The 57,671-nt window shown below is 50.7% G+C and carries 56 protein-coding genes and 1 pseudogene (1 of these 57 running past the window's edge); 23 read left to right on the top strand and 34 right to left on the bottom strand.

The genetic code is table 11. From position 1 onward, the window contains the following. The 5 genes from BEB42_RS21160 to nemR form a co-directional block, all read right to left on the bottom strand. Positions 1-1,952, bottom strand: partial view of an ATP-dependent helicase gene (locus tag BEB42_RS21160; protein ID WP_105267543.1) — the 5' end (the start) only. Its footprint begins 2,665 nt before the window's first position; only the first 1,952 of its 4,617 coding nucleotides appear in the window; its start codon is at positions 1,950-1,952; the stop codon falls past the left edge of the window. 92 nt (positions 1,953-2,044) lie between these two features. Beyond that, positions 2,045-2,692 (bottom strand): ribonuclease T, encoded by a 648-nt coding sequence (gene rnt / locus BEB42_RS21155; protein WP_001282281.1) that lies wholly within the window; start codon positions 2,690-2,692, stop codon positions 2,045-2,047. Between the two features lie 102 nt (positions 2,693-2,794). Then, positions 2,795-3,202, bottom strand: coding sequence for a lactoylglutathione lyase (gene gloA, locus BEB42_RS21150; RefSeq protein WP_001237796.1), 408 nt, complete (start codon positions 3,200-3,202; stop codon positions 2,795-2,797). Between the two features lie 80 nt (positions 3,203-3,282). Continuing rightward, on the bottom strand, positions 3,283-4,380 hold the full coding sequence (gene nemA / locus BEB42_RS21145) for an N-ethylmaleimide reductase (RefSeq protein ID WP_105267542.1): 1,098 nt from the start codon (positions 4,378-4,380) through the stop codon (positions 3,283-3,285). A gap of 36 nt (positions 4,381-4,416) precedes the next feature. Then, the gene (nemR, locus tag BEB42_RS21140; protein WP_001032937.1) at positions 4,417-5,016 is read right to left on the bottom strand and encodes a DNA-binding transcriptional regulator NemR; all 600 of its coding nucleotides are present in this window, start codon (positions 5,014-5,016) and stop codon (positions 4,417-4,419) included. A 102-nt stretch (positions 5,017-5,118) separates the two neighbouring features. On the opposite strand from nemR, the gene BEB42_RS21135 reads away from it, so the two are divergent. The 3 genes from BEB42_RS21135 to sodC all read left to right on the top strand — a co-directional run bounded on the left by BEB42_RS21135 (position 5,119) and on the right by sodC (position 6,905). Continuing rightward, complete coding sequence (locus BEB42_RS21135; RefSeq protein ID WP_000840481.1) at positions 5,119-5,358, top strand: DUF1289 domain-containing protein; 240 nt, start codon at positions 5,119-5,121, stop codon at positions 5,356-5,358. A gap of 48 nt (positions 5,359-5,406) precedes the next feature. Then, positions 5,407-6,303 carry an aldo/keto reductase gene (locus tag BEB42_RS21130; protein ID WP_000250656.1) on the top strand — a complete coding sequence of 299 codons (897 nt, stop codon included), beginning with the start codon at positions 5,407-5,409 and terminating at the stop codon, positions 6,301-6,303. Between the two features lie 80 nt (positions 6,304-6,383). Then, positions 6,384-6,905: a superoxide dismutase [Cu-Zn] SodC gene (gene sodC / locus BEB42_RS21125; protein ID WP_001353183.1), complete on the top strand. Its 522-nt coding sequence runs from the start codon at positions 6,384-6,386 to the stop codon at positions 6,903-6,905. Here sodC and BEB42_RS21120 read toward each other — a convergent pair whose 3' ends face one another. Genes BEB42_RS21120 through BEB42_RS21110 form a run of 3 tightly spaced genes read right to left on the bottom strand, consistent with a single transcriptional unit; the run spans position 6,906 to position 10,014 of the window. Further along, positions 6,906-8,918 carry an FUSC family protein gene (locus tag BEB42_RS21120; protein ID WP_105267541.1) on the bottom strand — a complete coding sequence of 671 codons (2,013 nt, stop codon included), beginning with the start codon at positions 8,916-8,918 and terminating at the stop codon, positions 6,906-6,908. Continuing rightward, positions 8,918-9,775 carry an efflux RND transporter periplasmic adaptor subunit gene (locus BEB42_RS21115; RefSeq protein WP_105267540.1) on the bottom strand — a complete coding sequence of 286 codons (858 nt, stop codon included), beginning with the start codon at positions 9,773-9,775 and terminating at the stop codon, positions 8,918-8,920. Before BEB42_RS21115 ends, BEB42_RS21120 begins: the two co-directional genes overlap by 1 nt. Positions 9,776-9,777: 2 nt before the next feature. Further along, positions 9,778-10,014 carry a DUF1656 domain-containing protein gene (locus BEB42_RS21110; RefSeq protein WP_000670999.1) on the bottom strand — a complete coding sequence of 79 codons (237 nt, stop codon included), beginning with the start codon at positions 10,012-10,014 and terminating at the stop codon, positions 9,778-9,780. Between the two features lie 200 nt (positions 10,015-10,214). Here BEB42_RS21110 and slyA point away from each other — a divergent pair, with 200 nt between their 5' ends. Further along, complete coding sequence (slyA, locus tag BEB42_RS21105; protein ID WP_000445640.1) at positions 10,215-10,649, top strand: transcriptional regulator SlyA; 435 nt, start codon at positions 10,215-10,217, stop codon at positions 10,647-10,649. A 47-nt stretch (positions 10,650-10,696) separates the two neighbouring features. Here slyA and slyB read toward each other — a convergent pair whose 3' ends face one another. Beyond that, positions 10,697-11,164: an outer membrane lipoprotein SlyB gene (gene slyB, locus BEB42_RS21100; RefSeq protein ID WP_000597196.1), complete on the bottom strand. Its 468-nt coding sequence runs from the start codon at positions 11,162-11,164 to the stop codon at positions 10,697-10,699. A gap of 273 nt (positions 11,165-11,437) precedes the next feature. Here slyB and anmK point away from each other — a divergent pair, with 273 nt between their 5' ends. The 5 genes from anmK to pdxY all read left to right on the top strand — a co-directional run bounded on the left by anmK (position 11,438) and on the right by pdxY (position 16,014). Continuing rightward, positions 11,438-12,547: an anhydro-N-acetylmuramic acid kinase gene (anmK, locus tag BEB42_RS21095; RefSeq protein WP_105267539.1), complete on the top strand. Its 1,110-nt coding sequence runs from the start codon at positions 11,438-11,440 to the stop codon at positions 12,545-12,547. A gap of 97 nt (positions 12,548-12,644) precedes the next feature. Further along, entirely contained in the window at positions 12,645-12,974 is a 330-nt protein-coding gene (mliC, locus tag BEB42_RS21090) for a C-type lysozyme inhibitor (RefSeq protein ID WP_000061974.1), read from the top strand. A 58-nt stretch (positions 12,975-13,032) separates the two neighbouring features. Next, positions 13,033-13,689 (top strand): pyridoxamine 5'-phosphate oxidase, encoded by a 657-nt coding sequence (pdxH, locus tag BEB42_RS21085; RefSeq protein ID WP_001282302.1) that lies wholly within the window; start codon positions 13,033-13,035, stop codon positions 13,687-13,689. A gap of 128 nt (positions 13,690-13,817) precedes the next feature. After that, positions 13,818-15,092, top strand: coding sequence for a tyrosine--tRNA ligase (gene tyrS, locus BEB42_RS21080; RefSeq protein ID WP_105267538.1), 1,275 nt, complete (start codon positions 13,818-13,820; stop codon positions 15,090-15,092). Positions 15,093-15,153: 61 nt separating this feature from the next. Beyond that, positions 15,154-16,014: a pyridoxal kinase PdxY gene (gene pdxY / locus BEB42_RS21075; protein ID WP_001302086.1), complete on the top strand. Its 861-nt coding sequence runs from the start codon at positions 15,154-15,156 to the stop codon at positions 16,012-16,014. A 43-nt stretch (positions 16,015-16,057) separates the two neighbouring features. Here pdxY and gstA read toward each other — a convergent pair whose 3' ends face one another. The 12 genes from gstA to blr all read right to left on the bottom strand — a co-directional run bounded on the left by gstA (position 16,058) and on the right by blr (position 26,489). Further along, on the bottom strand, positions 16,058-16,663 hold the full coding sequence (gstA, locus tag BEB42_RS21070) for a glutathione transferase GstA (RefSeq protein WP_000765742.1): 606 nt from the start codon (positions 16,661-16,663) through the stop codon (positions 16,058-16,060). 105 nt (positions 16,664-16,768) lie between these two features. Next, positions 16,769-18,271 carry a dipeptide/tripeptide permease DtpA gene (dtpA, locus tag BEB42_RS21065; RefSeq protein ID WP_000100942.1) on the bottom strand — a complete coding sequence of 501 codons (1,503 nt, stop codon included), beginning with the start codon at positions 18,269-18,271 and terminating at the stop codon, positions 16,769-16,771. Positions 18,272-18,881: 610 nt separating this feature from the next. Next, complete coding sequence (gene nth, locus BEB42_RS21055) at positions 18,882-19,517, bottom strand: endonuclease III (protein ID WP_001030334.1); 636 nt, start codon at positions 19,515-19,517, stop codon at positions 18,882-18,884. Beyond that, complete coding sequence (rsxE, locus tag BEB42_RS21050; protein ID WP_001289657.1) at positions 19,517-20,212, bottom strand: electron transport complex subunit RsxE; 696 nt, start codon at positions 20,210-20,212, stop codon at positions 19,517-19,519. The genes nth and rsxE overlap by 1 nt, the downstream gene beginning before the upstream one ends. 3 nt (positions 20,213-20,215) lie before the next feature. Then, entirely contained in the window at positions 20,216-20,836 is a 621-nt protein-coding gene (gene rsxG, locus BEB42_RS21045) for an electron transport complex subunit RsxG (RefSeq protein ID WP_105267537.1), read from the bottom strand. A gap of 3 nt (positions 20,837-20,839) precedes the next feature. Further along, positions 20,840-21,898: an electron transport complex subunit RsxD gene (gene rsxD, locus BEB42_RS21040; RefSeq protein WP_105267536.1), complete on the bottom strand. Its 1,059-nt coding sequence runs from the start codon at positions 21,896-21,898 to the stop codon at positions 20,840-20,842. Continuing rightward, the gene (gene rsxC, locus BEB42_RS21035) at positions 21,899-24,121 is read right to left on the bottom strand and encodes an electron transport complex subunit RsxC (RefSeq protein WP_000915806.1); all 2,223 of its coding nucleotides are present in this window, start codon (positions 24,119-24,121) and stop codon (positions 21,899-21,901) included. It abuts the gene before it with no gap. After that, positions 24,114-24,692, bottom strand: coding sequence for an electron transport complex subunit RsxB (gene rsxB, locus BEB42_RS21030; protein ID WP_105267535.1), 579 nt, complete (start codon positions 24,690-24,692; stop codon positions 24,114-24,116). The genes rsxC and rsxB overlap by 8 nt, the downstream gene beginning before the upstream one ends. Further along, on the bottom strand, positions 24,692-25,273 hold the full coding sequence (gene rsxA, locus BEB42_RS21025) for an electron transport complex subunit RsxA (protein ID WP_000133193.1): 582 nt from the start codon (positions 25,271-25,273) through the stop codon (positions 24,692-24,694). The genes rsxB and rsxA overlap by 1 nt, the downstream gene beginning before the upstream one ends. 76 nt (positions 25,274-25,349) lie before the next feature. Next, positions 25,350-25,790 carry a DUF2569 domain-containing protein gene (locus tag BEB42_RS21020; RefSeq protein WP_001306099.1) on the bottom strand — a complete coding sequence of 147 codons (441 nt, stop codon included), beginning with the start codon at positions 25,788-25,790 and terminating at the stop codon, positions 25,350-25,352. A gap of 85 nt (positions 25,791-25,875) precedes the next feature. After that, positions 25,876-26,091: a transcription modulator YdgT gene (gene ydgT, locus BEB42_RS21015; protein WP_000217950.1), complete on the bottom strand. Its 216-nt coding sequence runs from the start codon at positions 26,089-26,091 to the stop codon at positions 25,876-25,878. A gap of 272 nt (positions 26,092-26,363) precedes the next feature. After that, the gene (gene blr, locus BEB42_RS21005; RefSeq protein WP_024166213.1) at positions 26,364-26,489 is read right to left on the bottom strand and encodes a division septum protein Blr; all 126 of its coding nucleotides are present in this window, start codon (positions 26,487-26,489) and stop codon (positions 26,364-26,366) included. Between the two features lie 242 nt (positions 26,490-26,731). Here blr and BEB42_RS21000 point away from each other — a divergent pair, with 242 nt between their 5' ends. Beyond that, complete coding sequence (locus tag BEB42_RS21000) at positions 26,732-27,772, top strand: oxidoreductase (protein WP_001282537.1); 1,041 nt, start codon at positions 26,732-26,734, stop codon at positions 27,770-27,772. Between the two features lie 35 nt (positions 27,773-27,807). On the opposite strand, the gene add is transcribed toward BEB42_RS21000, so the two are convergent. The 3 genes from add to malX all read right to left on the bottom strand — a co-directional run bounded on the left by add (position 27,808) and on the right by malX (position 31,687). Continuing rightward, a complete protein-coding gene (add, locus tag BEB42_RS20995) occupies positions 27,808-28,809 on the bottom strand; it encodes an adenosine deaminase (protein WP_088541862.1) in 1,002 nt (333 codons plus the stop codon). 103 nt (positions 28,810-28,912) lie between these two features. Beyond that, positions 28,913-30,085 (bottom strand): bifunctional maltose regulon transcriptional repressor/cystathionine beta-lyase MalY, encoded by a 1,173-nt coding sequence (gene malY, locus BEB42_RS20990; protein ID WP_105267534.1) that lies wholly within the window; start codon positions 30,083-30,085, stop codon positions 28,913-28,915. 9 nt (positions 30,086-30,094) lie between these two features. Beyond that, positions 30,095-31,687, bottom strand: a complete 1,593-nt coding sequence (malX, locus tag BEB42_RS20985) for a PTS maltose transporter subunit IICB (RefSeq protein WP_000125609.1) — start codon at positions 31,685-31,687, stop codon at positions 30,095-30,097. 174 nt (positions 31,688-31,861) lie between these two features. Between malX and malI the strand changes: the two genes are divergently transcribed. The 6 genes from malI (at position 31,862) to uidC (ending at position 39,463) form a co-directional block, all read left to right on the top strand. Beyond that, a complete protein-coding gene (gene malI / locus BEB42_RS20980; protein ID WP_105267533.1) occupies positions 31,862-32,890 on the top strand; it encodes a mal regulon transcriptional regulator MalI in 1,029 nt (342 codons plus the stop codon). A 111-nt stretch (positions 32,891-33,001) separates the two neighbouring features. Continuing rightward, a complete protein-coding gene (gene hdhA / locus BEB42_RS20975; RefSeq protein WP_000483371.1) occupies positions 33,002-33,769 on the top strand; it encodes a 7-alpha-hydroxysteroid dehydrogenase in 768 nt (255 codons plus the stop codon). Positions 33,770-33,997: 228 nt separating this feature from the next. Next, complete coding sequence (uidR, locus tag BEB42_RS20970) at positions 33,998-34,588, top strand: DNA-binding transcriptional regulator UidR (protein WP_000969092.1); 591 nt, start codon at positions 33,998-34,000, stop codon at positions 34,586-34,588. A gap of 389 nt (positions 34,589-34,977) precedes the next feature. Next, the gene (gene uidA, locus BEB42_RS20965) at positions 34,978-36,789 is read left to right on the top strand and encodes a beta-glucuronidase (RefSeq protein WP_000945913.1); all 1,812 of its coding nucleotides are present in this window, start codon (positions 34,978-34,980) and stop codon (positions 36,787-36,789) included. After that, on the top strand, positions 36,786-38,159 hold the full coding sequence (uidB, locus tag BEB42_RS20960) for a glucuronide transporter (RefSeq protein ID WP_001075890.1): 1,374 nt from the start codon (positions 36,786-36,788) through the stop codon (positions 38,157-38,159). Before uidA ends, uidB begins: the two co-directional genes overlap by 4 nt. A gap of 38 nt (positions 38,160-38,197) precedes the next feature. Further along, positions 38,198-39,463, top strand: a complete 1,266-nt coding sequence (gene uidC / locus BEB42_RS20955) for a glucuronide uptake porin UidC (RefSeq protein WP_001227017.1) — start codon at positions 38,198-38,200, stop codon at positions 39,461-39,463. 44 nt (positions 39,464-39,507) lie between these two features. Here the strand turns inward: uidC and BEB42_RS20950 are convergent, their stop codons facing one another. Together BEB42_RS20950 and manA are read right to left on the bottom strand one after the other, a co-directional pair. Then, positions 39,508-41,016, bottom strand: a complete 1,509-nt coding sequence (locus BEB42_RS20950) for a YdgA family protein (protein WP_105267532.1) — start codon at positions 41,014-41,016, stop codon at positions 39,508-39,510. Between the two features lie 100 nt (positions 41,017-41,116). After that, positions 41,117-42,292: a mannose-6-phosphate isomerase gene (gene manA, locus BEB42_RS20945; RefSeq protein WP_105267531.1), complete on the bottom strand. Its 1,176-nt coding sequence runs from the start codon at positions 42,290-42,292 to the stop codon at positions 41,117-41,119. A 198-nt stretch (positions 42,293-42,490) separates the two neighbouring features. Between manA and fumB the strand changes: the two genes are divergently transcribed. Continuing rightward, positions 42,491-44,137, top strand: a complete 1,647-nt coding sequence (gene fumB, locus BEB42_RS20940; protein WP_000066639.1) for a class I fumarate hydratase — start codon at positions 42,491-42,493, stop codon at positions 44,135-44,137. Positions 44,138-44,279: 142 nt separating this feature from the next. Beyond that, positions 44,280-45,683: a class II fumarate hydratase gene (fumC, locus tag BEB42_RS20935; protein WP_105267530.1), complete on the top strand. Its 1,404-nt coding sequence runs from the start codon at positions 44,280-44,282 to the stop codon at positions 45,681-45,683. On the opposite strand, the gene tus is transcribed toward fumC, so the two are convergent. From tus to rstA, 3 genes are all read right to left on the bottom strand, one after another. Next, positions 45,680-46,609, bottom strand: a complete 930-nt coding sequence (gene tus, locus BEB42_RS20930) for a DNA replication terminus site-binding protein (RefSeq protein ID WP_105267529.1) — start codon at positions 46,607-46,609, stop codon at positions 45,680-45,682. The genes fumC and tus overlap by 4 nt on opposite strands. 76 nt (positions 46,610-46,685) lie before the next feature. Further along, positions 46,686-47,987, bottom strand: coding sequence for a two-component system sensor histidine kinase RstB (rstB, locus tag BEB42_RS20925; RefSeq protein WP_000732505.1), 1,302 nt, complete (start codon positions 47,985-47,987; stop codon positions 46,686-46,688). A gap of 3 nt (positions 47,988-47,990) precedes the next feature. Further along, positions 47,991-48,710, bottom strand: a complete 720-nt coding sequence (gene rstA, locus BEB42_RS20920) for a two-component system response regulator RstA (RefSeq protein WP_001092512.1) — start codon at positions 48,708-48,710, stop codon at positions 47,991-47,993. Between the two features lie 128 nt (positions 48,711-48,838). Between rstA and BEB42_RS20915 the strand changes: the two genes are divergently transcribed. Next, positions 48,839-49,174: a GlpM family protein gene (locus BEB42_RS20915; RefSeq protein WP_000524861.1), complete on the top strand. Its 336-nt coding sequence runs from the start codon at positions 48,839-48,841 to the stop codon at positions 49,172-49,174. On the opposite strand, the gene folM is transcribed toward BEB42_RS20915, so the two are convergent. From folM to ydgH, 3 genes are all read right to left on the bottom strand, one after another. Next, entirely contained in the window at positions 49,171-49,893 is a 723-nt protein-coding gene (gene folM / locus BEB42_RS20910; RefSeq protein WP_105267528.1) for a dihydromonapterin reductase, read from the bottom strand. The genes BEB42_RS20915 and folM overlap by 4 nt on opposite strands. Before the next feature lie 36 nt (positions 49,894-49,929). Continuing rightward, positions 49,930-51,312: an amino acid permease gene (locus tag BEB42_RS20905; RefSeq protein ID WP_000412394.1), complete on the bottom strand. Its 1,383-nt coding sequence runs from the start codon at positions 51,310-51,312 to the stop codon at positions 49,930-49,932. A 185-nt stretch (positions 51,313-51,497) separates the two neighbouring features. Continuing rightward, a complete protein-coding gene (gene ydgH / locus BEB42_RS20895; protein WP_000769317.1) occupies positions 51,498-52,442 on the bottom strand; it encodes a DUF1471 family protein YdgH in 945 nt (314 codons plus the stop codon). Between the two features lie 523 nt (positions 52,443-52,965). On the opposite strand from ydgH, the gene pntA reads away from it, so the two are divergent. Continuing rightward, a complete protein-coding gene (pntA, locus tag BEB42_RS20890; protein WP_105267527.1) occupies positions 52,966-54,498 on the top strand; it encodes a Re/Si-specific NAD(P)(+) transhydrogenase subunit alpha in 1,533 nt (510 codons plus the stop codon). Positions 54,499-54,508: 10 nt separating this feature from the next. Then, complete coding sequence (gene pntB, locus BEB42_RS20885; protein WP_000014044.1) at positions 54,509-55,897, top strand: Re/Si-specific NAD(P)(+) transhydrogenase subunit beta; 1,389 nt, start codon at positions 54,509-54,511, stop codon at positions 55,895-55,897. Between the two features lie 24 nt (positions 55,898-55,921). Here the strand turns inward: pntB and tqsA are convergent, their stop codons facing one another. Continuing rightward, positions 55,922-56,956 (bottom strand): AI-2 transporter TqsA, encoded by a 1,035-nt coding sequence (tqsA, locus tag BEB42_RS20880; protein WP_001118215.1) that lies wholly within the window; start codon positions 56,954-56,956, stop codon positions 55,922-55,924. A gap of 134 nt (positions 56,957-57,090) precedes the next feature. On the opposite strand from tqsA, the gene BEB42_RS27230 reads away from it, so the two are divergent. Beyond that, complete coding sequence (locus tag BEB42_RS27230; protein WP_085948401.1) at positions 57,091-57,261, top strand: protein YdgV; 171 nt, start codon at positions 57,091-57,093, stop codon at positions 57,259-57,261. Between the two features lie 106 nt (positions 57,262-57,367). Beyond that, positions 57,368-57,589: pseudogene (gene mdtJ, locus BEB42_RS20870) on the top strand (multidrug/spermidine efflux SMR transporter subunit MdtJ); the annotation flags it as partial. An 8-nt stretch (positions 57,590-57,597) separates the two neighbouring features. On the opposite strand, the gene BEB42_RS20865 reads toward mdtJ, so the two are convergent. Continuing rightward, on the bottom strand, positions 57,598-57,671 hold a 74-nt coding region (locus tag BEB42_RS20865; RefSeq protein WP_004200914.1), incomplete at its 5' end, for an IS1 family transposase.

Below are 57,671 nucleotides of genomic sequence, written 5' to 3'. Positions count from 1 at the left end.
TTCCCGGAAAAGAAAGCGCCATCTGCCAGTAAATGGAGAAAATCGCCGATCATCTCACCTAATTCAGCCGGACGGCCGTTACCTTCACCACGCCAGAAGGGAAGGCGGGCAGAACGACCAGGTGCAGGAGCCACAATTACCTGATCGCGGGTGATTTGCTGGATCCGCCATGAGGTAGCGCCAAGGGTGATAATATCGTTCACCCGCGACTCATACACCATCTCCTCATCCAGTTCACCCACCCGCCGCGATCCGGCTTGTTCTTCACCCTCGGGTAATAACACGCTATACATGCCACGATCCGGAATGGTGCCACCGCTGGTAACCGCCAACAGCTGAGCGCCAGGTCGGGCGGTCAAAATCCCGGTCTCCCTGTTCCAGACCAGTTTTGGTCGAAAAGCAGAAAAATCGCCAGAGGGATAGCGCCCGGAAAGCATATCCAGAGTGGCGTCAAAAACACGTCTTGGCAGATCTTTCCACGGTGCGGCACGGCGTACCTGGGCGTACCATTCGTCTACCTGTAATGCGTCCATCGCCGCGGCGGCAACGGTCTGCTGCGCAAGGACGTCGAGTGGATTATGCGGTGGTGTCAGGTTTTCCAGCCTGCCTGCGAACATACACTCAACAATGACTGCGGAATCGACTAAGTCACGTCGGGTTCGGGGGAAAAAAAGCCCTTTGGAGATACCACCTACCTGGTGTCCGGCACGTCCAATGCGTTGTAACCCACTGGCAACAGAAAGCGGCGTTGCCACCTGAATTACCAGATCCACCGCGCCCATATCAATCCCCAGTTCGAGACTGGAGGTTGCGACCACGCAGCGTAATTCACCCGATTTCAGCGCCTGTTCGGTGATTGCTCGTTGTTCTTTAGACACGGAGCCGTGGTGTGAGCGGGCAATAAAAATGTCGCTACTTTGTACACGGTTAGAGGTTGCGCCGGAGGTCGACTCGAAATGGGCCGCATCAACGGCGATAGACGGGGAACGCTGTAAGCGTGCGGCGTAAAGCTCATTCAATCGTGCCGTCAGTTTTTCCGCCAGCCCGCGTGAATTAGTAAAGACAATGGTCGAGCGATGGCGCAAAACTTCATCAAGGATACCCGTTTCAATATATGGCCAGATGGAGCCTTCTCGGCCGGCATGGCTGTCTTCGCCGGTGCCGATGGCGACCGATGAGACATCATCCATATTGGCGACCGGTACGACAATCCGTATCTGCGGATGGCGCATTGCGGGCGGGTTGACTACCGTAACCGGGCGATCGCCACCAAGAAATGCTGCCACATCGCTGGCTGAGCGTACAGTGGCAGAAAGGCCAATTCGCTGTGCTGAGGTGTGGAGCAGCGCATCGAGCCGCTCCAGACTTAACGCCAGATGCGCACCACGTTTACTGCCCGCTACCGCGTGGACTTCATCAATAATTACCGTTTCGACGCCGCGTAGCGTTTCGCGCGCGCGGGAGGTCAGCATCAGATAGAGTGATTCGGGTGTGGTGATCAGAATATCCGGCGGATTACGGGTGAGTTTGCTGCGTTCCTGTGCAGGCGTATCGCCAGTACGGATCCCCACGCGAAGATTGACTTCCGTTTCGCCGCGCCGCCGCCGTTCATCGGCAATACCCTGTAACGGGATCTGCAAGTTGCGCTGAACGTCGGTGCCCAGAGCTTTGATCGGTGAAATATAGAGAATGCGTGAGGTTTTACGCTTATGCGCCTCGCGGGTATCTTCGCCGCCTTCGCGGAAGAGCTGATCGAGGGCGTAGAGAAATGCTGCCAGCGTTTTCCCGGAGCCAGTCGGAGCAATCACCAGCGCATGTTCGCCTCGCGCCGCCACATGCCAGGTTTGCGACTGGACAGCGGTCGGCTGTTTAAAGGCGCGAAGAAACCAGTCGCGGGTCGCCGGTGAAAACACGTCCGGCAGGGGCGATGAAGGGTTTAGATTATCTGCCATTAACGCTATTCCCCGTGAATATAATGCATGATGCGTGGAATAGCCTCACTATAGATGCCTGAATCATTGCATGTCATCAGGCATCGACTCGATTACACCTCTTCGGCGGCAGGCAGCGGCCAGCCTCCCAGACGTTTCCAGCGGTTGACGATTTCACAAAACAGCACAGCAGTGCGTTCGGTGTCATACAGCGCGGAGTGCGCCTGGGTGCTGTCGAAGTCCATGCCAGCGGTCTGGCAAGCCTTTGACAATACGGTTTGTCCGAGTGCCAGCCCGGCCAGTGCAGCAGTGTCAAAAGTGGCGAAAGGGTGGAACGGGTTACGTTTCAGTGAGGCGCGTTCTGCGGCGGCCATCATAAAGCTGTGATCGAAATTGGCGTTGTGCGCCACCATAATGGCGCGGTTACAGCCGCTCGCTTTAATGCCTTTACGTACAACTTTAAAAATTTCGTGCAGCGCCTCGTATTCGCTGACCGCGCCGCGATCGGGATCGTTCGGGTCAATGCCGTTGAAGGCGAGGGCCTCTGGCTGCAAATTTGCGCCGACAAATGGTTCGACGTGGAAATGTAATGTGGTGTCCGGCATCAGCCAGCCTTGTTCATCCATTTTCAGGGTGATGGCGGCAATCTCAAGCAGCGCATCGGTTTTGGCGTTAAATCCAGCTGTTTCAACATCGATCACAACAGGATAAAAACCACGAAAACGGTCGCACAGACCGGTAAGTTGAGCGTTATCGGACATCTGATTCTCTTAATACGGATAAATTGCAGCGCGCATTATGACAAATATTACTTGTCGATGCAGTAAAGATGCGGGCGCGATGAGTTCACGCCCGGCAGGAGATTAGTTGCCCAGACCGCGACCGGCGTCTTTCTCTTCGATTAATTCAATTTTGTAACCGTCCGGATCTTCCACAAACGCGATAACCGTAGTGCCGCCTTTTACCGGACCCGCTTCACGGGTGACGTTACCGCCGTTCTGACGGATTTTTTCGCACGCTTCAGCGGCGTTATCTACGCTAAGCGCGATGTGACCATAAGCAGTGCCGAGTTCGTATTTATCCACGCCCCAGTTGTAGGTCAGTTCAATCACCGCTTCTTCGGTTTCCGGGCCATAGCCAACAAACGCCAGTGAGTATTTGTATTCCGGGTTTTCGCTGGTACGCAGCAGTTTCATGCCCAGTACTTTGGTATAAAAATCGATGGAGCGTTGCAGATCGCCAACGCGCAGCATGGTATGAAGAAGACGCATCTTTATATCCTCAAAATGACTAACAGATTCAAAATGTTGTTTTAGTATAGCGGCGGCTTTGCGCCGCTCGCAATGCTGGATTACAACGTCGGGTAATCGATATAGCCTTCCGCGCCGCCACCGTAGAAACTTTCGGCACGCTGTGGGTTAAGCTCAGCTTTGCGCTGCAATCGGGCAACCAGATCCGGGTTCGCAATCCAGTCACGACCAAATGCCACCGCATCAATTAACCCTTTGCCGATCAGCGTTTCAGCTTTTTCTACCGTGTATGCCCCTGCGCCGATAATCGGACCGTGGAAACGGGCACGTACTTTTTCGCGGAACGCATCAGTATACGGTTCACCTCCCGCCCAATCTGGTTCTGACATATGCAGATAAGCAATGCCGCGTTTGCCCAGTTGTTCAATCAGATACAGTGCATCGGCTTCTTCATTTGGGCCATTATCTGTGTTCTGGAAAGTACCGATTGGCGAAACACGAATGCCAATGCGATCGGCACCCCATTCTTCAATCCCGGCATCGACCACTTCCAGCACCAGACGTGCGCGATTTTCCACGCTGCCGCCGTACTGATCGGTACGATGGTTTGAAGAAGGAGAAAGGAACTGATGCAGTAAATAACCGTGAGCAGAGTGTAGCTCCACCAGATCAAACCCAGCTTCACGGGCGTTAGCGATGGCCTGGCGGAAATCATTGACGATGCCCGGAATCTCTTCCCGTTCAAGTGCACGTGGCATGGATGTTTCAACGCGGATCGCCTGACCTTTTTCATCGCGCAGAGAAGTACGCGTTCCCGCGCTAAGTGCAGAAGGCGCTACCGGTGCCTGACCGCCAGGCTGCAGGCTGGCGTGAGAAATTCGCCCCGTGTGCCAAAGCTGCACGGCCATGTGACCATTTTCAGCATGGACTCCCGCGGTGATTTTTTTCCATGCGGCAATTTGCTCTGGGCTATGGATGCCAGGCGCACCGGCATATCCTTTTGCCTGGGCAGAAATTTGCGTGGCTTCGCTAATAATCAAACCGGCACTGGCTCGTTGGCGATAGTATTCCGCCATCAACGGGGTAGGGATGTCACCCGGTTCAATACTGCGCAGACGCGTCAGCGGTGCCATAAAAATACGGTTTGCCGCCGTGATCGCGCCCACTTTCAGTGGGGAATACAGTTTTTCAGATGACATAAAGGCTCCCGGTGGTCTGGTGATAAAAAATGCCTGCTAAACGGCAGGCGTCGCAATAATGGTTTTTACATGGGCCAGCGCGTTTTCCAGTGGTTCGAAACTGCGCGAAATTTTGGCCTGCAAATTCGCGCCAAGCCACAGTGCGTAAAGCACTTGTGCCTGTTGCAGCGGTTCGCCACAAAAGGTTAAACAATGGTTCTCACGGCCATTTTCCAGCGCCTGAGAGAGCAGGGCGATTACGCCGCGAGCCCCTTTATCCATCGCGCTGCGCATATCTTCTGACAGATCGCACACTTCGGCAGAGAGTTTTACTGTCAGGCAACCACTGATGGTTCCATGTTGGCAAAACTGGTTCAGTGTTTGCTGGTAATAAGCCAGTATGCGGTCGCGGTAGTTACCTTCGCCGGATTGCAGCAACTCCGTCAGTCGCTGGTGATATGCGGCGTAATGGCGCTCAAGCATGGCAACGCCAAACGCTTCTTTAGAGCGAAAGTAGTGATAGAAGGACCCTTTCGGCACTTCAGCCGTTTTTAGTAATTCGCTTAGCCCCATCCCGGTGAATCCACGTTGCAGGCAAAGTTGCTCGCCCGTCGCCAGGAGATGTTCGCGAGTATCATGTTCGGTGTGTTTGTTCATGTGTTGGAGTGTAGTAGACCAGTCGGTCTAGTGCAAGCAAAGTTGCTACTTTGGGCATTAACAGCTTCAATAATGGTAATAATCTTATCTGAGGAGGGCGAGGTGGCGGAGCAATTAGAGTTCTTTCCCGTCCAGAGCCCGTGCCGGGGAATTTGCCAGTCTGACGAACGCGGATTTTGTCGCGGCTGTTTTCGTAGTCGGGATGAGCGTTTTAACTGGAATAAAATGAGCGATGGCGAAAAACAAGAGGTGCTGCGCCTTTGTCGGCAGCGATTAATGCGCAAATTACGTGCAAATAAGCCAGCGTCATCAGACGAACCGGAGCAACCATCACTCTTTTGAGCCTAATCTTGCGTATACTCCTCTCATATCTGATAAGAGGAAGCGATTATGGTTCAGCGTATTACTATTGCGCCGCAAGGCCCGGAGTTTTCCCGTTTTGTGATGGGCTACTGGCGATTGATGGACTGGAATATGTCCGCCCGCCAGCTGGTCAGCTTTATTGAAGAGCATCTGGATCTCGGCGTAACTACCGTGGACCACGCTGATATTTATGGCGGCTATCAGTGCGAAGCAGCGTTTGGCGAGGCGCTGAAACTGGCACCTCATCTGCGTGAACGGATGGAAATTGTCAGCAAATGCGGTATCGCGACGACCGCGCGTGAAGAAAATGTCATTGGTCATTATATTACTGACCGCGATCACATCATTAAGAGCGCCGAACAGTCGCTGATTAATCTCGCGACCGATCATCTGGATCTGCTGTTAATCCACCGCCCGGACCCGTTAATGGATGCCGATGAAGTGGCGGACGCGTTTAAACACCTGCATCAGAGCGGCAAAGTTCGCCATTTTGGCGTATCGAACTTTACGCCTGCGCAATTTGCGCTGTTGCAATCACGCCTGCCGTTTACCCTTGCCACTAATCAGGTGGAAATATCCCCGGTGCATCAGCCGTTACTGCTGGATGGCACGCTCGACCAACTGCAACAACTGCGTGTTCGTCCGATGGCGTGGTCTTGCCTTGGTGGTGGTCGTCTGTTTAATGATGATTATTTCCAGCCTCTGCGTGATGAACTGGCTGTGGTGGCGGAGGAGTTAAACGCGGGCTCTATTGAACAGGTGGTTTACGCCTGGGTTTTACGTTTACCGTCGCAGCCGCTGCCAATTATCGGCTCAGGTAAAATTGAGCGTGTACGGGCGGCTGTTGAAGCAGAAACCCTGAAAATGACTCGCCAACAATGGTTCCGTATCCGTAAAGCGGCACTGGGTTACGACGTACCGTAAGCACTTTTAGGAATAGCCGCCGTTCAAAAATGTGTCACTGGTTTACACTTATTCAGGAATGCACAATGAACGGAGGTCCTATGAAACGTTTTAGTCTGGCCATTCTGGCGCTGGTTGTTGCGACCGGCGCACAAGCTGCCAGTGAAAAAGTCGAGATGAACCTCGTCACGTCGCAAGGGGTTGGGCAGTCAATTGGTAGCGTCACCATTACTGAAACCGATAAAGGTCTGGAGTTTTCGCCCGATCTGAAAGCATTACCCCCCGGTGAACATGGCTTCCATATTCATGCCAAAGGAAGCTGCCAGCCAGCTACCAAAGATGGCAAAGCCACAGCGGCAGAATCTGCAGGCGGGCATCTTGATCCACAAAATACCGGTAAACATGAAGGGCCAGAAGGTGCCGGGCATTTAGGCGATCTGCCTGCGCTGGTTGTCAATAATGACGGCAAAGCAACCGATGCCGTCATCGCGCCTCGTCTGAAATCACTGGATCAAGTCAAAGATAAAGCGCTGATGATCCACGTTGGTGGCGATAATATGTCCGATCAACCTAAACCGCTGGGCGGTGGCGGTGAACGCTATGCCTGCGGTGTAATTAAGTAATTAAGAGGCCAGCGTACCTTGCGGCGGTGCTTGCTCAAGTTGCGAAAGCGAGCAGTACAGCCGCCAGACAATTGCCGCCAGCTCCTGGGCGGCAGGTTGATGATGACGGGCAAGGCTGTCGCAAATCCGCTGTAATTCTGCAAGTGTGGCCGCCAGTGATTTTTGCTGAACGCCACGCTCACTCATCACTCCACGTAACAATGAAATACAGTTATCCCGTACTCGCGATAACGGATCGGAACGCGATTCCCATTCGCGCAATTGCCAGACAACATGAGAACAGTTCAACAACACCACCCCCCAGCGTAATAACCAACGGCGAGCCAGCGCATCCTGGCTGTTACTTAACTGACTGACGTGATGATAAGTGAGTGATTCAAAATCGCTTTCACTCAGTGTTGGATGGCGGCTTAGCTGATCGACAAAATCCCGGCGCAGTGCGCGAATATGACGACGGCTTTTACGAGCGTCAGACCCAGGTCGCAGAATGGCGAACGCTAGCCACGCCAGCGCTACGCCAACAATTTTTGCCAGATTATCATTAAGAAAATCAGCGAAATCATACACCGGAGGATTAGTGACAGCGATAAACGACCCCATAAATACAATCAGTTGTCCCCAAAGCGCGGCAAATTTGGGCATCTGCAATTTAAGAAGCTGCATTGTCGCCAGTAGTGGGAAGAGAAACAGTAAAAATTGCCACAGATCGCTAATCTGAACCATCAGGCCAAATTTGACCACAAAGCTAAATAGCGAAAGTAACACTAGCGTGCGCATTAGCAGTGACAAGGACTTAAACGGTGCCGCGACGGCGGAGTAGAGTACGCAGCTAATTGCGGCCAGCGTTAATGCATTGGCACCGGCATCCCATTGTGAAGCGATACTCCATGCGCCAATTATCATCAATGTACAAAATGTTCGTAGTCCGCTCCACATAGCTTCGGCGTTATCGGTATGACGTGCCAGGCCGGATGTCCGTGGGAGTTTGGCATGATCATCTACGCCGCTTTGCAGACGATGTAATTCCTGACTGCTTTGCAGATAAAGATGGCAAAAATAGCGTAGTCGCTGCCAGAAGGCGACGTGCCGGTAGTCGGCGACGTTGGTCGGGCGTAGCGGGGCAATAATACGTGCGACGGTGTAAAAATCTGTTTGCGAACTGGCGAGCGCGGTCAGCAACTGGTCGAGAATTTCTCGTGTGGCACCTGGCGGTGAGGGCCAGTTGAGCAACATACGTCGCAGGCTGGAAATGACGCTGGTCATACGTAATTGCTGGTGGAGCAGCGCATTAAGGCGCGCGTTTTGCTGGCGAAAACGATAGTGGCTCCAGAAAGCCTGGATACGGAGCAAATTCATGGTCAGTATCTGCCCAATCACCCCTTCATGTGCTGCACGAATGGCATCGGTTGTTTCAGGCTGCCAGAGTAAACTGGCATGTTCAAGTAGTCGGGCGTGCATGTTTTTCAATGCGGTTAAAAGGGCTGTAGCATCGGAACTGCTCGGCAGGATCATCATCATCATGCCACCGCACAAAATACCGACTATCACCTCACAAACGCGCGCCTGAGCAATATCCCACAGCTGGCTGGCCTCAGTAATATTGACCATCGGAAAGGCGATGATGGCAGCCGTGTAACCCGCCAGTTGAAATGCATACGCGACGTTATTCGTGAAGTGCGCACAGGCCCAGGTACAAAAGCCAATCCATGCTGACATACTCAATAGAAAAAACCACGGCTCGTTGAGCGTATGTCCGGCAAGAAGCAATGCCGCGATGGCTCCCAGCAAACTACCCGCGATGCGTCCGAGGCTTTTGCTGATCACACCGCCAACGGTGGGGAAGCTAACCACCGCTGCCGAGGTCATCGCCCAATAGGGCTCATCGAGATTTAAATAATAGGCAACTGTCAGCGCCAGACACATGGCAAGGGTATTACGTAACGCATAACGCCATTGCGCCAGCGTTGCCCTGAACCAAGGCAAATTGCGCAAGGACCATGACGATGCGTTCATTATTCACCTACGGCAATGCTACAGGTGGTGCCCGACACCAGCGTGACATCGCCTGGGACTTTGTCCAGCGCAAAGCGGACCGGAACACGTTGGGCGAGGCGAACCCAGGGGACGTTAGGTTTCACATCCGGAATAAGGCTTGAGTCACTTTCAACGCTCTGATCATAAATCGCCCGACCGATACTGGAAACGTGACCCTGTAACGTTTTGTTATCACTATAGAGGGTAATTTGTGCTGGTGCCCCTTCACGGATATGGCGCAATTTGGTTTCTTCAAAATAACCAATGACGTAAAACGAGTGGCTGTCGACAAGGGCAAACAGCGGTTTCCCGGTGTCAGCGTAATCGCCGATGCGGGTAGTAAGATTAGTCACCCATCCGCTCACCGGGGCGCGAATTTCCGTTTGCGCCAGTTGCCATTGTGCCTGTTTCAACGTCGCCTGTGCGGCATCAACACTGGCCTGCATCGCTTTAACATTGAGGTTAGCGGTATCGAGTTCTTCGGCAGAAATAAAATTTTGTGAGAGATGGCGACGACGATTCGCTTCGTTATTGGCTTTTGCGAGGTCAGATTGCGCTTTCGCCAGCTGAGCCTGTGCGTTCAGCTCGGCGATCTGAAAGGGCGTTTTATCGATCGTGAGCAGAAGATCCCCCGCGTTAACCGGCTGGTTGTCTTTTATATTCAGCTCAACAATACGTCCCGACACCTGTGGGGTGATAGAAACCTGTTCTGCGCGTATTTTCCCGTCGCGTGTCCACGGAGATTGCATGTAATAATTCCACAGCCACCATCCGGCAAGAACCGCAACTACCGCTACAATGATTGTTGAGAAATACTTAATTGTTTTAATTGACATAGTTACCACGCAATCAGTATTGCCAGGGAAAGGCAAACGCAAATCGCAAACAGCGATAAATCCATTAACAAGGGATGCCAGATGTCACCGGCGTAGATCCAGCCACGAAGCAGGCGGTGTACGACAAGCCAGATGACGAATCCAAACGCGAAGGCTTTGAAAAAAGGAGGAAAGTAGACGGACGCACCGAACACCAGATCTTGTAAGGGCAATCCTGTTGCATTGAGCATAAACTTCACAAAGTAGATTCCTTTACGACCGAATATATTGCGTTAGATTAATAAATATTCTTTAAGTGCGAAAAATTTACGCGCAATTTCTGAAAAATATGTCTGACGGTAACCAAATGCAGCAATACATTTGTTTTAGCAATACAATTGCTGCACACTATTCTAAAAGCCGCATAATATCTTAGCAAGCTAATTATAAGGAGATGAAATTGGAATCGCCACTAGGTTCTGATCTGGCACGGTTGGTGCGCATATGGCGTGCTCTGATAGACCATCGCCTGAAACCGCTGGAGTTAACACAAACCCATTGGGTTACGTTACACAATATCCATCAGTTACCTCCAGACCAGTCGCAAATTCAACTGGCAAAAGCGATTGGCATCGAGCAGCCATCACTGGTCCGTACTCTGGACCAACTGGAAGAAAAAGGGTTAATTTCGCGTCAAACTTGTGCCAGCGATCGTCGGGCTAAACGTATTAAACTGACGGAAAAGGCAGAGCCGCTGATCAGCGAAATGGAAGCTGTTATTAACAAAACCCGCGCGGAAATTTTACATGGCATCTCCGCAGAGGAACTGGAACAACTGATTAAGCTCATCGCAAAACTTGAGCATAATATCATTGAGTTACAGGCCAAAGGGTGAAATGAAGGGGGGCGTGTGGTCAGTAACCTGACCACACGCAAACTTATTTAGCGCGGGGAAACGGTCACCTGACTGCCATTGCTGGCCAGTACGACACGTTGGCCCGGAGAGAAACGAGTGTTGCCTTGTTTCTGTACCACCATGATGGTATTACCATCGTCTTTACGAATTTCCAGCTCGACACCCTGCGTTTTGTTCATTGCACTCTGTACGCCCTGACCGGCTACGCCACCGGCAACAGCGCCTGCTGCAGTAGCCAGAGAACGCCCGGTTCCGCCACCAACAGTATTCCCCAGGAAACCACCAAGAACAGCACCGCCAATTGCGCCGATAACGTTGGAATCATCACCGCCCTGAATCTGTACCGGACGTACGTTAACGATGGTGCCATAGCTGACATTCTGTACTTGTTTCGCTTCAGAAGCGGTATAAACATCCCCTGACAGGGTGTCGTTATTAACACAACCGACAAGAGACAGACCTACCATTGAAACAACCAATACGCGTTTAATCATTGAAAAATCTCCTGTTCACCATGAAACGCCACGCAAGCATCCCTCATGGTCAAAGTATATGGCATATGTGAATCCATGGTTACATGTTCTACCAAATATGAGCAAATCATAATGAAAGTAGGATCAACCAATTATAAACAAAACATTCATGATGATTATTGATTTGAAGATAATGTTTTACTACCAACGGTAAAAATCGGTCATTCCGCATAGTATTCACGAAAAGTTTATGTTTGAGTGGTGCGCAAACGTCAGATTGAAAAAGGATGAACTATGAAATCGGGCCGCTTTATTGGCGTTATGTCAGGCACCAGCCTTGATGGTGTTGATGTTGTGTTGGCGACAATTGATGAACATCGGGTCGCACAGCTGGCAAGTTTGAGCTGGCCGATCCCGGTGTCTCTGAAACAGGCTGTACTGGATATTTGCCAGGGCCAGCAGCTTACACTTTCGCAGTTTGGACAGCTTGATACTCAACTCGGGCGACTTTTTGCTGATGCGGTCAATGCCTTGCTTAAGGAACAAAACCTGCAGGCGAAAGATATCGTTGCGATCGGCTGTCACGGCCAAACCGTCTGGCATGAACCGACGGGCGTGGCACCACACACTTTACAGATTGGCGATAACAATCAAATTGTGGCACGCACCGGAATTACGGTTGTCGGTGATTTTCGCCGTCGCGATATTGCCTTGGGAGGACAAGGCGCACCGTTGGTACCTGCGTTTCATCATGCGCTGCTGGCTCACCCAACCGAGCGACGAATGGTGCTCAATATTGGTGGCATCGCCAATCTGTCACTGCTCATTCCTGGGCAGCCGGTAGGGGGCTACGATACCGGCCCTGGTAACATGCTGATGGATGCCTGGATCTGGCGTCAGGCAGGTAAACCTTACGATAAAGATGCCGAGTGGGCACGGGCGGGTAAAGTCATTCTCCCACTGCTGCAAAATATGCTTAGCGACCCGTATTTCTCGCAACCTGCACCGAAAAGCACCGGACGCGAATACTTTAACTACGGTTGGCTGGAGCGCCATTTGCGCCATTTTCCGGGTGTTGATCCCCGAGATGTACAGGCGACACTGGCAGAACTCACCGTCGTGACCATTTCTGAACAAGTTTTGTTGAGCGGTGGCTGCGAACGATTGATGGTATGTGGTGGAGGAAGTCGTAATCCGCTACTCATGGCGCGTCTGGCGGCATTACTGCCAGGCACAGAAGTCACCACCACCGATGCCGTTGGCATTAGTGGCGATGATATGGAAGCATTGGCTTTCGCCTGGCTTGCCTGGCGGACGCTGGTGGGATTACCAGGAAATCTGCCTTCCGTCACTGGCGCAAGCCAGGAGACGGTACTCGGGGCTATTTTCCCCGCTAACCCGTGATATCAGAGTTAACTGAATTTTTCTTACCGCGTCTGCCGTTACACTTGGAACGTTAGGGAGGGCGTATTGCCCTCCAGACCAGGAAAGTCTTCGGGATATGTCTATGAAAAAACTGTTACTGATCTGTTTGCCGGTCCTTCTCACCGGCTGTAGCGCGTTCAATCAACTGGTTGAGCGCATGCAAACCGATACGCTGGAATACCAGTGTGATGAAAAACCGTTGACGGTCAAACTGAATAATCCGCGCCAGGAAGTCAGTTTTGTTTACGATAATCAACTACTGCATCTCAAACAGGGCATTTCTGCGTCTGGTGCACGTTACACCGACGGGATCTATGTTTTCTGGTCGAAAGGCGAGGAAGCGACTGTCTATAAACGCGACCGCATCGTCTTGAATAACTGTCAGTTACAAAATCCACAGCGTTGAGATTTTTCCAGGGGCGGCGCACAATAGCGTCACCCACTGACAATCCGTAAAGAAAACCATGTCTGATAACGACGAATTGCAGCAAATCGCGCATCTGCGCCGTGAATACACCAAAGGCGGATTACGCCGCCGCGATCTTCCCGCCGCTCCATTAACCCTTTTTGAACGCTGGCTCTCTCAGGCGTGTGAAGCCAAACTGGCGGACCCTACCGCGATGGTGGTCGCTACCGTGGATGAACATGGTCAGCCTTATCAGCGCATCGTTTTACTCAAACATTACGACGAAAAAGGAATGGTGTTTTACACCAACCTCGGCAGCCGTAAAGCACATCAAATCGAAAATAATCCGCGCGTTAGCCTGCTGTTCCCGTGGCATACCCTTGAGCGCCAGGTGATGGTGATCGGTAAAGCGGAACGACTTTCGACTCTCGAAGTGATGAAATATTTTCATAGTCGCCCCCGTGATAGCCAGATTGGTGCATGGGTTTCGAAGCAGTCCAGTCGCATTTCTGCCCGCGGTATCCTTGAAAGTAAATTCCTGGAGCTGAAGCAGAAGTTTCAACAGGGCGAAGTGCCATTGCCGAGTTTTTGGGGCGGTTTTCGCGTCAGCCTTGAACAGATTGAGTTCTGGCAGGGCGGTGAGCATCGCCTGCATGACCGCTTTTTGTACCAGCGTGAAAATGATGCGTGGAAGATTGATCGTCTTGCCCCCTGAAAAGATGCAAAAATCTTGCTTTAATCGCTGGTACTCCTGATTCTGGCACTTTATTCTATGTCTCTTTCGCATCTGGCGAAAAGTCGTGTACCGGCAAAGGTGCAGTCGTTATATACATGGAGATTTTGATGGCAAGCAGTAACTTGATTAAACAATTGCAAGAGCGGGGGCTGGTAGCCCAGGTGACGGACGAGGAAGCGTTAGCAGAGCGACTGGCGCAAGGCCCGATCGCGCTCTATTGCGGCTTCGATCCTACCGCTGACAGCTTGCATTTGGGGCATCTTGTTCCATTGTTATGCCTGAAACGCTTCCAGCAGGCGGGCCACAAGCCGGTTGCGCTGGTAGGCGGCGCGACGGGTCTGATTGGCGACCCGAGCTTCAAAGCTGCCGAGCGTAAGCTGAACACTGAAGAAACTGTTCAGGAGTGGGTGGACAAAATCCGCAAGCAGGTTGCCCCGTTCCTCGATTTCGACTGTGGAGAAAATTCTGCTATCGCGGCGAACAACTATGACTGGTTCGGCAAGATGAATGTGCTGACCTTCCTGCGCGATATTGGCAAACACTTCTCCGTTAACCAGATGATCAACAAAGAAGCGGTTAAGCAGCGTCTCAACCGTGAAGATCAGGGGATTTCGTTCACTGAGTTTTCCTACAACCTGTTGCAAGGGTATGACTTCGCCTGTCTGAACAAACAGTACGGTGTGGTGCTGCAAATTGGTGGTTCTGACCAGTGGGGTAACATCACTTCTGGTATCGACCTGACCCGTCGTCTGCATCAGAATCAGGTGTTTGGCCTGACCGTTCCGCTGATCACCAAAGCAGACGGCACCAAATTTGGTAAAACTGAAGGCGGCGCAGTCTGGTTAGATCCGAAGAAAACCAGCCCGTACAAATTCTACCAGTTCTGGATCAACACTGCGGATGCCGACGTTTACCGCTTCCTGAAGTTCTTCACCTTCATGAGCATTGAAGAGATCAATGCCCTCGAAGAAGAAGATAAAAACAGCGGTAAAGCTCCGCGCGCTCAGTATGTTCTGGCGGAGCAGGTGACACGTTTGGTGCACGGTGAAGAAGGTTTGCAGGCAGCAAAACGTATTACCGAATGTCTGTTCAGTGGTTCCTTGAGTGCGCTGAGTGAAGCGGACTTCGAACAGCTGGCGCAGGACGGCGTACCGATGGTTGAGATGGAAAAAGGTGCAGACCTGATGCAGGCGCTGGTCGATTCCGAACTGCAACCTTCCCGTGGTCAGGCGCGTAAAACTATCGCCTCCAATGCCATCACCATTAACGGTGAAAAACAGTCCGATCCTGAATACTTCTTTAAAGAAGAAGATCGTCTGTTTGGTCGTTTTACCTTACTGCGTCGCGGCAAAAAGAATTACTGTCTGATTTGCTGGAAATAATGCATTAAGTGGAAAGGGGGAGTGAGAAATCACTCCCCCTGGTTTTTATACAGGGAACATGATGAAAAATATTCTCGCTATCCAGTCTCACGTTGTTTATGGTCATGCGGGTAACAGTGCGGCAGAGTTTCCGATGCGCCGCCTGGGCGCGAACGTCTGGCCGCTGAACACCGTTCAATTTTCTAATCACACCCAATACGGCAAATGGACTGGCTGCGTGATGCCGCCCAGCCATTTAACCGAAATTGTGCAAGGCATTGCCGCCATTGATAAATTACACACCTGTGATGCCGTATTAAGTGGCTATCTGGGTTCGGCGGAGCAGGGTGAACATATCCTCGGTATCGTTCGTCAGGTGAAAGCAGCGAATCCGCAGGCGAAATATTTTTGCGATCCGGTAATGGGTCATCCGGAAAAAGGCTGTATCGTTGCACCGGGTGTCGCAGAGTTTCATGTGCGTCACGGTTTGCCTGCCAGCGATATCATTGCGCCGAATCTGGTTGAGCTGGAGATACTCTGTGAGCATCCGGTAAATAACGTCGAAGAAGCGGTTCTGGCAGCGCGTGAACTCATTGCGCAAGGGCCACAAATTGTGTTGGTTAAACACCTGGCGCGGGCTGGCTACAGCCGTGACCGTTTTGAAATGCTGCTGGTTACCGCCGATGAAGCCTGGCATATCAGCCGTCCGCTGGTGGATTTTGGTATGCGCCAACCGGTAGGTGTCGGTGATGTGACGAGCGGTTTACTGCTGGTGAAACTGCTTCAGGGGGCAACGCTGCAGGAGGCCCTGGAACATGTGACCGCTGCAGTATACGAAATCATGGTGACCACCAAAGCAATGCAGGAATATGAGCTGCAAGTGGTTGCTGCTCAGGATCGTATTGCCAAACCAGAACATTATTTCAGCGCAACAAAGCTCTGAAATATCTCATTTCGGCCCACAACAACCTGTGGGCCGATAGCTATTACTTTAAGCCTTCCGCTGACAGCGCGTCTTGTACTTCCGGACGTTCAGCCATACGTTGCATAAATGCCGCGATGTGCTCTAACCCTTCCAGATTCAGTTTCACCGCGTATGCCCAGCGCAGAACCGTAAACAGATAGGCATCAGCAATTGTAAATCGTTGCCCGCAGATCCAGTGCTCATCCTTCAGAGCATCGTTCACATATTGCAGCTTCTTCTCCAGCTGCGCGCGAACTGTCGGTTTGTACTCTTCCGGTGTATCAGGGCGAAACAGAGGCGTGAAACCTTTATGCAGCTCGGTGGCGATGTAATTCAGCCATTCGATGGTTTTATAGCGGGAAATACTGTTTACCGGTGCCAGCAACTGGCGGTCGGGGACGCTGTCGGCAAGATACTGCATAATTGCTACGCCTTCCGTCAGCAAAGTACCATCGTCCAGCAGCAATGCAGGCACCTGTCCCTTAGGGTTAACGGCAAAGTAATCGTCACCGTTTTCGAGACGTTTTTTCATTAAATCCACACTGACGAGCGTAAAATCCTTTCCGCTCTCACGCAGGGTGATATGGGAAGCGAGAGAGCAGGCGCCCGGTTTGTAGAACAATTTCATCGGTAACTCCTTTTGTCTGTGGTTTAAAGTATGGTAGTGCGTTGCTGAACAAAAAAAAAGCCGCTAACGAAAAGTTAGCGGCTTGTAAAAGAGTTTCCCTGAATTTTACGCTACAGCAGCTTTCGCCGCTTTGTCTGCAGCGTCATCCTGCGTCATGCGATGCAGTTTCGGCGCGGTCAGCAGCATCAGTACTGCAATAACGGCAGTAGCGACACCAATCTGCAAGAATACGCGACCATAGACTTCCAGTGACATCAGTGGATCGGTAACGTTATCCGGCACAGCCATCATACCCGCAACATAACCACCAATCAGGTTTGCACCGGCAGTGGTCAGGAACCAGCTACCCATAATGAAGCCCATCAGACGCTGCGGAACGAGTTGTGCAACCATTGCCAGACCCAGACCAGAGATCATAAGTTCCCCGATACTCTGCAGGCCATAGCTTGCGACCAGCCAGCTTACCGACACGATACCTGCGTCAGACGCGAATTTTGCACCCAGCGGCAGAATCAGGAACGCACCAGAACACATCACCATACCGATTGCAAACTTAGTTGGCATCGGCAGGGTATCGCCCATCTTGTTATAGATAGCGGCCAGAATCGGGCTACCAATGATGATCCAGAACGGGTTCAGTGCCTGATACTGCTCAGGTTCTACGGCCAGGCCCAGAATGGTGTGTTCAACGTTACGAATCGCAAAGAAGTTCAGTGACGTTGGCATCTGGCTGTACAGCACGAAGAAGATAATGGCTTCGAGCATCAGGATGAAGGCAACGATCATTTTACGACGCGCAGCACCTTTCATCGCGAAGGCTTCTTTACCGAAGATAACCACGATACCAAAGGCAACAACGCCCAGCGCCATACGCGCAACTTCCTGATTGTGCAGCAGCCAGGTGGCGATAGCGATCAGTGCCACAACACCAATAATGGTCAGCAGCAGGTTACGGTAGTTGATAGGCTCGAAGTCTGGTTTTGAACCGTACTGTTTAACCCAGCGTTGGCAGAAGGCGAAGTTAACGATAGTGATCAGCAGGCCTACAACGCTCAACGCAAACGCAACACTCCAGCCGTATTTCGCGGCCAGCCACGGGGTGGCGATCATAGAGAAGAAAGAGCCGATGTTGACGGACATGTAGTACATGGTGAATGCACCGTCCAGACGCGGGTCGTTTTTCTCATAGCATGTAGAAAGCAGAGAAGACGGGTTAGCTTTAAACAGGCCGTTACCGACCGCAATAGCCGCCATACCCATATAAACGATACCGGCGTCGTGACCAGACCAGGCAACCAGAGCATAACCAATCGCCAGCACAATAGCGCCAAGCATAATTACGCGTTTAGTACCCAGTACCTTGTCACCTAACCAACCGCCGATAGCGACCAGACCATAAACCAGGGCACTAAAGGAAGAGAAAAGGGTGATTGAATCCGCTTCAGACATACCCAGTTGTTTAACCAGGTAAACAGCCATAATTCCTTGTAGGCCGTAATAACCAAAACGTTCCCATAACTCAATCGAGAAGATGAGATAGAACGCCTTCGGTTGTTTGAAAGCGTTCAAACTGACGCTTTCAGTTGGTTTTTGGTTTGCAGTGGACACTTTTACCTCTTTTTTTACATCCCATATTAACGGGGGTGCTTTCTCGCGTTATGCCTAAAAAACATACGCGCAATTGTTATAGTGGGAGGGGAAACGGCAGGTAATGTTCACTATCTTGCACTTTCAGACAAGTCCTTTGTAATAATCTGTTACATATAACTGAGGCGGGGAATTCAACCATTCCGGGAAATGTTATCCAGCGTTAAATTTTTCAAAAAACGTAACGGCAGATTTTTTCACTACCCTGAGAGGGGGGTGATGGCTTAACGGCGATATGTTCTGCTATTTGGCGTTTTTCCTAGTGAGATAGTCCAGTTTCTGAAAAATAGCCAGTGTAATGTTTTGTAGGTCAATATTTGTTGCGTGTGTAAATTTAAATGATTTTAACCTAATTCTTGCAATGTTTTTACATTGCCACAGCATCGTGATCTTGATCACGAATGAATAGAAAATTTCGCTATTAAAAAAACAATTAACCTGCATTTTTGGTTATCCGCAAACGGATTACCTGATGATAACGCTAAGCAATGGCATCATTGACGTTAAAAAGATGTTTTAAAAGAGGATAAAGAAAGGTTATTAATGGGGTAATCGGTGTTACCCCTTTTCTTCAGATGTCAACTTTCTCTTTGTATTCACAAAGATCTTCAATAATACAAGAGCCACAGCGAGGCTTGCGGGCAATACAGGTATAACGCCCGTGCAGGATCAACCAATGGTGGCAGTCGACTTTAAACTCTGCCGGAACCACTTTCAGTAGCTTTTCTTCTACCTGTTCGACGTTTTTCCCCGGCGCAAATTGAGTACGATTACAAACGCGGAAAATGTGCGTGTCGACAGCAATAGTCGGCCAGCCGAATGCAGTGTTTAATACGACGTTGGCTGTTTTACGACCTACACCAGGCAGGGCTTCAAGTGCAGCTCGATCTTCCGGAACCTCGCCGTTATGCTGTTCCAGTAAGATACGGCAGGTCTTAATGATATTTTCTGCTTTACTGTTATAAAGGCCAATAGTTTTGATATAGCTTTTCACCCCTTCGACGCCCAGCTCAAGCATCGCTGCAGGCGTATTAGCCACCGGGTAGAGTTTCGCCGTCGCCTTATTAACACTGACATCGGTCGCCTGAGCGGAAAGTAGTACGGCAATCAGCAATTCAAAAGGCGAACTGAAATTAAGCTCGGTGGTGGGATGAGGATTGTTCTCACGCAGGCGAGTGAGGATCTCCAGGCGTTTTGCTTTGTTCATCAGACATTCCCTGTTTCACCGTTTGGCAATGCACGTTCGGCAGCTGCTTCAGTACGGCGCTTTTTCATTCTTTCATCAATCAGGTATTTCCCTGCCAGCATCAGTCCCAGGCCAATAAATGCACCTGGTGGCAGCATCGCCAGCAGGAAAGGGGAGTCGGTGTGGAAAATCTCCACGCGTAATACTTTTGCCCAGCTACCTAACAGCGCATCTGCACCGTCAAACAACGTGCCATTGCCGATTATTTCGCGTAGTGAACCCAGCACGAACATGGCGCAGGTTGCGCCCATACCAATTGAAAAGCCGTCCAGTGCCGAAAGTGCCGGACCTTTTTTAGCAGCGAAGGCTTCAGCGCGGCCCACAACGATACAGTTAGTGACAATCAGCGGAATAAAAATCCCTAACGATTGATACAGACCAAAGGCGTAGGCGTTGATCAGCATCTGTACAGCGCTGACCACCGAGGCGATGATCATCACGTAAATGGGAATGCGGATCTCGGCTGGCGTCCAGTGACGCAGCGTCGAAATGGTCAAGTTGGTCAGCGTCAGTACCAGCGTAGTCGCAAGTCCTAAACCCAGAGCGTTAGTGGCAGTGGACGTGACCGCCAATAGCGGACAGAGGCCGAGCAGCTGGACCAGCGCAGAGTTGTTTTTCCACAACCCCTGAACAATAACGTCTTTAATTTCGCTCACGCTTTATTCTCCACAGGCAGGAAGTTGAGAAAGTTGTGACGGTAACGTCTGAGCGTACAATCCGGCGCGTTTTACCGCATTAACCACCGCGCGGGGAGTAATCGTCGCGCCGGTGAACTGGTCGAAATCACCACCATCTTTCTTCACTGCCCAGTTCGCATCATCCGCACCACTGATTTTTTTACCCGCAAAATGGGTGATCCAGTCAGAAAGGCGCAGTTCGATTTTATCGCCAAGCCCTGGCGTTTCGTGGTGCTCTGTCACGCGCGTGCCTAGTACCGTGCCGTTAAAATCGGCTCCCACCAGCAGCTGAATCGCACCAGAATAGCCATCTGGCGCGGTTGCTTCCAGAACGGCGGCTACCGGTTTGTCATCCTGTTTGGCGATGTAAACCCGATGCTCACCTTTACCTAACTCTGGCGCAGTTACCAGATAGCAACTCTGTGCCAGCGCATTGTTATAGCGTTCGGCTGACAGCACCTGATCAAATAACGCCTTTTGTTGCAGACTGGCCTGTTCAGCAATTGTCGTTTTGGTCATCTGGTTGATGGCCGCAGTTAACCCTGTAGAACCCGCTGCAAATAGTGCCAGTGTAATGCCGTGTTTTCGGATAGTTTTCAGCATGGTTTACCCTTTGCGATGGCCGTAGACGCGCGGACGCGTGTAGTAATCGATCAGAGGAACCGTGATGTTCGCCAGCAGGACGGCAAAAGCCACGCCGTCAGGATAGCCGCCGAAACTGCGGATCAACCAGACTAATAAACCCGCCAGCGCGCCGAAAATAAGACGACCACGATTGGTCGTAGAAGCAGTAACCGGGTCAGTCAAAATAAAGAATGCGCCGAGCATAGTCGCACCAGACAACAGATGAATTTGCGGTGATGCCAGTGTTTCTGGTGAGAACAACCAGCCCAACGTTGAGCATAACGCCAGCGTTACTAAGAAGCTGAGGGGAATATGCCAGCGAATCGCTTTCTGCCACAGCAACCATACGCCGCCAGCCAGCCAGGCGAGATTTACCCATTGCCAACCAACGCCCGCCAGCATACCGCTGTAGATCGGATATTGCATAATCTGTTCAACCGAATGACCGGCACGGACAGAGGTTTTAAATGTATCCAGCGGTGTTGCCTGACTTATGCCATCAATACCTAAGCGTAGCGTGTTCATATCACCACCACTGGCGGTATGTCCGCTGAAAATAACCTGTATGGCGTCGATAAAACCAGGGATGTTGACCGCAATTTCATGTGGCGGTAACCAGCTGGTCATCTGCACCGGGAAGGAGATCAGTAAGACCACATAACCAATCATTGCCGGATTAAACGGGTTTTGCCCCAGACCGCCATACAACTGTTTAGCGATGATCACCGCAAACACCGTACCCAGCACGACCATCCACCACGGCGCGAGGGGGGGAATACTTACCGCCAGCAATAAGCCTGTCAGCATTGCTGAGTTGTCTTTCAACGTTGCGGCTACTGATTGCTTGCGTAGTTTGAGTACGAGAGCTTCGGCTAACAGAGCACTGACCGACGCCAACAGGATCTGAACGAGAGTACCCCAACCAAAAAACCACAGTTGCGCTGCGATTCCTGGCACGGCTGCGAGCAACACCAACAGCATAATGCGCGATGTTTGGCGCTGGTTATGGGTATAAGGGGAGCTAGCTATTCTGAATACCATTTAGTCCTCGTTTACAACCTTTTGCTGGGCGGCTTTTTTGGCCTGAACGCGGGCAATAGCCGCGGCAACTGCCGCTTTGCGCGGATCAACCTGTTCTTCTGGTACCGCATTAGCCTGTTGCTGTTCCAGCTTGCGTGCTTTGGCGCGGGCAATAGCCGCTTCGACGGCAGCTTTGCGCGGATCAACCTGTTCTTCTGGCTCCGCATTAGCCTGTTGCTGTTCCAGTTTGCGCGCTTTGGCACGGGCAATAGCGGCTTCGACGGCAGCTTTGCGCGGATCGACCTGTTGTTCTGGTTCCGCATTAGCCTGTTGCTGTTCCAGCTTGCGTGCTTTGGCACGGGCAATAGCGGCTTCGACGGCGGCTTTGCGCGGATCGACCTGTTGTTCTGGTTCGGCATTAGCCTGTTGCTGTTCCAGCTTGCGTGCTTTGGCACGGGCAATCGCGGCTTCGACGGCGGATTTGCGCGGATCAACCTGTTCTTCTGGCTCCGCATTAGCCTGTTGCTGCTCCAGCTTGCGCGCTTTGGCGCGGGCGATAGCGGCTTCAACTGCGGTTTTACGTGGATCAGCAACGGTTGCTGCGTCGTTAGTTTGCTGCAGTTCTGCCTGTTTCGCTCTGGCTTGCGCTTTACGGGCTTCCCGTGCTGCAATAATTGCACTGTTATCCGGGCGTTCGCCCGCTTTAATCACAATAGGCTGTGTAGCCTGGGCCTGTTTCTCTTTCACCCGCGCCAGAGCGGCAGCAATCGCATCTTTATCTTTGGCTGCAGGTTGAACGGCTGCGCTCTTATGTCGTTCAAGGCGAGCCGCTTTTTCGCGCTCCAGACGAGCCTGGCGCGCTTCGAAACGCGCTTTGGCTTCTGCGGCGCGCTTTTCTTCCTGACGAATAGCCGCAATTTCAGCTTTTTCCTGACGGAAATATTGCACCAGGGGAATATTGCTCGGGCAAACCCACGCGCAAGCCCCACATTCAATGCAGTCGGCAATGTTATGCGTGGTGGCTTTATCGTGTTGCTGACCTTTGCTGAACCAGTACAACTGTTGCGGCAAAAGATCCGCAGGGCAGGCGTCAGCACAGGCGCTACAACGGATGCAATTTTGTTCTTCCTGTGGTTCGCCAAGCTCATTGGCAGAGGGAGCCAACAGACAGTTGGTAATCTTTACGACCGGGACATCCAGCCATGGCAAGGTAAAGCCCATTAGCGGGCCGCCCATAATCACCATTTGATCGGCAGAGGGGCAGAATCCGGCATCATTCAATAAATGACGCACTGGCGTACCCAGCCGTGCCCAGACGTTGCCCGGGCGTGCGATTGCTTCGCCAGTCAGGGTCACGACACGCTCAGTAATCGGTTCGCCATCGATAACGGCACGTTTCACTGCATAAGCAGTGCCGACGTTTTGCATTAATACGCCGATATCGGATGAACGCCCGCCATGTGGAACCTGCTTCCCGGTTAGAATGTAGGTTAATTGTTTAGCACCGCCAGAAGGATATTTGGTTGGAATCACCCGCAGAGAAATATCGTGAGAGTCCGCCAGCACCGCGCGCAGCATGGAAATCGCCTGCGGTTTGTTATCTTCAATGCCGATAAGAATTTCGCGTGGCTGCAGAATATGCGCAAGAATGCGAATACCCTCTACGACCTGAGCCGCGCAATCCTGCATCAAACGGTCATCGGCGGTAATGTACGGCTCGCACTCAGCAGCGTTGATAATCAACGTTTCAATCTTATCTCCGCCGCCCTGCAATTTAACGCCTGTCGGGAATCCCGCACCACCCAGCCCGGCAACACCAAACTGATGAATGCGCTCGATTAACTCTTCGCGACTGCGAGAGCGATAATCGTCCCAGCCGTCGCGCGGGATCCAGCAGTCTTCGCCATCGGCATCAATAATCACGCTTAATTCAGCTAAAGCTGAAGGATGAGCCGTAGAGTGGGGCGCAATAGCCGTAACGGTACCCGAGGTGGGCGCGTGAACTGGCAGCATTTTGCCGCGTCCACGGGTAAGCGGCTGGCCGCGCAATACTTTATCACCGACGCTAACGCACAATTCACCTTCAGCGCCAATATGTTGTTTCAGTGGTATGACAAAACGCTGCGCCAGTGGTACCTGGCGCAGGGGCGTACCGTTGGACTGGGTTTTCATCTCCGGTGGATGGATGCCGCCGTTGAAATCCCAGATTTTATTTTTTCTGAATGCAGAGAATAACTTAAGCATGGTGTTCCACGGGAATGATACGCACGGGAATGGTGTTCAGATCCCATTTCCAGGAGTCAGGTGTTTCTGCAACCGGTTGCAACGAGATGCAGTGCGTCGGGCACGGATCAACACATAAATTGCAGCCCGTACAGAGATCACTCATTACCGTATGCATGGCGCGGGTAGCACCAACGATGGCGTCTACCGGACACGCCTGAATACATTTAGTGCAGCCAATACAGTTATTTTCATCAATAAACGCCACCATCCGCGCAGGCGTTAGCTCTTGCGCTTCGCCATCCAGCGGCTGTGGCTCGATATTAAGCAACTCAGCAATTTTTAGCATCACAGCTTCGCCACCTGGGGCGCAGCGGTTAATTTTTTCACCGTTACAGCTGATGGCTTCCGCGTAGGGGCGACAGCCGGGATAACCGCATTGACCACACTGGCTCTGCGGTAAGATTTCGTCAATTTTCTCAACGACCGGATCGTCTTCCACCGCAAAACGGCGGGAGGCATAACCCAGAATGGCGCCAAACGCCAGGCCCAGCAGGCTCACGGCGGCAACGGCAATCCAGATAGCATTCATTACAACTTCACCAAACCACTAAAGCCCATAAAGGCCAGAGACATAAGACCTGCGGTAATTAACGCAATGGCATTACCGCGAAAAGGTGCCGGGACATCAGCCACAGCAAGGCGTTCGCGGATGGCGGCGAAGAGCACCATCACCAGCGAGAAACCGACAGCGGCGGAAAAACCGTACAGCGCCGACTGCAAGAAATTGTGCCCGAGATTGATATTCAGCAACGCCACGCCGAGCACTGCACAGTTGGTGGTGATAAGCGGCAAAAAAATCCCCAGCAGACGGTAAAGCACCGGGCTGGTTTTGCGCACCACCATCTCGGTGAACTGCACAACCACAGCAATCACCAGAATAAACGCCAGGGTGCGCAGGTAAATCAGATTAAGCGGGATCAAAATCCACGTATCGATAAGCCAGGCGCAAATAGACGCCAGCGTCATCACAAACGTTGTAGCCAGCCCCATGCCCATCGCGGTTTCCAGCTTTTTGGAAACCCCCATAAACGGACAGAGACCGAGAAACTTGACCAGTACAAAGTTATTGACCAGTACAGTTCCGACAAACAGTAACAGGTAGTCAGTCATTTTTCGGCCTGAAATAAAAAAGCCGCCTATTATCCGTTAATCCAGAGCAGGCGACAACAGGTTAACTGTAAGGTTATTACGGATTCACAAACGTCGCTTTCACCCGCGACGAGCGTTTAAAATAGGGGACGATCAATGCGGTTGCCAACAAAGTAAACAGTAACTGGCGAACGGCTATGCCATCTTCCACGGGTGAAAAAGCGAACGCTTTTACTGCCAGCAATACGGAAATAAGCAGCCAGATAATATAGTGTTTAGGAACACAACGCCGACGTTTAAAGAAAGCGATGGTCAACCACAGTGTGTAATACCACATGGCGATAGCGGTAATAAAAGAAACGCCCCATAAGATTTGTGTCGTCAGTGCTTGTTCGCCGAGCGTTTGAAATGTTTGCGGAGAAGATAACGCAGCGGTATACAGCAACAACGCCAGCGTCGTACTTAACAGAGCGACTAAAAGCCAGGCCAATGGGCCAAGCAACCAGCCTCCAATACGTTGTGGCGTTGTGGTGGTCATAGGTTCTCCAGAATAGCGACGCAAACAGGCAAATCTAATTTTAGGGGCGTTATTATAAGGCTTTTATAACCGATCGCTACTTTCTTTATTGGACATAGTGCCAGACGGACTTCGGTACCTGGCCGAGGTCAAACAAACGCCCGCCAGAAACCAGCTCTGCGCGACGGTGATCGGCAGCACGATACATATTGATCAGTTCCTGATCGTCCGTCAGGGTGTAATTAAGATGGTCGTAGAGTTTTTCCAGACTTTCGAGTGAACTGATTTTGCGAAATTTTAATAAGTAGTCCTGAACAGTCATAAAAGGTCCATAAAATAATTAATACCAAAGGGGTAGGTATTATTAGTGATGATAAAATTTCACCAAAAGTGAACGTTTGTATTATTACAATAATAAGAATGCGCTGATGGTAAATATTCAGGGATGAAAAACTGCTCTGAAAAGAGTAACGCGCTTTACTATCCCTGACAATCACCAACATCATCGAACAAGATAATAAATTCCTGGTTTAATATCCGACAAGTTAAAACATGCACCCGGTCGGGCAGTATGTCGCTCTACAAGAGTAGAGCTTACTTGTGTTGTACCGTAGCACTCTGTTCAGGTGGCTGATAGTTGTCAATGTGACTCGCCACGCCAAGAAGAATGACTGAAACGACAAGAACGATCCAACCTGTTAATTCAATAAGACGATTCATTACAGCCCACATCTCTGTTGATTGATCCATTAACTTCAGGGGGTAAATGTTACTTAGCAATAATAGCTCCAGCAAGATTTTTACTGAGGTTTTTGCGATATTTAGCTTTTGTCGTTGGAAAATTCGCTATTTTTTTGACTTAAGTTAAACAACATCCCTTATTGCTGGCAGGTTATTAAACTGTTGAGCGAGGGTAAAGGATAGTGTCAAATAGCCATCATACTTCAATGAGAGGCAATGACATGAGCGACAACATCCGTGTTGGGTTGATTGGGTATGGTTATGCGAGCAAAACCTTCCATGCGCCCCTGATTGCGGGCACGCCCGGGCTGGAACTGGCGGTAATCTCCAGCAGCGATGAAACAAAAGTAAAAGCCGACTGGCCAACGGTTACGGTTGTCTCTGAGCCGAAGCATCTGTTTAACGATCCCAACATAGACCTGATTGTCATCCCTACACCCAACGATACCCATTTCCCGTTAGCCAAAGCGGCGCTTGAGGCGGGTAAACATGTGGTCGTTGATAAACCCTTTACCGTGACACTGTCACAAGCGCGAGAGCTGGAAGCGCTGGCAAAAAGCCTGGGGCGTGTGCTGTCTGTATTCCATAACCGTCGCTGGGATAGCGATTTCCTGACGCTAAAAGGTTTGCTCGCGGAAGGCGTACTGGGTGAAGTTGCTTACTTTGAGTCTCATTTTGACCGCTTCCGTCCGCAGGTGCGCGATCGTTGGCGTGAACAGGGCGGCCCTGGCAGCGGTATCTGGTACGATTTAGCACCGCATCTTCTTGATCAGGCCATTACGCTATTTGGTTTACCGGTTAGCATGACGGTAGATTTGGCACAGTTACGGCCCGGAGCGCAGTCGACTGATTATTTCCATGCCATCTTGTCCTATCCGCAGCGGCGAGTCATTTTACACGGCACCATGCTGGCAGCCGCTGAGTCAGCACGTTATATCGTGCATGGATCCCGAGGCAGTTATGTGAAATATGGCCTCGATCCACAGGAAGAACGTCTGAAAAATGGCGAGCGTCTGCCGCAGGAAGACTGGGGCTACGATATGCGTGATGGCGTACTTACCCGCGTGGAAGGTGAGGAACGTGTCGAAGAAACGCTGTTGACAGTGCCGGGGAATTATCCGGCTTACTATGCGGCTATTCGTGATGCGTTAAATGGCGATGGTGAAAATCCGGTTCCGGCAAGTCAGGCAATCCAGGTAATGGAGTTGATTGAGCTGGGCATCGAATCCGCCAAACATCGCGCGACTTTGTGCCTTGCGTGAAAAGGGGATGGTGCAATTAGCACCATCCATTTTTGTTACTTCGTGGCGACTTTTTCTCGCAGTGCGCGTTTTTCCTCTGCGCTGAGGAAAGCCATTTCCAGACCATTAATCTGTGCCTGGCGGATTTGCTCGCGGGATAACCCAGCAGCTGGCGCGGCAACGGTATATTCGTGAATGATATCCACTCCCTGTACGCCGGGATCGTCAGTGTTAATGCTGGCACGAATGCCATGCTCAAGGAACGTTTTCAGCGGATGCGCCGCCAGATCCGCCACGGTGCTGGTCTGAATATTGGAGGTCAGACAGGATTCAATACCAATTTGTTGCTCGGCGAGAAAATCCATCAGCGCCCGATCTTCAATGGCTTTTACGCCATGTCCAATACGTTCCGCCCCCAGTTCACGAATCGCCTGCCAGATGCTTTCCGGCCCGGCAGCTTCGCCTGCATGGACGGTAATATGCCAGCCCGCATCACGCGCGCGGTTGAAATGAGAAAGGAACAGACTTCCCGGGAAACCAAGTTCATCACCGGCTAAATCAAGTGCGGTAATCTGGTCACGGTGGGCTAAAAAGGCCTCCAGTTCTTGCTGACAGGCGGCTTCACCGAAGGTCCGGCTCATAATGCCAATAAGCTTCGCCTGCACACCAAAGGTGCGGCAACCTTCACGTACGCCATCGATCACCGCTTCGACAACACCCGCTACAGGCAGCTGATGTGCCATTGCCATGTAGCCCGGTGAAAAACGCAGCTCGACATAGTGCAGGCCGTTACGGGCTGCATCTTCAATGTTTTCAAATGCCACGCGGCGGCAAGCATCAAGAGAGGCGAGAACTTTAACGCCCCAGTCAAGTTTGGTCAGAAAGCTCACCAGATCGGGTTCGTTGGCAATGACCTGAACGTGGGGAATCAGTGTTTCCAGGGATTGTGCAGGAAGCGAGATATTATACTGGCGGCCAAGTTCGAGAATGGTCTGGGGACGAATGTTGCCATCAAGGTGGCGATGGATATCAGTTAATGGCAGGGTGGTATCAATCATGGTCGCACTCTTTTTCTGGATATAAAAGTGCGCACCATTATAAAAACAAAGCAGGGTAAAAATCCACGATTGCGCAACGATTTTTTACGTTGCGCAATTAGGGTTAACAAACAGCGCGGATGGCGTTAATTAATCCAGCAACACCTTTTTCCAGTTTCGAACGCGGGCAGCCGGCATTGAGACGGACAAAACCACGACCTTCTTCACCGTAGGTATACCCCGGCATGATCGCGACCTTCTCTTGCTCGATAAGGGCTTTTTGCAACGCGTTGTCGTCAATATTCAATGGACGTAGATCAAGCCAGGCCAGATAGGTGGATTGCGGGATCTGCCAATTGAGTTCAGGGAACGCGGCGTTCATTTTATCTGCAATATACGTCAGGTTATCTTTCAGATAGACGCGTAAGGCATCCAGCCACGGCGCGCCTTGCTGATAGGCGGCGATATGGGCAGTTAACGCCAGTACCGAAGGGGAAGAAAGCCCATCACGTCCTTTCAGTGCCGATAAATAGGCATCACGGCTGCTGCTATTTTCTATAATCCCGTAAGCACCGGTCAGGGCGGGAATATTGAAACTTTTCGATCCCGACGTTAGCAATGCCCAGTCTCCGCGCGCCACATTACTCCAGGGAATATGCGGCTGCTCGCCCCAAACCATATCCATATGGATTTCATCGGAAATAACCCGCACACCATGACGCTCGCACAGGTCAGCCATGATCTCCAGCTCATCGCACGTCCACACTTTCCCGGTAGGATTCTGTGGGCTACACAGAAGCATAATTTTACATTCTGGTTTCGCCAACACGGCTTCCAGCTTGCCCATATCGCAAAACCAGCCGTCAGCCTGCTTCTCTAAAGCAACGGGCATTACTGTGCGCTGGTTACCTTCAATGGCCTTATAAAATGCGTCATAGGCGGGTGTGTGGATCATCACGCCTTCACCTTTTTCAGACCACTGACGAATCAGTTCCGAGACCATGTAGATAACAGAAGGGCCATACACCACCGACTGCGTATCAATTGCGGTGTAATGCTGGGTGGAAAACCAGTGGGCAATAGCCGCGAGAAACTCATCGTTTTTCCAGCGGCTGTAGCCAAACACGCCGTGCATCAGGCGATGATTCAGCGCCTCGATAATGCAGGGGGCAGTGGCAAAATCCATGTCTGAAATCGTGAACGGTAACAGGTCAGCAGTGCCGAAACGGTCAGCGACATAATCCCACTGCGTACACCATGTGCCATGACGATCCACGACCTTTGAAAAATCGAACATATCTTATCCTTATGCCTGAACAGTATGCATCAGACCGGCCATTTCATCTTTTACTGACTGAACTTGTGGCCCGATAACAACCTGCAGGTTATGTTGATTAAGTTGTACTACGCCAATTGCCCGATTGTCCTTCAGTGCCTGCACATTAACAAGCGACATATCTTTCACAGACAAACGCAGACGGGTAATGCAGTTATCGAGGCTGACAATATTGTCGGCACCGCCTAAGGCTTCGAGGATTGCCGGAACGTTGTAACCTGATTTACCCGGTGCACCGGCAACGGCTTTTTCGATTGAGCTGGCAACTTCGCTATCGCGCCCCGGGGTTTTCAGATTGAAGCGAGTGATAGCGAAACGGAAGATGACGTAGTAAACGACAAACCAGATTGCCGCCACCACTGGCACCATGTACCACTTGGTTGACAGACCATGCAAAATACCGAACACCACGAAGTCGATGATATTGCCGTCGGTATTACCGATGGTGACGCCGAGCACAGACATGACGGTGAAGCCGAGGCCGGTTAACAGCGCGTGGATGACATACAGAACTGGCGCTACGAACAGGAACAGGAATTCCAGCGGTTCGGTCGTGCCGCCAACGACACAGGCGATCAGGCCAGAAATCAGCAGCCCTTTAATTTTATGGCGATTTTCCGGGCGCGCGCAGTGATACATAGCTAACGCTGCACCTGGCAGACCGCCGAGAAACGCAGGCATTTTGCCTTGCGAAAGGAAACGCGTGGCGCTTTCAGAAAAACCGTGAGTGGTCGGGCAACTCAATTGCGCCTGGAAGATGGTCAGTGCGCCGCTGACGGTTTGACCGCAGACTTCCTGCGTGCCGCCTGCGTCGGTAAAGCGAATTAATGCCACCAGAATGTGATGCAGACCAAACGGCAACAGCAGACGTTCACCGGTACCAAACAGCATCGGTCCGAAATCACCCGCGCTGTTGATCATATGGCCCAAGCCGCTAATACCCATGGCGAAAATCGGCCAGACTAATGGAATCACCAGACCGACAAGGCCCATTACCAGTGAGGAGATGATTGGCACGAAGCGCGTACCGCCGAAGAATGCCAGCGCATCCGGCAGGCGGATATTATGGAAACGCTCATGCAGCATCCAGACGATAATACCGGCGATCACTGCACCGAGGATCCCGGTGTCGATCGACTGGATCCCAAGAATGCTCTGAATGTTATTGGCTTTCAGAACCGCGGCGTCCGTGGTTGGCAGAATGCCTTTATTGGTCAACCAGAAGTTTACCGCGAGATTCATTACCGCATAACCGACAAAGCCAGCAAATGCCGCTACACCTTTGTTTTCGCGTGCCAGGCCCAGCGGGATGGCGATACAGAACATGACTGGCAGGAAACTAAAAGCAAACGAGCCAATCTTACTCATCCAGGTAAAGATAGCCTGCAACACGGGGTTGCCCAGGACCGGGATCAGGGTGATGACATCATGGCTGCTTAGAGAACTACCAATGCCGAGCATAATGCCGCAGAACGACAATAATGCCACGGGTAGCATGAAGGTTTTGCCTAACTGCTGGAAGAACTCCCACAGCGTGACTTTCGGTGCTGTTTTCGCCGTCATAAAACGACTCCTCGTAGAGAACAATCTGGATTCAGTAAATTGCGCGAGAAGATAAAACGTTTTATCAAATTTTAGTGAGGCATAAATCACATTACGCAACGATAATAGCGGGTATAAGATAAATAAAAGGTAAAACGTTTTATCTGTCACATAATCAGGGAGTAGGTCATCTGCATGGCTACCGCCAAAAAAATAACCATTCATGATGTTGCACTGGCTGCGGGTGTGTCGGTAAGCACCGTTTCGCTGGTGCTAAGTGGCAAAGGGCGAATCTCTACCGCCACAGGAGAACGCGTTAACGCCGCCATTGAAGAGCTGGGATTTGTGCGCAACCGTCAGGCGTCGGCGCTGCGCGGCGGGCAAAGCGGCGTCATTGGTTTGATCGTCCGTGATTTATCTGCGCCGTTTTACGCCGAATTAACGGCCGGATTGACGGAAGCTCTGGAAGCGCAGGGACGGATGGTTTTTTTGCTTCACGGCGGTAAAGACGGCGAGCAGCTGGCACAGCGGTTTTCACTGTTATTGAATCAGGGCGTCGATGGTGTGGTAATTGCCGGGGCTGCAGGAAGCAGCGATGACTTGCGGCGGATGGCAGAAGAAAAAGGCATCCCGGTGATTTTCGCTTCCCGAGCCAGTTATCTTGATGATGTTGATACGGTTCGCCCGGACAACATGCAGGCTGCACAGTTGTTGACGGAGCATCTCATTCGCAATGGGCATCAGCGTATCGCCTGGCTGGGAGGGAAGAGTTCCTCATTAACTCGTGCAGAACGGGTGGGGGGCTATTGTGCAACTCTACTAAAATTTGGCCTGCCGTTTCACAGCGATTGGGTGCTGGAGTGCACTTCCAGCCAGAAGCAAGCCGCGGAAGCTATCATGGCGCTTTTACGTCATAACCCGACCATCAGTGCTGTGGTTTGCTATAACGAAACTATTGCGATGGGGGCATGGTTTGGTTTGCTGAAAGCAGGGCGGCAAAGCGGGGAAAGCGGAGTCGATCGTTACTTTGAACAACAGGTTTCGTTGGCGGCATTTACCGATGCAACGCCAACCACACTTGATGATATACCTGTTACCTGGGCCAGCACGCCTGCGCGGGAACTTGGTACCACACTTGCGGATCGCATGATGCAAAAAATCACTCATGAAGAGGCGCATTCACGCAATCTTATTATTCCCGCCCGGCTCATTGCGGCGAAATAATCCTCTCTTTATCTGCTATACCTGGTAGTGTCCTTTCCTCAAGGTTAATGATAAAAAATGTGGCACACAGGCGGTGCCTTTTATTTTTACTGAAGTTCACAGGAGGTTTATGTGTTTAATTCTGACAACCTGAGACTCGACGGAAAATGCGCCATCATCACAGGTGCGGGTGCAGGTATTGGTAAAGAAATCGCCATTACATTTGCGACGGCTGGCGCATCTGTGGTGGTCAGTGATATTAACGCCGATGCAGCTAATCATGTTGTAGATGAAATTCAACAACTGGGTGGTCAGGCATTTGCCTGGCGTTGTGATATTACTTCCGAACAGGAGCTCTCTGCACTGGCAGACTTTGCCGTCAGTAAGCTGGGTAAAGTTGATATCCTGGTTAACAACGCCGGTGGCGGTGGTCCTAAACCGTTTGATATGCCAATGGCGGATTTTCGCCGTGCTTATGAACTGAATGTGTTTTCTTTTTTCCATCTGTCACAACTTGTTGCGCCAGAAATGGAAAAAAATGGCGGTGGCGTTATTCTGACCATCACTTCTATGGCGGCAGAAAATAAAAATATCAACATGACTTCCTATGCGTCATCTAAAGCTGCGGCCAGTCATCTGGTCAGAAATATGGCATTTGACCTGGGTGAAAAAAATATTCGGGTAAATGGCATTGCGCCGGGGGCAATATTAACCGATGCCCTGAAATCCGTTATTACACCAGAAATTGAACAAAAAATGTTACAGCACACGCCGATCAGACGTCTGGGCCAACCGCAAGATATTGCTAACGCGGCGCTATTCCTTTGCTCGCCTGCAGCCAGCTGGGTAAGCGGACAAATTCTCACCGTCTCCGGTGGTGGGGTACAGGAGCTCAATTAATACACTAACGAACCGGTAAACAGCCGTATGTGTTGTTTACCGGGATAGCGTGTGCAACTCGTCAACGTCTCTGGTAAACAACCGGCAGCCAAATCACGGCTATTGGTTAACCAATATCTGGATAAAAAGCTTACGAATTGAGTGTGCCTTCGCACTATTCAACAGCAATGATAGGCGCTCACCTGACAAACCGGTAAACTAGTTATTCACGCTAACTATAATGGTTTAATGATGGATAACATGCAGACTGAAGCACAACCGACACGGACCCGGATCCTCAATGCTGCCAGAGAGATTTTTTCAGAAAATGGATTTCACAGTGCCTCGATGAAAGCCATCTGTAAATCCTGCGCCATTAGTCCCGGGACGCTCTATCACCATTTCATCTCCAAAGAAGCCTTGATTCAGGCGATTATCTTACAGGACCAGGAGAGGGCGCTGGCCCGTTTCCGGGAACCGATTGAAGGGATTCATTTCGTTGACTATATGGTCGAGTCTATTGTCTCTCTCACCCATGAGGCCTTTGGGCAACGGGCGCTGGTGGTCGAAATTATGGCGGAAGGGATGCGTAACCCACAGGTCGCCGCCATGCTTAAAAATAAGCATATGACGATCACGGAATTTGTTGCCCAGCGGATGCGTGATGCCCAGCAAAAAGGCGAGATAAGCCCAGACATCAACACGGCAATGACTTCACGTTTACTGCTGGATCTGACCTACGGTGTACTGGCCGATATCGAAGCGGAAGATCTGGCGCGTGAAGCGTCGTTTGCTCAGGGATTACGCGCGATGATTGGCGGTATCTTAACCGCATCCTGATCCTCTCTCTCTTTCCGCGGGCTGGTGACAACTGAGCCCGCGTTTCATATCGTAATTTCTCTGTGCAAAAATCATCCTCCCAGGGATCGGAGAATCCCACCTAAATATTCATCGTAGCAATATATCATGAGGGTTTATCGCTTCCAATATATTCGAACGAACGTTCGATTGCTTATTTTGTGGCTTCTGTCAACGCTGTTTTAAAGATTAATGCGATCAATATCACGCTGTGGGTATTGCAGTTTTTGGTTTTTTGATCGCGGTGTCAGTTCTTTTTATTTCCATTTCTCTTCCATGGGTTTCTCACAGATAACTGTGTGCAACACAGAATTGGTTAACTAATCAGATTAAAGGTTGACCAGTATTTTTATCTTAATGAGGAGTCCCTTATGTTACGTCCTGTAGAAACCCCAACCCGTGAAATCAAAAAACTCGACGGCCTGTGGGCATTCAGTCTGGATCGCGAAAACTGTGGAATTGATCAGCGTTGGTGGGAAAGCGCGTTACAAGAAAGCCGGGCAATTGCTGTGCCGGGCAGTTTTAACGATCAGTTCGCCGATGCAGATATTCGTAATTATGTGGGCAACGTCTGGTATCAGCGCGAAGTCTTTATACCGAAAGGTTGGGCGGGCCAGCGTATCGTACTGCGTTTCGATGCGGTCACTCATTACGGCAAAGTGTGGGTAAATAATCAGGAAGTGATGGAGCATCAGGGCGGCTATACGCCATTTGAAGCCGATGTCACACCGTACGTTATTGCCGGGAAAAGTGTACGTATCACTGTTTGTGTGAACAACGAACTGAACTGGCAGACTATCCCGCCGGGAATGGTGATTACCGACGAAAACGGCAAGAAAAAGCAGTCTTACTTTCATGATTTCTTTAACTACGCCGGGATCCATCGCAGCGTAATGCTCTACACCACGCCGAATACCTGGGTGGACGATATCACCGTGGTGACGCATGTCGCGCAAGACTGTAACCACGCGTCTGTTGACTGGCAGGTGGTGGCAAATGGTGATGTCAGCGTTGAACTGCGTGATGCGGATCAACAGGTGGTTGCAACTGGACAAGGCACCAGCGGGACTTTGCAAGTGGTGAATCCGCACCTCTGGCAACCGGGTGAAGGTTATCTCTATGAACTGTGCGTCACAGCCAAAAGCCAGACAGAGTGTGATATCTACCCGCTGCGCGTCGGCATCCGGTCAGTGGCAGTGAAGGGCGAGCAGTTCCTGATTAACCACAAACCGTTCTATTTTACTGGCTTTGGTCGTCATGAAGATGCGGATTTGCGTGGCAAAGGATTCGATAACGTGCTGATGGTGCACGATCACGCATTAATGGACTGGATTGGGGCCAACTCCTACCGTACCTCGCATTACCCTTACGCTGAAGAGATGCTCGACTGGGCAGATGAACATGGCATCGTGGTGATTGATGAAACTGCAGCTGTAGGCTTTAACCTCTCTTTAGGCATTGGTTTCGAAGCGGGCAACAAGCCGAAAGAACTGTACAGCGAAGAGGCAGTCAACGGAGAAACCCAGCAGGCGCACTTACAGGCGATTAAAGAGCTGATTGCGCGTGACAAAAACCACCCAAGCGTGGTGATGTGGAGTATTGCCAACGAACCGGATACCCGTCCGCAAGGTGCACGGGAATATTTCGCGCCACTGGCGGAAGCAACGCGTAAACTCGACCCGACGCGTCCGATCACCTGCGTCAATGTAATGTTCTGCGACGCTCACACCGATACCATCAGCGATCTCTTTGATGTGCTGTGTCTGAACCGTTATTACGGTTGGTATGTCCAAAGCGGCGATTTGGAAACGGCAGAGAAGGTACTGGAAAAAGAACTGCTGGCCTGGCAGGAGAAACTGCATCAGCCGATTATCATCACCGAATACGGCGTGGATACGTTAGCCGGGCTGCACTCAATGTACACCGACATGTGGAGTGAAGAGTATCAGTGTGCATGGCTGGATATGTATCACCGCGTCTTTGATCGAGTCAGCGCCGTCGTCGGTGAACAGGTATGGAATTTCGCCGATTTTGCGACCTCACAAGGCATATTGCGCGTTGGCGGTAACAAGAAAGGGATCTTCACCCGCGACCGCAAACCGAAGTCGGCGGCTTTTCTGCTGCAAAAACGCTGGACTGGCATGAACTTCGGTGAAAAACCGCAGCAGGGAGGCAAACAATGAATCAACAACTCTCCTGGCGCACCATCGTCGGCTACAGCCTCGGTGACGTCGCCAATAACTTCGCCTTCGCAATGGGGGCGCTCTTCCTGTTGAGTTACTACACCGACGTCGCTGGCGTCGGTGCCGCTGCGGCGGGCACCATGCTGTTACTGGTGCGGGTATTCGATGCCTTCGCCGACGTCTTTGCCGGACGAGTGGTGGACAGTGTGAATACCCGCTGGGGAAAATTCCGCCCGTTTTTACTCTTCGGTACTGCGCCGTTAATGATCTTCAGTGTGCTGGTATTCTGGGTGCCGACCGACTGGAGCCATAGCAGCAAAGTAGTGTATGCATATTTGACCTACATGGGCCTCGGGCTTTGCTACAGCCTGGTGAATATTCCTTATGGTTCACTTGCTACCGCGATGACCCAACAACCACAATCCCGCGCCCGTCTGGGCGCGGCTCGCGGGATTGCCGCTTCATTGACCTTTGTCTGTCTGGCATTTCTGATAGGACCGAGCATTAAGAACTCCAGTCCGGAAGAGATGGTGTCGGTATACCATTTCTGGACGATTGTGCTGGCGATTGCCGGAATGGTGCTTTACTTCATCTGCTTCAAATCGACGCGTGAGAATGTGGTACGTATCGTGGCGCAGCCGTCATTGAAGATCAGTCTGCAAACCCTGAAACGGAATCGCCCGCTGTTTATGTTGTGCATCGGTGCGCTGTGTGTGCTGATTTCGACCTTCGCGGTCAGCGCCTCGTCGTTGTTCTACGTGCGCTATGTGTTAAATGATACCGGGCTGTTCACTGTGCTGGTACTGGTGCAAAACCTGGTCGGTACTGTGGCATCGGCACCGCTGGTGCCGGGGATGGTCGCGAGGATCGGTAAAAAGAATACCTTCCTGATTGGCGCTTTGCTGGGAACCTGCGGTTATCTGCTGTTCTTCTGGGTTTCGGTCTGGTCACTGCCGGTGGCGTTGGTTGCGTTGGCCATCGCTTCAATTGGTCAGGGCGTTACCATGACCGTGATGTGGGCACTGGAAGCTGATACTGTGGAATACGGTGAATACCTGACCGGCGTGCGAATAGAAGGGCTCACCTATTCACTATTCTCATTTACCCGTAAATGCGGTCAGGCAATCGGAGGTTCAATTCCTGCCTTTATTTTGGGATTAAGCGGATATATTGCCAATCAGGTGCAAACGCCGGAAGTTATTATGGGCATCCGCACATCAATTGCCTTAGTACCTTGCGGATTTATGCTGCTGGCATTCGTCATTATCTGGTTTTATCCGCTCACGGATAAAAAATTCAAAGAAATCGTGGTTGAAATTGATAATCGTAAAAAAATGCAGCAGCAATTAATCAGCGATATCACTAATTAATATTCAATAAAAATAATCAGAACATCAAAGGTGCAACTATGAGAAAAATAGTGGCCATGGCCGTTATTTGCCTGACGGCTGCCTCTGGCCTTACCTCTGCTTACGCGGCGCAACTGGCTGACGATGAAGCGGGACTACGCATCAGACTGAAAAATGAATTACGCAGGGCTGATAAGCCCAGTGCTGGCGCGGGAAGAGATATTTACGCATGGGTACAGGGAGGATTGCTCGATTTCAATAGTGGTTATTATTCCAATATTATTGGCGTTGAAGGCGGGGCGTATTATGTTTATAAATTAGGTGCTCGTGCTGATATGAGTACCCGGTGGTATCTTGATGGTGATAAAAGTTTTGGCTTTGCCCTGGGTGCAGTAAAAATAAAACCCAGTGAAAATAGCCTGCTTAAATTAGGTCGCTTCGGGACGGATTATAGTTATGGTAGCTTACCTTATCGTATTCCGTTAATGGCTGGCAGTTCGCAACGTACATTACCGACAGTTTCTGAAGGAGCATTAGGTTACTGGGCTTTAACGCCAAATATTGATCTGTGGGGAATGTGGCGGTCACGAGTATTTTTATGGACCGATTCAACAACCGGTATTCGTGATGAAGGGGTTTATAACAGCCAGACGGGAAAATACGATAAACATCGCGCACGTTCTTTTTTAGCCGCCAGTTGGCATGATGATACCAGTCGCTATTCTCTGGGGGCATCGGTACAGAAAGATGTTTCCAATCAGATACAAAGTATTCTCGAGAAAAGCATACCGCTCGACCCGAATTATACGTTGAAAGGGGAGTTGCTCGGCTTTTACGCGCAACTCGAAGGTTTAAGTCGTAATACCAGCCAGCCCAATGAAACGGCGTTGGTTAGTGGACAATTGACCTGGAATGCGCCGTGGGGAAGCGTATTTGGCAGTGGTGGTTATTTGCGCCATGCAATGAATGGTGCCGTGGTGGACACCGACATTGGCTATCCCTTTTCATTAAGTCTTGATCGTAACCGTGAAGGAATGCAGTCCTGGCAATTGGGCGTCAATTATCGTTTAACTCCGCAATTTACGCTGACATTTGCACCGATTGTGACTCGCGGCTATGAATCCAGTAAACGAGATGTGCGGATTGAAGGCGCGGGTATCTTAGGTGGTATGAACTATCGGGTCAGCGAAGGGCCGTTACAAGGGATGAATTTCTTTCTTGCTGCCGATAAAGGGCGGGAAAAGCGCGATGGCAGTACACTGGGCGATCGCCTGAATTACTGGGATGTGAAAATGAGTATTCAGTATGACTTTATGCTGAAGTAAGAAATAACGCCGGAGAGAAAAACCTCCGGCGTTTTGGCTGTGAATTACTGCTGCGGAATAGCGGGTACAGCCGGAACGTTTAATGCCGGCATTGCAAACATACCAACGAAATCTTCCAGTGGCATTTTCTGCCCGTTTAACGTGATCTGACCGTTAGCATATTGCAGGCTGGTGGTGATGGTATTGTCCTGCAAGGTGGTCAGACGGAACATCTGCCCCATTGCTGATGCACCTTCAACTTGCTGTTTCGCCAGTTTTTTCGCTTGATCTTCCTGATAACCTTCCAGCTTCGCTACCTGAGTCATCAACTCAGTTGCCATATCCACCGGAATGGTCAGTTTCGCATCCAGAGATTTAACCGAGCGGTCCACTTCCTGCGCCAGCGTTTGCGGCGCTTCTTTAGTCGTTGCCGGATCTTTCAGGAACAGCGACAGATTCAACGCACTTTCACCCTGACTATTTTTCCAGCTTAACGGCGCGATAGTAATCACCGGATCGCCTTTCAACATCAGCGGCAGGGCGCTAAAGAAGGCTTCCGTCACTTTCTCCTGATAAAGTTCGGGATTGTTGGCAATCTCTGGCTGTGCCAGAAGCGCCTGAGTTTGCGCGTTATATTGCTGACTAAACTGATGCCAGGCTTCGCCATCAATCTGGCCGACTTTTAAAGTCAGCTTGCCGCTGCCCAGATCCTGATTCTGTACCTTAAGGCTATTTAGCGAGTAGTCCAGTTGGCTATTGATCGTTTTACCATCATTGACCAGGTCTGATTTACCACTGATCTCCATGCCTTCCAGCAGTGCCAGTTCTTTGCCTTCCACTGAAATGGTCATTTTCTCCAGCGACAGTTTTTGGTTTCCTACGCGCTCACCAAAACTTGCCAGCGTGCTGGAACCGTCGGTTTTCAGATTATTAAAGGTCAACTGCACTTTCTGGTTGTATTCGTTAACCGCGTCTATCCGACCACTTTGCGCCTCCCCTGAAAGGGAGATAGTTTTACCGTCTCTGTCAGCATTTAACTGGAACTCGCCGCCGCTAAAGGCGACTTTTTCATCCTTTTGCTCGTAATTCAGTGGCTTGAGCGAAATATCGGAACTGGAATCACCGCTATAACCAATGCGGGAGTTAATCTCAAAAGGCGTTTCACCCTTTGCCATATCAAACAGTGGCTTGCTTACTTCGTTATTGACCAGCGTGGTTTGAATTGATGCCATAGACGGGATCAGGTTCAGTTTTTTAAGCTGGGCAAAGGGGAAGGGGCCATGATCAACTGATTCGTTGAAGATGACGCTCTGACCACTTTTAATCCACGGATTTTCTTTTCCGGCAACGGGTTTCACCAAGAGCTGCAACTGGCTGCTGAATACGCCGCGATGATAGTTTTGATAACTTACTTCCAGGTTGGATTCAGGAGCTGTCAGTTTGAGTTGCGCGTTCGCTTGCGCGACCATGTCTTCGAGATGGGTTTCTATCTTCTTGCCTGTATACCATGCGCCGCCTGCCCAGACTACGCCTAGCGCAACAATGACGCCTACCGCTACCAGCGATTTATTCATAATGATTATCCATAAAATGAAATCAGGCGGACTGGCCGCCTGAAGGTGTTATAAGCCTTTAATAAGCTTAGCAAGAGATGTTAATTTTTTCAGTAAGCTCTTACAGCTTGTTGTAAACACGCGCTAAACGGCCGTGGCCTTTGACAGTCACCGGTGATTCGTTGGCGGCAATAAACGCTGATTCACCCGGTTTAAGCTGTAACTGCTGAGAACCTTTACACAGCGTTGCATCGCCTTCGACGCAGAACAAAATGGCGGCACTCTGCTGGCTGATGGTGGTTTCTTTATCACTAAGGTCATGCAACGAGAAGGCAAAATCATCCACAGGAATCGGGAAGTCCAGTTCTGCACCTTGTTTCACCGGCTGGGTCAACAACTGGTTAGCCGGTTTGGCTTCGAACTTCACGTTGGCAACCAGTTCCGGAATATCAATGTATTTAGGCGTCAGACCTGCACGCAGCACGTTATCGGAGTTCGCCATCACTTCCAGCGCCACGCCTTGCAGGTAAGCGTGCGGTGTTTCAGCGAACAGGAACATCGCTTCGCCAGGATTCAATTTCACCACATTCAGCAACAGCGGGGAGAACAGACCGCTGTCTTCCGGGTAAAATTCAGAAATTAAACGAATCGTTTGCCATGGTTCACCCTGCTGGCTGTCGAGGGCCGATTTTAAAATCGCCAGCGCGCGGGATTTTTCTTCACCCTGCATATTCAACAGGCTGGCGAACAGTTCGCTTAAACGTTCGGCATCAGGCTGTTGTAAAAAGTGAGCAATCGCCGGATGTGCACCTGCGACTGGCTGGAGTAGGGAGACAATCTCGGAAAACTCACGAAACGCGTTCATCGCAAGGAAAGGCGTCAGCGCAAAAACCAGCTCCGGCTTGTGGTTAGGATCTTTATAGTTACGCTCGGCGGCATCCAACGGAATACCTGCGGCATTTTCTTTGGCAAAACCGATTTCAGAATTGCGTTTGTTTGGATGAACCTGAATGGAGAGCGGCTGTGCTGCGCATAATACTTTGAACAGGAAAGGCAGTTCGCCAAAGCGTTTGGCAACGGCCTCTCCGAGCAGAGTCGATTTATCACTCTCAATCACATCACGCAGTGAAACGATATCTCCGGCGGCATTCTGCACTCGTGAACTGCTTTTCGGATGTGCGCCCATCCACAGCTCGGCCATCGGCTGGCTGGACGGATTTTCCATACCATAAAGTTCAGTCAACGCCGTTTTGCTGCCCCAGGCATAGTTTTGCACTGAGTTAATGAGTTTTTGCATGATCAATCCCTGTTTTAATGTGGAAATTAATCCCGCTATTAAAGCAAGAATCCTACGGGAAGTAACCTGGAGCCGCAAAAAGTCGTACTAGTCTCAGTTTTTGTTAAAAAAGTGTGTAGGATATTGTTACTCGCTTTTAACAGGGCAACGGAACACCCGCCCAGAGCATAACCAAACCAGGCAGTAAGTGAGAGAACAATGTCAAACAAACCCTTTCATTATCAGGCTCCTTTTCCACTCAAAAAAGATGATACTGAGTATTACCTGCTAACCAGCGAACACGTTAGCGTATCTGAATTTGAAGGGCAGGAGATTTTGAAAGTCGCACCCGAAGCGTTAACTCTGTTGGCGCGTCAGGCGTTTCATGATGCGTCATTTATGCTGCGTCCGGCTCACCAACAACAGGTGGCCGATATTCTGCGTGACCCGGAGGCCAGCGAAAATGATAAATATGTGGCGCTGCAATTCCTGCGTAACTCCGACATCGCGGCAAAAGGCGTTCTGCCAACCTGTCAGGATACCGGCACCGCGATTATTGTTGGTAAAAAAGGGCAGCGTGTATGGACCGGTGGCGGTGATGAAGCAGCGCTGGCGCGCGGTGTCTATAACACTTATATCGAGGATAATCTGCGCTACTCGCAAAACGCGCCGCTGGATATGTATAAAGAGGTGAATACCGGCACTAACTTACCAGCGCAGATCGATCTTTATGCCGTTGATGGTGACGAGTACAAATTCCTCTGTATCGCCAAAGGTGGCGGTTCGGCAAACAAGACGTATCTCTATCAGGAAACCAAAGCGTTACTGACGCCGGGGAAACTGAAAAATTACCTGGTTGAGAAGATGCGCACGCTGGGTACGGCGGCCTGTCCTCCGTATCATATTGCGTTCGTTATTGGTGGAACTTCTGCAGAAACGAATCTTAAAACGGTGAAACTGGCTTCCGCTAAATACTATGATGAACTGCCAACGGAAGGAAATGAGCACGGTCAGGCGTTCCGCGATGTGGAACTTGAAAAAGAATTGCTGATCGAAGCGCAAAATCTTGGTCTGGGTGCGCAGTTTGGTGGTAAATACTTCGCTCACGACATCCGCGTGATTCGCCTGCCACGTCACGGCGCATCCTGCCCGGTCGGTATGGGCGTCTCCTGTTCTGCTGACCGTAATATCAAAGCGAAGATCAACCGTCAGGGGATCTGGATCGAAAAACTGGAACATAATCCAGGCAAATATATCCCGGAAGAGCTGCGCAAAGCGGGAGAAGGCGAAGCGGTGCGCGTTGACCTTAACCGTCCGATGAAAGAGATCCTCGCACAGTTGTCGCAGTATCCCGTTTCTACACGCTTATCGCTGAATGGCACGATTATCGTCGGTCGTGATATTGCTCACGCCAAACTGAAAGAGCGGATGGATAACGGTGAAGGGCTGCCGCAGTACATCAAAGATCATCCGATTTACTATGCGGGTCCGGCCAAAACGCCGGAAGGTTATGCCTCCGGTTCTCTTGGCCCAACGACCGCCGGACGGATGGATTCTTATGTCGATCAACTGCAAGCGCAGGGCGGCAGTATGATCATGCTGGCGAAAGGCAACCGCAGCCAGCAGGTGACGGATGCCTGTAAAAAACACGGCGGTTTCTACCTCGGTAGTATCGGTGGTCCGGCAGCAGTATTGGCGCAGGGAAGTATTAAGAGCCTGGAATGTGTTGAATATCCGGAACTGGGAATGGAAGCCATCTGGAAAATTGAAGTAGAAGATTTCCCGGCGTTTATCCTTGTGGATGATAAAGGAAATGACTTCTTCCAGCAGATACAACTCACACAGTGCACCCGCTGTGTGAAATAGACAGAGCCGCCCTTCGGGGCGGTTTTTTTACATGGCACGAAAGACCAAACATTTGTTATCAAATAGTAAATAATGAGTGAGCTAAAAGTTGCTTAACGAAAGCAAAACAGAAAGAAAAAATTAATCAGGTGAGGAGCAGGCCATGAATACAGTACGCAGCGAAAAAGATTCGATGGGGGCGATTGATGTCCCGGCAGATAAGCTGTGGGGCGCACAAACTCAACGCTCGCTGGAGCATTTCCGCATTTCGACGGAGAAAATGCCCACCTCACTGATTCATGCGCTGGCGCTAACCAAGCGCGCAGCGGCAAAAGTTAATGAAGATTTAGGCTTGCTGTCTGAAGAGAAAGCGAGCGCCATTCGGCAGGCGGCGGATGAAGTATTGGCAGGACAGCATGACGACGAATTCCCGCTGGCAATCTGGCAGACCGGCTCCGGCACGCAAAGTAATATGAACATGAACGAAGTGCTGGCTAACCGGGCCAGTGAATTACTCGGCGGCGTGCGTGGGATGGAGCGTAAAGTTCACCCTAACGACGACGTGAACAAAAGCCAAAGTTCCAATGATGTCTTTCCGACGGCGATGCACGTTGCGGCGCTACTGGCGCTGCGCAAGCAACTCATTCCACAACTTAAAACGCTGACACAGACACTGAATGAGAAATCCCGTGCATTTACCGACATCGTCAAAATTGGTCGAACTCACTTGCAGGATGCCACGCCGCTAACACTGGGGCAGGAGATTTCCGGCTGGGTAGCGATGCTGGAGCATAATCTCAAACATATCGAATACAGCCTGCCGCATGTAGCGGAACTGGCTATGGGCGGTACAGCTGTGGGTACTGGACTAAATACCCATCCGGAGTATGCGCGTCGCGTGGCAGATGAACTGGCAGTCATTACCTGCGCACCGTTTGTTACCGCGCCGAACAAATTTGAAGCGCTGGCGACCTGTGATGCCCTGGTTCAGGCGCACGGCGCGTTGAAAGGGTTGGCTGCGTCACTGATGAAAATTGCCAATGATGTCCGCTGGCTGGCCTCAGGCCCGCGCTGCGGAATTGGTGAAATCTCAATCCCGGAAAATGAGCCGGGCAGCTCAATCATGCCGGGGAAAGTGAACCCAACCCAGTGTGAGGCATTAACCATGCTCTGCTGTCAGGTGATGGGGAACGACGTGGCGATCAACATGGGGGGCGCTTCCGGTAACTTTGAACTGAACGTCTTCCGTCCGATGGTGATCCACAATTTCCTGCAATCGGTGCGCTTGCTGGCAGATGGCATGGAAAGTTTCAACAAACACTGCGCAGTGGGCATTGAACCGAATCGTGAGCGAATCAATCAATTACTCAATGAATCGCTGATGCTGGTGACTGCGCTCAACACTCACATTGGTTATGACAAAGCCGCCGAGATCGCCAAAAAAGCGCATAAAGAAGGGCTGACCTTAAAAGCTGCGGCCCTTGCGCTGGGGTATCTTAGCGAAGCCGAGTTTGACAGCTGGGTACGGCCAGAACAGATGGTCGGCAGTATGAAAGCAGGGCGTTAATCTGCAACATACAGGTGCAGCCGGGGAATGATCAAACGAAGCGGCTGCGCCTGTGGTTTATAACGGTGTTGCACATTGTCGGCATCGTAATTTAACAACTCCCCAACGTCCGGCACGCCCGCGCCATTATCCCGATTAATCAGCGCAATAAGCGGCGTAGGGCAAGCGTGTTGTACTTGTTTTTGATCTCCCTTGTACCAGACGCGGGCAATCGGCTGCACCTTCACCGGACGTTTGATTTTTAACTTCGCGTCCTGTGGCAGGGTAGCAATATCCTGATACTCTCTCTCCAGTTTTCGTTGCCACTCTTCGCGCGTCCACGGTGCGACACTGCGCGGTGATTTCAGGCTTTTTTCCAGCTGTGCCAGGACTTCATCACGATGCAAATTCTTAATGATATGTTTATTGGCCCAGCCAAAACGTAAAGTGGCGGGGTCGTGCAGAACAGTGAGCGTTCGGTAAGCATTAAGGGTGATCAGCCCCGGCAAATGACGATGCACCCATTCAAAACGCGCCGCTGTGGGAAGTTCTGACTCAACCGTGACGATATGCTCGAACGTAGTCTTGAGTTGATTGATGCGCTGAATATGACTGACCAACACTGCTTGCGAAAGGTTATCGACCTGGTAACACAACACGCCAGGCAGTCGAACAGCAACCTTGCTGCTGCGATTTTCGGACTGTTGCTGAATAAACAAATGGCGGAAATGACGTATCGCCAGCGCCTGCGCCTCTTTGCCGAGATGTTGCTTTACCTCAATACGATTAAGCGGATTATGCTCATCCTCTTTTTTCACCTCCGGTAAAGAGAACACGCGGGCAACCAGCAATTTGTGCTGTTCTAGCTCAGCGGCAAATGCAGCTAGCTCTTGTTCCATCTGGCGAAAGGTAGTGTTGAGTCGGTCTACGAGATCGTAACGCGCCATAATATTAACCACTTTAGTTACAACATACTTTATTTTATAGCACAGTATCGACAGCCTGACCACCGTGCGCGTAATGTCAAGCAGAGGTAAATTGCGGGATGTTATGCCATAACGGCCAGCTAAACGAGAAGCGGGCACCACCCAGTTCGCTGGTGTCACAATTAACCGTACCGCCCATTGCTAGTGCTATAGAGTGGACAATCGCCAGCCCCAGCCCGCAGCCGCCGGTTGAGCGATCCCGGCTGGGATCGAGGCGAACAAAAGGTTCAAAGATATGTTCGCGGTTTTCTGGGGCGATCCCTGGGCCATCATCCTCAACAATTAATGTCGCTCTGTTCCCCGACAGTAGCAGGCTGGTTTCAACCGTTGAGTGACAGTAGCGCAGGGCGTTATTGAGCAAATTATCCAGCACGCGCTCCATTAAGCGCATATCCAACGCCGCATAATGGCCTTGCGCGAGCGTTTTAATCCGTACCGTTTTATCGGGCGTTACTGCCTGAATGTCTGCCAGATGCGTTGACAGCCACAACGGCAGGTCTGGTTCGCTAAGATGAAGCTCGTTTTGTGGGCGATCGAGTCGGGCATAAGTCAGCAGCTCTTCAATTAAAGCTTCAAGTTGACTGATATCGCGATTCAACGCCTGGGATTCGGCGGCGCTCAGGTTATCGCTCATCTCCAGTCGATAACGCAGGCGCACTAACGGTGTTCGCAGTTCATGAGCGATACCGTCAATAAGCTGTTTTTTGCTGGCAATCAAGGCGTTGATATTGTCCGCCATCTGGTTAAATGCGACGCCAAGTCGTTCAAAGCTTGAACCCTCATCAAAGTGGATACGCTCATTGAGATGCCCATCGCCAAATCGTTGCGCCGCTGCTTCCAGTTTTAACATATCCTGCCAGTGCGGACGCATCCAGATAAACACCGGAAAGGCGAGGGAAATGGCAATAAAAGCGATCAGGGCGATATCCAGTAATCGCATCTGATGGAGGTAATAAAGATAAGGAACAGGACCAACTGCCAGCACGTAGTGGCTGCGCGGGATGCGTTGCAAAAAAGTGTACTGATCGTCCAGGGCGACAATTTCGCCACCACGCAGCCGGTGCATGGAAATATCATCAAGATGATATTTACTCAGCGGCTCGACACGCAGATCGAAAGAGAGATTTAAATCCATCTCCTTCAGCGTCTTACCCCAATCGTGTGGGGGGATCTCACGCAATTCGCTGCGCATCAGATACAGCGAACTGTTCATCAAATCATCCAGCGACTGTTTGCCTGCGCGTTCGGCGGTAAATTTGTACACCAGCCCGACCAGCAGAGACATTACAAGGAAGCAGACAAACAATAACAGGTAAAACTGGATAAACAGTTTTTTCATCGCTTATTCCCACGCATGAGGCGCAAAAAGATAGCCTTTGTTACGCACAGTTTTAATGCGATAAGGTTCTGCGGCGTTATCGAGCAGTTTTTTTCTTAATCGCGAAATAGCCACATCCACGCTACGATCCAGACCATCATAACTGACGCCACGTAAGTTCTTCAGCAATGCATCGCGGTCCATGATTTGCCCGGCATGAGTGGCTAATTCCCACAATAATTCGAAATCAGCCGTCGAGAGCGAGATTTCAGCATTAGCCAGAGTGACTACGCGGTTGATGGGATCGATGGTCAACGTGCCGAAATGCAGGGCTTTGTAGGGAGTCAGCGTCGTTTCCTGAAGACCTTTGGTCAGTGTGGCTTGCTCATTCTGACGCAAATGCAAACGTAAACGCGCTAACAAAACAGCAGGGGGCGTCGTTTTGAGAATATAGTCGCAGGCACCCATTTCCAGTGCCAGGATGTGGTTCATATCGCTATCGAGAGAGGTTAGAAGAACAATCGGTCCGGACCACTTTGCGCGTAAATCACGACAAATGGTCATGCCGTCCTTGCCGGGCAGCATGATGTCCAGTAACACCAAATCCGGATTTTCTCGCAGAATAGTTTCTTCGGCTTGGTCGCCGCGCGGCTCTACGGTAACCTGCATATCATGTTTCGCCAGGTACGCGGCAATCAGTGAACCGACTTCCGCATCATCTTCCACAAATACGATGGTGTTCATATTATTCACGGTAGATATAAAAACGTCACAATACACTGCGCTGTTTTTACTTACTATCAATCGTTTCTAAACAAGTTTTCATCAGGTATTCTACTGATGACTTGTTATGGAAGTGTTAAGGTAAAAAGATGGGGCTGGTAATCAAAGCCGCGCTCGGTGCGCTGGTAGTGCTGTTGATTGGTGTATTAGCAAAAACGAAAAATTATTATATCGCCGGACTGATTCCGCTTTTTCCGACTTTTGCGCTCATCGCGCATTATATTGTTGCCAGCGAACGCGGCATTGAAGCCTTACGTGCAACAATCATTTTTAGTATGTGGTCGATAATTCCCTATTTTGTTTACCTGGCGTCGCTGTGGTATTTCACCGGAATGATGCGCTTGCCCGCCGCTTTTGTTGGTTCTGTTGCATGCTGGGGGATAAGCGCATGGGTGTTGATTATATGCTGGATTAAGCTGCATTAACGCAGATGACGACCGCCATCAAGTGGGAAACTGCGTCCGGTGACAAAGCAACTGGTAAGTAAGTAATCGACCAGGTCGATCACTTCTTTCTCGCCAGGCGCGGTTTTCATCAGTGATTTATTCAGTGCCTGTTGACGATATTCGGCATCATCATGCTCATTAAACAGGATCAGCGATGGCGCAATAGAATTTACTTTCACTTCAGGTGCCAGCTTGCGGGCAAACGAGCGGGTCATATTATCCAGTGCTGCTTTGCTTGCAGCATAGGCAATATGTTTGTCGCTACCGCGCTCCACCACATAATCGGTAAAGTGAATAATATCGCTGGCGGCGTGTCCGTGCCCGCGCAGTAATCTTTCCAGCGCGTGGTTAAGTAGGTATGGGGCATTAACGTGGATCTGCATCATGCAGGCCAGTACGTCGGTGAGTGGCATACCTGGTTTTTCTGCCATCCACGCACTGGCATTGTGCAACACCGCACGCAGGCCGTGGGTGCTTTTTAGCACTTCATCGGCAAACGCCATCACACCGTCGTTGGTCGAAAAATCAGCCTGAATACACAGCGCACCCGCATTCATCAGCCCATCAATGGCAGGATAGTGTGTCCGATAGCTGACTATCACCGGTTGCTTTTGATTAATGAAATGCCAGGCGAGGGCGAGGCCGATGCGACGGCCGCCTCCAGTAATTAATATTGGCAAGGCGTGGGTTTTACCCATCGTTATCTCCTTTGCTATCCAACGATGGGATGAACGTTATCCCACCAGCATCCAGGTCGCCGGAACTGAGGCAATTAACAGCATGCCAATCAGCACCATTTCCTGACGATTCAGTACATTATCATGTGTATGCGTTTTACGCGCGTACAGGAAGACCAGTAGCCCTGGCGCATACAGAACGACGGACAACAGCAGATGCATTGGACCAGAGGCGTACAATAACCATAAGCCATAAATGCAGGCACCGACACCTACCGCTTTATGCAGTGGACGGGTTGCGATTTTCAGCAAGAACGCGCCGACCAGGAAATAAGGCACCAGAATCATTTCTGAGGCGATGGTCAGCAACGTGTTGTAATCGGAACCGGTAAGCCAGATCAGTACCAGACAAATTTGCACGCAGATATTGGTCAGCCACAGTGAGGCGGATGGCGCGGCTTGTGCGTTCTGGCGCGCGAAAATGCGCGGGAATGCTTTATGGGTGGCTGCCAGGAACGGAACTTCTGCCGCCATGATGGTCCAGCTTAAGTACGCACCGCAAACGGAAACGATCAAACCGGCAGCGATGATGATTTCGCCCCACGGTCCCATCATTTCCACCATCAGACCGGCCATTGACGGGTTACGAATTTCAGCCAGTTCAGGACGTGCTACCACGCCCAGCGAAAGCAGCGTTACCAGCAAGTAAACGCCCAGAGCGGAGAGAACCGCCAGCAGTGTTGCTTTACCTACATCACGTTTATTACGCGCACGCGCCGAAACGACCACAGCACCTTCCACACCAATGAAAACCCACAGGGTGATCAGCATGGTGTTTTTCACCTGTTCCCATACCGGTACGCCAAGTGCAAGGCCAGTAAAGTCGAGCTTGAAGGTGTCCAGTTTGAACATCATCATCGCCAGCACAATAAACAGGCCCAGCGGCAACAATTTTGCCAGTGTCGCCACCAGGTTAATGCTGGCAGCGGTTTGTACCCCGCGCAGGATCAAAAAGTGAACAATCCACAATAAAGCCGAGGCACCGACGATCGATTGCCAGGTATTGCCATCGCCAAACAGACGCAATTCCGGCGTGTCCGTAAAAAAGCTTAACGCGGAAAAAACGATCACCAGATAGGAGACGTTGGCGATAACCGCGCACAGCCAGTACCCCCATGCGGAACAAAAGCCGATTAACTCACCAAACCCTTCGCGGGCATAGGTAAAGATGCCGCCGTCAAGCTCGGGGCGAATGCGTGTGAGGATCAGCATGGCAAAGGCCAGCAATAAAATGCCAGCACCAGTAATGCTCCAGCCGATGAGCAGTGCTGCCGGGCTGGCAACTGCCGCCATATTTTGCGGCAGACTGAAAACACCCGCGCCCAGCATTGAGCTTAATACCAGCGCGGTGAGTGCGCTCAGTCCCAGTTTCTTTTCCATCGATATCCAGTTGTTAAAACGTGATTAGAAGAATAAATATTAGGGCAAAACGCATAAAAATGGAGTTTGCCACTGAAGCGCGGGATTTTACGAAGAGATGTGTCTGCATGCAATGGTCGTGGGGAAATTTGTGACTAAAAATGCGAAAGGCGGCATTAAGCCGCCTTATAGTGGTAACTGAATAGTTATTTATACAGATCTGCGCTAACGGTGAGGTTATTACCACGTTCCTGCCACTGGCGGGTGATGTGGTAATACTTAGCGCCTTTCTTCGCGGCACGTTTCGCAACCTGATAGGAGACTTCGGTCATGTTGCCATAGTTGCCAGAGAATTTGATGCTGTCGAATGGAACCATCATCGCTGCTGTTGCTTTGTTCAGTTCTTCGACTTTAGTACCATCAGGAAGCGTGACAGTGTAACGCCCGCCTTTTGATGACTGGGTTTCAAAGAAGCGACCAACTTCAGAACTTGGTGATGCGGTTGTCGCAACCCCTGGGATCTCTACTTTCTTCGCTGCTTCGCCACCCGCAGCCAGAGCTGCACGTCCCGCTTCGGAATCTGCCGGGATCACATCCGGGCTTTGTACGACGCGTTTCTTAGCATCTTTTTTATAGATGAACGCTGTAATGCGCTGGTTACCGCCCTGGTTAGCATCGATTTGACGAACAATGTAGAAAGCGTAAGCGCCTTTCGCTTTTGCCGCTTTGGTGATGGCGTCATTGACTTCAGGCTGGCTACGATAGAAGCCCTGAACGGTAACCGTATCAAACGGTTCAATCAGAACGGCCTGATCTTTTGGCAGTTCGACAACACCGTTGATAACGCGATTACTTGTTTCTTCGGCTTTTTCAGCATCGGCTTTATAGAGGTCAGCGACCACACGCCAGTTACCGCTGTTACCAAAATCAGAAGTGTCGACAACATAAAAAGAGGCGGCACCTTCTTTATCAGCGCGACGAGAAACGGCTTTCACCGCTTCGCCAATAGCATTAAAACGACCGGTAACCACTACACGGTCAAAAGGTTTAACCGCTGCCGCTTGCTCCGGTGTCAGTTCTGTTGCTGCGTTAACGGAAAAGGCCGTAGCAGAAAGCAGTGCCGACGCCAGGAGGGTGTTCTTAAGCTTCATAAAAATAATCCTTCGCCTTGCGCAAACCAGGTACTGGTATTGTTATTAACGAGAAACGTGGCTGATTATTGCATTTAAACGGTGTAACTGTCTGCGTCATTTTTCATATCACATTCCTTAAGCCAATTTTAATCCTGTTCAAATGACGGTCTATGCTTAAAAAACAGCCGTATCAGCATCGATACTACTGAAGCAACTGAATTGTATAAGTTAATTTAATGTTAAGTAATGATTCGTGCCGGGGCGATATCACGTTTTACCTGTCCACCGAAGATAATTATCAGTCTTTATCTAGCGTTCTAAGGTGTTTATCCCACTATCACGGCTGAATCGTTAATATTTTGCGAGTTCACGCCGAAATACTGATTTTTGGCGCTAGATCACAGGCATAATTTTCAGTACGTTATAGGGCGTTTGTTACTAATTTATTTTAACGGAGTAACATTTAGCTCGTACATGAGCGGCTTGTGTGGATCCTGACACAGGCAAACCATCATCAATAAAACCGATGGAAGGGAATATCATGCGAATTGGCATACCAAGAGAACGGTTAACCAATGAAACCCGTGTTGCAGCAACGCCAAAAACAGTGGAACAGCTGCTGAAACTGGGTTTTACCGTCGCGGTAGAGAGCGGCGCGGGTCAACTGGCAAGTTTTGACGATAAAGCGTTTGTGCAAGCGGGCGCCGAAATTGTAGAAGGGAATAACGTCTGGCAGTCAGAGATCATTCTGAAGGTCAATGCGCCGTTAGATGATGAAATTGCGTTACTGAATCCAGGGACAACGCTGGTGAGTTTTATCTGGCCTGCGCAGAATCCGGAATTAATGCAAAAACTTGCGGAACGTAACGTGACCGTGATGGCGATGGACTCTGTGCCGCGTATCTCACGCGCACAATCGCTGGACGCACTCAGTTCGATGGCGAACATCGCTGGTTATCGCGCCATTGTTGAAGCGGCACATGAATTTGGGCGCTTCTTTACCGGGCAAATCACGGCGGCAGGGAAAGTGCCACCGGCAAAAGTGATGGTGATTGGTGCGGGTGTTGCAGGTCTGGCCGCCATTGGCGCAGCCAATAGTCTCGGCGCGATTGTGCGTGCATTCGACACCCGCCCGGAAGTGAAAGAACAAGTTCAAAGTATGGGCGCGGAATTCCTCGAGCTGGACTTTAAAGAGGAAGCGGGCAGCGGCGATGGCTATGCCAAAGTGATGTCGGATGCGTTCATCAAAGCGGAAATGGAGCTCTTTGCCGCCCAGGCAAAAGAGGTCGATATCATTGTCACCACCGCGCTTATTCCAGGCAAACCAGCGCCGAAGCTGATTACCCGTGAAATGGTTGACTCCATGAAGTCGGGCAGTGTGATTGTCGACCTGGCAGCCCAAAACGGCGGCAACTGTGAATACACCGTACCGGGTGAAATTTTCACTACGGAAAATGGTGTCAAAGTGATTGGTTATACCGATCTTCCGGGCCGTCTGCCGACGCAATCCTCACAGCTTTACGGCACTAACCTCGTTAATCTGCTGAAACTGTTGTGCAAAGAGAAAGACGGCAACATCACGGTTGATTTTGATGATGTGGTGATTCGCGGTGTGACCGTGATCCGTGCTGGCGAAATTACCTGGCCGGCACCGCCGATTCAGGTATCAGCTCAGCCGCAGGCGGCACAAAAATCGGCACCGGAAGTGAAAACTGAGGAAAAATGTGCCTGCTCACCGTGGCGTAAATACGCGTTGATGGCGTTGGCAATCATCCTTTTCGGCTGGATGGCAAGCGTTGCGCCGAAAGAGTTCCTTGGGCACTTCACTGTGTTCGCGCTGGCCTGCGTTGTCGGTTATTACGTGGTGTGGAATGTATCGCACGCGCTGCATACACCGTTGATGTCGGTCACCAACGCGATTTCAGGGATTATTGTTGTCGGAGCACTGTTGCAGATTGGCCAGGGCGGCTGGGTTAGCTTCCTTAGTTTTATCGCGGTGCTTATAGCCAGCATTAATATTTTCGGTGGCTTCACCGTGACTCAGCGCATGCTGAAAATGTTCCGCAAAAATTAAGGGGTAACATATGTCTGGAGGATTAGTTACAGCTGCATACATTGTTGCCGCGATCCTGTTTATCTTCAGTCTGGCCGGGCTTTCGAAACATGAAACGTCTCGCCAGGGTAACAACTTCGGTATCGCCGGGATGGCGATTGCGTTAATCGCAACCATTTTTGGACCGGATACGGGTAATGTTGGCTGGATCTTGTTGGCGATGGTCATCGGTGGGGCAATTGGTATCCGCCTGGCGAAGAAAGTTGAAATGACCGAAATGCCAGAACTGGTGGCAATCCTGCATAGCTTCGTGGGTCTGGCAGCAGTACTGGTTGGTTTTAACAGCTATCTGCATCATGACGCGGGAATGGAACCGATTCTGGTCAATATTCACCTGACGGAAGTGTTCCTCGGTATCTTCATCGGGGCGGTAACGTTCACGGGGTCGGTGGTGGCGTTCGGCAAACTGTGTGGCAAGATTTCGTCTAAACCGTTGATGCTGCCAAACCGTCACAAAATGAACCTGGCGGCTCTGGTCGTTTCCTTCCTGCTGCTGATTGTATTTGTTCGCACGGACAGCGTAGGCCTGCAAGTGCTGGCATTGCTGATAATGACCGCCATTGCGCTGGTATTTGGCTGGCATTTAGTCGCCTCCATCGGTGGTGCAGATATGCCAGTCGTCGTGTCAATGCTGAACTCATACTCTGGTTGGGCGGCAGCGGCAGCGGGCTTTATGCTTAGCAACGACCTGCTGATCGTGACCGGTGCGCTGGTCGGTTCTTCGGGGGCAATCCTTTCTTACATTATGTGTAAGGCGATGAACCGTTCCTTTATCAGCGTTATTGCGGGTGGTTTCGGCACCGATGGCTCTTCTACTGGCGATGATCAGGAAGTGGGCGAGCACCGCGAAATCACCGCAGAAGAGACAGCGGAATTACTGAAAAACTCCCATTCAGTGATCATTACTCCGGGGTACGGCATGGCCGTCGCGCAGGCGCAATATCCTGTCGCTGAAATTACCGAGAAACTGCGCGCTCGTGGTATCAACGTGCGTTTCGGTATCCACCCGGTTGCGGGGCGTTTGCCTGGGCATATGAACGTATTGCTGGCTGAAGCAAAAGTACCGTATGACATCGTACTGGAAATGGACGAGATCAACGATGACTTTGCTGATACCGATACCGTACTGGTGATTGGTGCTAACGATACGGTTAACCCGGCGGCGCAGGATGATCCGAAGAGTCCGATTGCTGGTATGCCTGTGCTTGAAGTGTGGAAAGCGCAGAACGTGATTGTCTTTAAACGGTCGATGAACACAGGCTATGCTGGTGTGCAAAACCCGCTGTTCTTCAAGGAAAACACCCACATGCTGTTTGGTGACGCCAAAGCCAGCGTGGATGCAATCCTGAAAGCTCTGTAAACTTGACGGCCTCTGCGGAGGCCGTCACTCTTTATTGAGATCGCTTAACAGAACGGCGATGCTTTGACCTCCCGCTGTTTGTTCAAGCGCAATTTTGACAATAATTGTCAACGGCACGGAAAGCAGCATACCCACCGGTCCTAACAACCATCCCCAAAAAATCAACGACAGAAATACCACCAATGTGGAAAGCCCCAGCCCACGCCCCATGATCCGCGGCTCCAGAATATTGCCGAAGACCAGATTAATCAGCAGATATCCCGCCAGCACCAGCAACGCTTCGTAGAAGCCATTAAACACTAGTACCTGAGCGATAGGGGGGATTGCCGCGAGGACTGAACCAATATTCGGGATGTAATTAAGCGCAAAGGCCAGCAATCCCCAGACAAAAGCGAAGCGAACATCGAGTGCGGCGAGCATCGCCCAGGCGACCAGGCCGGTGATGATGCTGATGGCTGTTTTCAGCACCAGATAATGAGACACACTGTCAATCGCACGCTGAATCGCCGCCATCCCTTCAACCGGACGCGCCATCATTTGCTGAAATTTTCCGGGCAATTGTGGCACTTCGAGCAGCATAAACAACACCGTCAGCAGCAATAAAAATATTGATGACATGGCATTAGATAACTGCGTCAGTAGATTGGTGAGCAAGGTCATCGCTGCGTTCGGGTCAATGTAATGCGCCAGTTGGTCAACTGAGACATCAATCCCTACGCGTTGCAACAACGGTTCAATAGCTTGAAGTGGTGTCATAATGGAGTTGCGATATTGCGGCAACGTCCTCGTCAATTCATTGAGCGCGGACCCCAGATAAGCTAGCAGCAACACCATTGCCATCACGATGATAGTCATCAAAATCGACACCGCCAGTACACGCGGCACTCGCCAGCGGACCATGTGTTGCACCAGCGGGTTAAGAATAACAGCAATAAATAATGCGAGAATAAACGGCACGATGATCTCGGCGGCAAAACGGATACCACAGAGAATAATGACCAGCATTCCCAACATAATGACGATTTTTAGACCATTGAGCGTGATGATCGGCTTTGCCATGCTTGTCCCCGTTTTTTCTTTCTTTGCTAATAATAATGTCTTTTTCGTTCCGTCATCATAACGAAAATCAATCCGCTCGGGTAAAGAAGTGAAAATATTTTGAGTTAATTCTTAAGCTGTGATACAAATCAGGCGTGTTCAACTACCGAGGACAATTATCATCCGCGATGATGAGAAGCAACACTGCGGATAATTGTAATATTATGGACAATTTGTTCAGGACGTTATTTTCTACATTTACCCATCTTCGTACCTCATCCACTATTTTGCTCGTAGGTGAGCAGCACTGGCGCAACGCGCTTTAGTCCTTTCTTCTGCCTAACCTTGCGCTATGCGCGGGGCTTGATCACTTTGCTCTGGTTTCGCTGAATTGAGCGAAAGATAAAATAATTCTCTTGCAGGAGAAGGACGATGTATATTTATTGGATTTTATTAGGTCTGGCTATTGCTACGGAAATTACCGGCACGCTGTCAATGAAATGGGCGAGCGTCAGTGAGGGTAATGGCGGTTTTATTTTAATGCTGGTGATGATTTCTCTGTCGTATATATTTCTCTCCTTCGCCGTTAAAAAAATCGCCTTAGGCGTAGCTTATGCGCTGTGGGAAGGTATCGGTATTTTATTGATGGTAATGACTCCAACTTATTGATAGTGTTTTATGTTCAGATAATGCCCGATGACTTTGTCATGCAGCTCCACCGATTTTGAGAACGACA

The organism is Escherichia sp. MOD1-EC5990 (assembly GCF_002965285.1).
In the GTDB taxonomy this organism is placed as follows: Bacteria; Pseudomonadota; Gammaproteobacteria; order Enterobacterales; family Enterobacteriaceae; genus Escherichia; species Escherichia coli_F.
This window is presented reverse-complemented; position numbering and strand designations above follow the sequence as displayed.

Bases quoted from the DNA above. Each gene is read 5' to 3' on its own strand.
- rnt (WP_001282281.1), bottom strand. From the start codon at position 2,692: ATGTCCGATAACGCTCAACTTACCGGTCTGTGCGACCGTTTTCGTGGT.
- gloA (WP_001237796.1), bottom strand. From the start codon at position 3,202: ATGCGTCTTCTTCATACCATGCTGCGCGTTGGCGATCTGCAACGCTCC.
- nemA (WP_105267542.1), bottom strand. From the start codon at position 4,380: ATGTCATCTGAAAAACTGTATTCCCCACTGAAAGTGGGCGCGATCACG.
- nemR (WP_001032937.1), bottom strand. From the start codon at position 5,016: ATGAACAAACACACCGAACATGATACTCGCGAACATCTCCTGGCGACG.
- BEB42_RS21130 (WP_000250656.1), top strand. From the start codon at position 5,407: ATGGTTCAGCGTATTACTATTGCGCCGCAAGGCCCGGAGTTTTCCCGT.
- sodC (WP_001353183.1), top strand. From the start codon at position 6,384: ATGAAACGTTTTAGTCTGGCCATTCTGGCGCTGGTTGTTGCGACCGGC.
- BEB42_RS21120 (WP_105267541.1), bottom strand. From the start codon at position 8,918: ATGAACGCATCGTCATGGTCCTTGCGCAATTTGCCTTGGTTCAGGGCA.
- BEB42_RS21115 (WP_105267540.1), bottom strand. From the start codon at position 9,775: ATGTCAATTAAAACAATTAAGTATTTCTCAACAATCATTGTAGCGGTA.
- slyB (WP_000597196.1), bottom strand. From the start codon at position 11,164: ATGATTAAACGCGTATTGGTTGTTTCAATGGTAGGTCTGTCTCTTGTC.
- anmK (WP_105267539.1), top strand. From the start codon at position 11,438: ATGAAATCGGGCCGCTTTATTGGCGTTATGTCAGGCACCAGCCTTGAT.
- mliC (WP_000061974.1), top strand. From the start codon at position 12,645: ATGTCTATGAAAAAACTGTTACTGATCTGTTTGCCGGTCCTTCTCACC.
- pdxH (WP_001282302.1), top strand. From the start codon at position 13,033: ATGTCTGATAACGACGAATTGCAGCAAATCGCGCATCTGCGCCGTGAA.
- tyrS (WP_105267538.1), top strand. From the start codon at position 13,818: ATGGCAAGCAGTAACTTGATTAAACAATTGCAAGAGCGGGGGCTGGTA.
- pdxY (WP_001302086.1), top strand. From the start codon at position 15,154: ATGAAAAATATTCTCGCTATCCAGTCTCACGTTGTTTATGGTCATGCG.
- gstA (WP_000765742.1), bottom strand. From the start codon at position 16,663: ATGAAATTGTTCTACAAACCGGGCGCCTGCTCTCTCGCTTCCCATATC.
- nth (WP_001030334.1), bottom strand. From the start codon at position 19,517: ATGAACAAAGCAAAACGCCTGGAGATCCTCACTCGCCTGCGTGAGAAC.
- rsxG (WP_105267537.1), bottom strand. From the start codon at position 20,836: ATGCTGAAAACTATCCGAAAACACGGCATTACACTGGCACTATTTGCA.
- rsxD (WP_105267536.1), bottom strand. From the start codon at position 21,898: ATGGTATTCAGAATAGCTAGCTCCCCTTATACCCATAACCAGCGCCAA.
- rsxC (WP_000915806.1), bottom strand. From the start codon at position 24,121: ATGCTTAAGTTATTCTCTGCATTCAGAAAAAATAAAATCTGGGATTTC.
- rsxB (WP_105267535.1), bottom strand. From the start codon at position 24,692: ATGAATGCTATCTGGATTGCCGTTGCCGCCGTGAGCCTGCTGGGCCTG.
- rsxA (WP_000133193.1), bottom strand. From the start codon at position 25,273: ATGACTGACTACCTGTTACTGTTTGTCGGAACTGTACTGGTCAATAAC.
- BEB42_RS21020 (WP_001306099.1), bottom strand. From the start codon at position 25,790: ATGACCACCACAACGCCACAACGTATTGGAGGCTGGTTGCTTGGCCCA.
- ydgT (WP_000217950.1), bottom strand. From the start codon at position 26,091: ATGACTGTTCAGGACTACTTATTAAAATTTCGCAAAATCAGTTCACTC.
- blr (WP_024166213.1), bottom strand. From the start codon at position 26,489: ATGAATCGTCTTATTGAATTAACAGGTTGGATCGTTCTTGTCGTTTCA.
- BEB42_RS21000 (WP_001282537.1), top strand. From the start codon at position 26,732: ATGAGCGACAACATCCGTGTTGGGTTGATTGGGTATGGTTATGCGAGC.
- add (WP_088541862.1), bottom strand. From the start codon at position 28,809: ATGATTGATACCACCCTGCCATTAACTGATATCCATCGCCACCTTGAT.
- malY (WP_105267534.1), bottom strand. From the start codon at position 30,085: ATGTTCGATTTTTCAAAGGTCGTGGATCGTCATGGCACATGGTGTACG.
- malX (WP_000125609.1), bottom strand. From the start codon at position 31,687: ATGACGGCGAAAACAGCACCGAAAGTCACGCTGTGGGAGTTCTTCCAG.
- malI (WP_105267533.1), top strand. From the start codon at position 31,862: ATGGCTACCGCCAAAAAAATAACCATTCATGATGTTGCACTGGCTGCG.
- uidR (WP_000969092.1), top strand. From the start codon at position 33,998: ATGATGGATAACATGCAGACTGAAGCACAACCGACACGGACCCGGATC.
- uidA (WP_000945913.1), top strand. From the start codon at position 34,978: ATGTTACGTCCTGTAGAAACCCCAACCCGTGAAATCAAAAAACTCGAC.
- uidB (WP_001075890.1), top strand. From the start codon at position 36,786: ATGAATCAACAACTCTCCTGGCGCACCATCGTCGGCTACAGCCTCGGT.
- uidC (WP_001227017.1), top strand. From the start codon at position 38,198: ATGAGAAAAATAGTGGCCATGGCCGTTATTTGCCTGACGGCTGCCTCT.
- BEB42_RS20950 (WP_105267532.1), bottom strand. From the start codon at position 41,016: ATGAATAAATCGCTGGTAGCGGTAGGCGTCATTGTTGCGCTAGGCGTA.
- manA (WP_105267531.1), bottom strand. From the start codon at position 42,292: ATGCAAAAACTCATTAACTCAGTGCAAAACTATGCCTGGGGCAGCAAA.
- fumB (WP_000066639.1), top strand. From the start codon at position 42,491: ATGTCAAACAAACCCTTTCATTATCAGGCTCCTTTTCCACTCAAAAAA.
- fumC (WP_105267530.1), top strand. From the start codon at position 44,280: ATGAATACAGTACGCAGCGAAAAAGATTCGATGGGGGCGATTGATGTC.
- tus (WP_105267529.1), bottom strand. From the start codon at position 46,609: ATGGCGCGTTACGATCTCGTAGACCGACTCAACACTACCTTTCGCCAG.
- rstB (WP_000732505.1), bottom strand. From the start codon at position 47,987: ATGAAAAAACTGTTTATCCAGTTTTACCTGTTATTGTTTGTCTGCTTC.
- rstA (WP_001092512.1), bottom strand. From the start codon at position 48,710: ATGAACACCATCGTATTTGTGGAAGATGATGCGGAAGTCGGTTCACTG.
- BEB42_RS20915 (WP_000524861.1), top strand. From the start codon at position 48,839: ATGGGGCTGGTAATCAAAGCCGCGCTCGGTGCGCTGGTAGTGCTGTTG.
- folM (WP_105267528.1), bottom strand. From the start codon at position 49,893: ATGGGTAAAACCCACGCCTTGCCAATATTAATTACTGGAGGCGGCCGT.
- BEB42_RS20905 (WP_000412394.1), bottom strand. From the start codon at position 51,312: ATGGAAAAGAAACTGGGACTGAGCGCACTCACCGCGCTGGTATTAAGC.
- ydgH (WP_000769317.1), bottom strand. From the start codon at position 52,442: ATGAAGCTTAAGAACACCCTCCTGGCGTCGGCACTGCTTTCTGCTACG.
- pntA (WP_105267527.1), top strand. From the start codon at position 52,966: ATGCGAATTGGCATACCAAGAGAACGGTTAACCAATGAAACCCGTGTT.
- pntB (WP_000014044.1), top strand. From the start codon at position 54,509: ATGTCTGGAGGATTAGTTACAGCTGCATACATTGTTGCCGCGATCCTG.
- tqsA (WP_001118215.1), bottom strand. From the start codon at position 56,956: ATGGCAAAGCCGATCATCACGCTCAATGGTCTAAAAATCGTCATTATG.